We start from the raw sequence: 52187 nt of genomic DNA on the forward strand, positions 1-52187 counted from the left end.
TCGCCGAGACCGAGCCCGCCTCGCCCGTCTCCCCCGTGGCGCGGACGCACGAGGCCGCCTGCGCGGTGACGCCCGCCTTCCGGCACTGCGGTGCCGTCGCGCTGCTCAGCGGGGACGTCGCCACCGCGCTGCAACTGCTGCGGGTCGGGCCGGGCGGCCCGGTCGGCCCGGGTACGCACGGCACCGTGGACGCCGTCTCCGCCGCCTGGGCGGAGCGGTTCGCGCGGGCGCTGGCGCCGCTGCGCCCGGACGGCCCGGACGGCGATCCGCACCCGCGCGTGGCCGCGCCGCTGCCCCGGTCGGCCCGGCTGCTGGACGAACTGGGACTGGCCCGCGCCACCCCGGCGTCGCTGATGGCGCGCTGGGCGGACGCGGCGGACGACACCGAGTCCCCGGGCGGCCGGGCCCGGGCCGTGCTCGGCGCCGGGCCGCGCGGCCCGGTCACCGTCGACCTGGTGGCGGACGGGCCGCATCTGCTCGTCGAGGGCCCGGCGGGCAGCGGCCGGACCGAGCTGCTGCGGACCGTGGTCGCCTCGCTGGCCGCCGCCGAACGGCCGGACCGGCTGGCCGTGGCGCTGCTCGACGGCCGGGACGGCACCGGCGCCGGCGCCGGGCGGGGCGAGGGGCTGCGCGTGTGCACGGACATCCCGCATGTGACCACCCACCTGATCGCCAACGACCCGGTGCGGATGCGGGAGTTCGCACAGTCGCTGAGCGCCGAGCTGAAGCGGCGGGCGGAGCTGCTGGGCCGGACGGACTTCGCCCGCTGGCACGCGGGGCGTGAGGTGTCCGGCCGGATGGTGGCCCAGCGGGGCTCCGCCGTCGGGCCGTCCTCCGGTGACATAGAGGCGCCGCCCAGCTCCACGCTGCGGCTGCGGCCGGGCGCGGCGGCCCGTCAGCGCGCCGCCGCCGCGCCGCCGTTGCCCCGGCTGGTGGTGGTCGTGGACGACCTGGACGCCCTGGTCTCCCCGGCGCTCGGCTCGCCGGGCCGGCCCGCCGCCGGCTCGGTGATCAGGGCACTGGAGGCGGTGGCCCGGGACGGCGACCGGCTCGGGGTGCACCTGGTCGCGGCGGCCGGGGCCGACGGCCGTACGGCCCAGTCCGAGCCGGCCCGCCGGGCGGCCCTGCGGGTCGTCCTGGACGCACCCCAGCCTGGGCCGGACCAGCCGGCGCCGGGGCGGGGCCGGCTGGCGTACGCGGACGGGCCGGCCGTGGGCTTCCAGGGCGGCCGGGTGACCGGGCGCATCCCGCGCACCGCGACCCAGCGGCCCACGGTGGTCCCGCTGGACTGGGCGCGCGTGGGCGACCCGCCGGCCCGCCGGCCGGTGCGGGAGCTGGGCAACGGCCCGACCGACCTGGCCCTGCTGGCGAGCGCGGTGGAGCGGGCGGCCCGCGAGGTCTCGGCGACCGAGGTCCCGTCCCTGCTCTAGGTCCTCTTCCCCGCGGATTCCCCGCGGATTCCCCGCCAACTTCCCTGCATACGTGCCCGGTTACGAGCCGATCACGATACGCCGGTGCTCCCCCCGGGTGCTCTTGCCCGGGGGGAGCGGCCCGGCGTACACCGGACCGCACGGGACAGAGTTCTTACGTTCAACGCGCGTTCAACGAGGAACGAACGAACGGGGAAGTGATGCACAGCAAGATCAGCACATGCCGGCCCCACCGGGCCGTCACCGCCGTCGCCGCCCTGCTCGCGGGGGCCCTCGCGCTCTCCGCCTGCTCCAGCGGTGACGACGACAAGGAGGGCACCGGGCAGAAGCCCGGCGCGACCACGGGTTCCACCGTCAGCCTGCCGAAGCTGGACGGCGCCAAGCTGGAGGTGGCCGCCGTCTGGACCGGCGGTGAGCAGGCCAACTTCAAGAAGGTCCTCGCCGAGTTCGAGAAGCGCACCGGCGCGTCGGTCACCTTCGTGCCCGCGCAGGACCCGATCATCAACTTCCTCGGTTCGAAGATCGCGGGCGGCCAGCCGCCGGACGTCGCGCTGCTGCCCCAGCCCGGTGCCATCAAGCAGGCCGTGCAGAAGGGCTGGGCCAAGCCGCTCGGCGCGGAGGCCGTCAAGGAGCTGGCGAAGAACTACTCCCAGGGCTGGCAGGACATCGGCAAGGTCGACGGCAAGCAGTACGGCGCCTACTACAAGGCCGCCAACAAGTCGCTGATCTGGTACAACACCCAGGTCTTCGAGAACGCGGGCGCGAAGGAGCCGAAGACCTGGCAGGAACTGCTGACCGCCTCGCAGGCCGTCTACGACTCCGGGGTCACGCCCTTCTCGGTGGCCGGCGCGGACGGCTGGCCGCTGACCGACTGGTTCGAGAACATCTATCTGTCCCAGGCGGGGCCCCAGAAGTACGACGAGCTGGCCCAGCACAAGATCAAGTGGACCGATCCCTCGGTCAAGCAGGCGCTGACCACCCTCGCCCAGCTGTGGGGGAAGAAGGACTATCTGGCGGGCGGCCAGAAGGGCGCGCTGCAGACCGAGTTCCCGCAGTCGGTCACCCAGACCTTCACCGGCGGCGACCAGCCGAAGTCGGGCATGGTCTACGAGGGCGACTTCGTGCAGGTGAACATCGGCGAGACCAAGTCGAAGGTGGGCACGGACGCGAAGGTGTTCCCCTTCCCGGCGGTCGGCGACAGCGCGCCGGTGGTCTCCGGCGGTGACGCGGCGGTGATCCTGAAGGACTCCAAGGCGGCGCAGGCCCTGGTCACCTTCCTCGCCTCGCCGGACGCGGCCACCATCCAGGCCAGGCTGGGCGGTTACCTCTCCCCGAACAAGAACGTGCCCCTGACGGCGTACCCGAACGCGGTGCAGCAGAAGATCGCCAAGGCGCTGATCGAGGCCGGCGACGACTTCCGCTTCGACATGTCCGACCAGGCCCCGCAGGCCTTCGGCGGCACCCCCGGCAAGGGTGAGTGGAAGGACCTCCAGGACTTCCTGAGGAACCCCGGGGACGTCGCGGGCGCCCAGGCGAAGCTGGAGCGGGACGCGGCCGCGGCGTACGGGAACGGGGGCTGATCCGGCCATGGCGTCGGCAGCGGCGGCCGGGGCCGCACCGGGCCCCGCCGCGCCCCGCGGTCGCAAGAGCGTGACCGGCACCCGCAAGACGGTGGCAGCGCTGTTCCTGCTGCCCGCGCTGGTGCTGCTCGGCGCGCTCGTGGTCTACCCGATCGGGTACTCGGTCGTCCGCAGTTTCGCGGGCAACTCCGGTGGCGGCTTCGTCGGTTTCGACAACTACGAGACGCTGTTCACCGACGACGGCATCCGCACCGCGCTGAAGAACAACGTCCTGTGGGTGGTGTTCGCGCCGACGGTCGCCACCGCGCTCGGCCTGGTCTTCGCGGTGCTGACCGAACGGGTGCGCTGGGGAACGGCGTTCAAGCTGGTCGTCTTCATGCCGATGGCGATCTCGATGCTGGCCGCCGGGATCATCTTCCGGCTGGTGTACGACCAGGACCCGGACAAGGGGGTCGCCAACGCGGTCTGGGTGGGCGTGCACGACACGTTCGCGCAGTCGTCGGCGTTCCCCAAGGCGCATCCGGGCCGCAAGTCGCCGCTCGTGGCGGACGGCGGGGGCTTCGTCACCCGGGACACCGTGCGCGCCGGGCAGCCGGTCGCCCTGCCGCTGGTCGGCGTGGCCCCCGACCGGCTGCCCGACGGGGTGCGGAAGGCCGTCGCGGCGAAGCCGGAGCCGGGCAAGGTCACCGGCACCACCTGGCAGGACTTCACCCGCGGCAAGGGCGTCGGCAGGCTCGGCGCCCCGGACCCGTCCGAGGTGGGGTACGCCGGGATGCGGATCGAGGCGGTCAAGGACGGCGAGGTGGTGGCCTCCGCCACGGCGTCCGGCGACGGCACGTTCACCCTGCCCGCCGCCGCGGACGGGGCCCGGCTGCGGCTGCCCGCGGACAACTTCCGGGAGCCGTACAACGGGGTCTCCTGGCTCGGCCCGGCGCTGGTCACCCCGGCGATCATCGGGGCGTACGTGTGGATGTGGGCGGGCTTCGCGATGGTGCTGATCGCGGCCGGGCTCGCGGGCGTGCCCCGGGAGCTGCTGGAGGCCGCGCGGGTGGACGGCGCCTCGGAGTGGCAGGTGTTCCGCAAGGTCACCGTGCCGCTGCTGGCCCCGGTGCTGGCGGTCGTCGTCGTCACCCTGATGATCAACGTGCTGAAGGTGTTCGACCTGGTGTTCATCATCGCGCCCGGCTCCTCGCAGGACGACGCGAACGTGCTGGCGCTGGAGCTGTACCGCAAGGGCTTCTCGGAGGGGCAGCCGGGCGTCGCGAGCGCGATCTCGGTGTTCCTGCTGCTGCTGGTGATCCCGGTGATGCTGTTCAACATCCGTCGGCTCAGGCGGGAGGTGCGGCGATGACGGCGACCGCGGAAGGCGTCCGGAAGGCCGATGCGGTCCGGGCGGTTCCCGCCCGGCGGCCGGTCGGCTCCCGGATCGTGGAGAAGCTGGGCGGCGGACTGGTCCGCGTGGTGCTGATCGTCGTGGGCCTGTTCTGGCTGGTGCCGACCATCGGCCTGCTGGTGTCCTCGCTGCGCTCGCCGCAGGACATGAGCGGGAGCGGCTGGTGGACGGTGTTCACCGAGCCGTCGCAGCTCACCGTGGACAGCTACCGGAAGCTGCTGGAGAACCCCGACATCACGGGCTCGCTGGTGAACACCGTGCTGATCACGGTGCCGGCGACGCTCCTGGTCGTGGTGATCGGGGCGCTGGCCGGCTACGCGTTCGCGTGGATGGAGTTCCCGGGCCGGGACTGGTGGTTCCTGGGCGTGGTGAGCCTGCTGGTGGTGCCCGTGCAGGTGGCGCTGATCCCGATCGCCGAACTCTTCGGGAGGATCGGGCTGTTCGGGTCGATCCTCGGGGTGATCCTGTTCCACACCGGGTTCGGGCTGCCGTTCGCGGTGTTCCTGCTGCGGAACTTCTTCGCGGAGATCCCGCGCGAACTGCTGGAGGCGGCCCGTCTGGACGGCGCCGGTGAACTGCGGCTGTTCGCGCGGGTGGTGATGCCGCTGGGCGGCCCGGCGATCGCCAGCCTCGGCATCTTCCAGTTCCTGTGGGTGTGGAACGACATGCTGGTCGCGCTGGTGTTCACCAAGTCGGGCACCCAGCCGATCACGGTCGCCCTGCAGACGCAGGTACGGCAGTTCGGCAACAACATCGACGTCCTGGCGCCCGGGGCGTTCCTCTCCATGGTGATCCCGCTGGCCGTGTTCTTCGCGTTCCAGCGGCAGTTCGTGACCGGTGTGATGGCGGGCGCGGTCAAGTAGGCGCACGCGTAGGTCACTTCAGGGGGCGGGTCCGTCGCGGCCCGCCCCCTTCGCGTACCCGTGGGGTAGCCCGAATGCCGTACCCGCCGTAACCAATTCACTCCATCGGCCGTTCCCCGGACCACCACGCCCGCGCCGAGCGACCCAGGGATGTCCCGTGCCCCGGTTCAGTGTCACCGTGCCGCAACCTCCCGGTTCCCTCCCCGTCACCGGGAGCCGCTGAACGCCGTTGTCCCTTCCGGGAGTTCCCATGCCCCTCGGCTCGACGCGGCCCGCCCCGAGCCGGCCGCCCACCTGGCGTCCGGCGGGACGGCCCGGCCGCGTCCGCACGACGACAGAGAGAACAGAATGCCCCGCTTCAGCATCATCGTCCCGTCCCATGGGGTCGCCGGACGGCTGTCCCAGGCGCTGGACTCGGTCCTCGGCCAGTCCTTCGGCGACCTCCAGCTGATCCCGGTCTGCGACGCCCCCGACGCCCCGGCGGCCGAGGTCGCCGCCGGGTACGCGGCGCGGGACTCCCGGGTGACCGTCGTCCACTCGCCGCCGTCCGCCGGGCTGAGCGGGGCGCGCAACGCCGGGCTGCGGGCGGCGACCGGCGCCTACGCGCTGTTCCTGGACGGCGACGACCTGCTGCTGCCGGGGTCGCTGGCGGTGGTGGACGCCCGGCTGTCCGAGGTCGCCGGGGTGGACGTGCTGTACTGCGAGCACGAGCGCGCCCCCTGGTGGGAGGGCGAGCCGGTGAACCCGGCCGGGCCGCTGCCGGCGAAGACCCCGCGCGGCGCCTTCGCCCCCGCCGAGCTGCCCGGGCTGACCGGCGTCCCGCTGCCCGCGTGGAGCGCCGTGTACCGCCGGGCCTTCCTCACCGAGCGGGAACTCGCCTTCCCGGACGGGCACTTCACCGACCTGGGCTGGGGCGGGCTGGTGACCGTCGCGGCCGGGCGGATCGCGGTGCTGCGCCGGGCCGTCGTACGCCACCGGTCCCGCCGCCAGGGCAGCCGGCTGAACCTGCCCGGCCCGCACCAGCACACCCTGCTGGACCAGGTGGAGCGGGTGCTGACCCGGGCGGCCGAGGCGGGGCTGCCGGCCGAGCGGACCGGGCCGCTGTTCGACCAGGCGTTCGCGCTGGTGCTGAAGACGGCGGCCCGGCCGGAGCGGCTGCCCTCGGGGCACCGGGCGTTCTTCCGCCGCGCGGCCCGGCTCTACCGGCTGCACCGGCCGGCCGGCCACCGGATGCCGGACGGCAGCCTCGGTGTGCAGCACCGGCTGCTGGCGGCGGGCGCGTACGGCGCGTTTTGCGCCCTGCGCGGCGCCAACCGGGCGGCCGGCGGCGCCGTCGCCCGGCTGCCGCTGCCGTGCGCGGCCCGCACCCGGCTGCGCTACGCCCGCGACCTGCGCCGCCCGCTCGATGCGGACCTCGCCGTGTACTGCGCGTACTGGGGCCGGGGGTACGCCTGCAACCCGGCGGCGATCCACGCCAAGGCCCGGGAACTGGCCCCGCACCTCCGCTCGGTGTTCCTGGTCGAGGCCGGCCAGGAGCACACCCTGCCGGACGGCGTGGAGTACGCGGTGCTCGGCTCGCGCCGCGCCTGGGAGGTGCTGGCCCGGGCCACGTACCTGATCAACAACGCCAACTTCGCCGAGGGCGTGGTCAAGCGGCCGGGCAGCGTGCATCTGCAGACCCAGCACGGCACCCCGCTGAAGACGATGGGCGTGGACCAGTCGGTGTACCCGGTGGTGGCGGCCCGGTCCGGCAGCTTCACCAAGCTGCTGGGCCGGGTCGACCGCTGGGACTTCAACCTGTCGTCCAACCGCCACTCCACCCGGATGTGGGAGCGCGCCTTCCCTGGCTCCTACGAACAGCTGGAGTACGGCTATCCGCGCAACGACGTCTACTACACGGCGACCGCCCGTGACGTGGCCCGGATCCGCCGCGAGCTGGGCGTCCCGGAGGGCCGGACGGCCGTGCTGTACGCGCCGACCCACCGCGACCACCACACCGGTTTCGAGCCCGGCCTGGACCTGGAGGCGTTCTGCCGGGCGGCCGGGGAGGACGTCGTCGTGCTGCTGCGCGCCCACTACTTCTACGACCGGGGCGGCCCGCGCGGCTCGGGCCGGATCATCGACGTCACCGCGCACCGCTCGGCGGAGGACGTGTGCCTGGCGGCGGACGCGCTGATCACCGACTACTCGTCGATCATGTTCGACTACGCCAACCTGGACCGGCCGATCGTGATCTACGCCGACGACTGGGAGGTGTACCGGGAGACCCGGGGGGTCTGCTTCGACCTGATGGCCGCGCCGCCGGGCCCGGTCGCCCGGACGCCCGGGGAGCTGGCCGCCGTGTTCCGCGACGGCTCGTACGCCGGCCCCGCGGCCCGGGCGCTGCGGGCCGCGTTCCGGGAGCGGTTCTGCGAGTTCGACGACGGGCGGGCCGCCGAGCGGGTGGTGCGCCGGGTGCTGCTCGGCGAGCCGCCCGAGGCGCTGCCGCCCGTGCTGCCGCTCGCCGAGCGCGTCCCCGCCCCCGCCGCCGCGACCCTCGTGAGGAGCTGAATCCGCCGTGCCCCGCTTCAGTGTGATCGTGCCCTGTTACAAGGTGCAGGGCTTTCTGCCCGAGTGCCTGGACTCGGTGCTCGGGCAGTCCTTCGGGGACTTCGAGCTGATCGCCGTGGACGACCGCTCCCCGGACGACTGCGGCGCGATCCTGGACGAGTACGCCGGGCGCGACGCGCGAGTGAAGGTGCTGCACCTGCCGGAGAACGTGGGCCTCGGCAAGGCCCGCAACGCCGGGCTCCCGCACGCCACCGGCGACTACCTGCTCTTCCTGGACAGCGACGACACCCTCACCCCGGGCGCGCTGGCGGCCGTGGCCGACCGGCTCGCCGAGACCGCCGACCCGGACGTGCTGGTCTTCGACTACGCGCGCACCTACTGGTGGGGCGGCACCCGGCGCAACGTCCTCGCGCACCTCCTCGCCAAGGAGGAGGTGTTCACCGCCGCCGAGTACCCGCCGATCCTGGACCTGCTGATGGTGGTGTGGAACAAGGCCTACCGCCGGGACTTCGTCACCGAGCACGGCTTCGCCTTCCCGCCGGGCTACTACGAGGACACCCCCTGGACGTTCCCGGTCATGCTCAGCGCCCGCCGGATCGCCGCCCTGGACCGGATCTGCCTGCTCTACCGGCAGCGCCGGCAGGGCAGCATCCTGTCCACCACCAGCCGCAAGCACTTCGACATCCACGACCAGTACGAGCGGGTCTTCGCGTATCTGGCCGGGCGGCCGGAGCTGGCGTCCTGGCGGCCGTATCTGCACCGCAAGATGGGCGAGCACTGCCTGGACATCCTGGCCAAGCCGGACCGGCTGCCGCCCGCCGACAAGGCCGAGTTCTTCCGGCGCACGGCCCGGATGTTCCGCGCCCACCGGCCCGAGGGCGCCCGGGTGGACGGCGAGGTCTCCGTGCTGACCGGCTCCTGGACCGGGTACCGGCTGCGGCGGCAGTCGGCGCGGGCCGGCCGGGAGGCGGTCCGGCGGGCGGGCCGGGCGCGCCGGGTCGCCGCCGCGCGGGCCGGCGCCGGCTGGGCCGCGCTGCACGCGCGCCGCCCGCTGGACGAGAGCCTCGTGGTGTACTCGGCGTCCTCGCACCGGGGCGTGCTCGGCGACCCGGCGGCGATCTACCACGCGGCCCGCGAGATCGCGCCGGAGCTGCGCGGGGTGTGGGTGGTGCGGGACGAGGAGACGGCGGCGGGGCTGCCGGACGGCGTGGAGCACGTGATCGTCGGCTCGCGGCGCTATCGGGAGGTCACCGCGCGCGCGAAGTTCTTCGTCAACGACGTCAACTGGCCCGGCACCCTGGTCAAGCGCCCCGGCAGCGTGCACATCCACACCCACCAGGGCACCCCGCTGAAGTATTTGGGCGCCGATCTGCGGGACAAGCCCGGCGCCCGGCTCGGCTTCGACGTGCCGCAGATGCTGCGCCGGGCCGACCGCTGGGACTACAGCCTGGTCGCGAGCCGCCACGCCGAGCTGGTGTGGGAGCGGGCCTACCCCTGCCACTTCACCTCGGTGCGCACCGGCAGCCCGCGCAACGACGTGCTGGTGCACGGCGGGCCCGGCGGCTTCCGGGAGCGGCACGGCATCCCGGCGGACCACACGGTGGTGCTGTACGCGCCGACCCGCCGGGACTACCGCCGCGGCGGGTACGTGGACCGGATCGACCCGGCCCGGTTCGCGGCCGCGCTCGGCGAGGGGCACACGCTCGTGGTGCGGCTGCACCCGTCGCTGGCGGCCGGCCCGGCGCGGGGCATGGGCCTGGCGGAACTGGCCCGGCGCCGGATCGTGGTGGACGCGACCGACGAACCGCACCTGGCGGACGTCCTGCTCGCGGCGGACGTGCTGGTCACCGACTACTCGTCCGTGATGTTCGACTACGCCGTCCTGGACCGGCCGATCGTGGTCCACGCCGACGACTGGCCCGCGTTCACCGCGAGCCGGGGCACCTATCTCGACATCACCGCCGAGCCGCCGGGCCACGTCACCCGCACCTTCCGGGAGCTGTCCGGGCTGTTCGCCTCGGGCGGCTGGCGGGACGCGGAGTCGGCGCGGCTGCGGGCCGCCTTCCGGGCCCGGTTCTGCGAGTTCGAGGACGGGCGGGCCGCCGAGCGGGTGGTGCGCACCCTGCTGCTGGGCGAGCCGCTGTCCGGCCCGGCGTCCCGGATCCCGGGCCAGTCCGGGTCCCGGGACGCGCTGTCGCCGGCGTAGCGGCCGCCCGGCCGCCCGACGACTACTCGACGACTACTCGATGACGAGGTCGACGTCGATGTTGCCGCGGGTGGCGTTGGAGTACGGGCAGACCTGGTGGGCGGTCTCGACCAGCTTGCGGCCGGTGGCCTGGTCCACCGTGTCGGGCAGTTCGACGCGCAGGGTGACCTTCAGCCCGAAGCCCTCGCCCTGCTTGCCTATGCCCACCTCGGCGGTCACGGCGGCGTCGCTGACGTCGACCTTGGCCTGGCGGCCGACCAGGCCGAGGGCGCTGCCGAAGCAGGCGGCGTACCCGGCGGCGAAGAGCTGCTCGGGGTTGCTGCCCTGGCCGTCGCCGCCCAGTTCGACCGGCATGGCCAGGGCGAGGTCGATCCGGCCGTCGGAGGAGACCGCGCGGCCCTCGCGGCCGTGGGTCGCGGTGGCGACGGCGGTGTAGAGCGCGTCCATGGAGACCATCCCTCTCGGATGCGGGGTTCGTGACAACCGAAAGTAGAGCACACAATTAAGTTGTGCACAACTAAATGCCGTGCGAGAGCTATCCTGGGGGCATGACCGAACCGGAGTGGCTCCGCCTGGACCGCCAGATCTGCTTCTCCCTGCACGCCGCGTCCCGCGCCTTCAACGGCGTGTACCGCGTCGTCCTAGGGGACCTCGGGCTCACCTACCCGCAGTACCTGGTGATGCTGGTGCTGTGGGAACAGGGCGACCTGCCCGTCAAGAAGCTCGGCGAGCAGCTGCGACTGGACTCCGGCACGCTGTCCCCGCTGGTCAAGCGGCTGGAGGCGGCCGGTCTGGTACGGCGCGAGCGCAGCGCCGCGGACGAGCGGTCGGTCCTCGTCCGGCTCACCGGGGAGGGCGCGGCGCTGCGCGAGCGGGCGCTGGAGGTGCCGCGCCGGATCATGTCGGCGACCGGCTTCGACCCGGCGGAGATCGGCGAGCTGCGCGAGCGGCTCGACCGGCTCACCGCCGCCCTGGACGCGGCGGCGCGGACGGAGGCCACGCGCTGACCGGGCGGACGTAGAGCCGTACGGTCGCCACGCCCCGCACGGCTTCCTCCCGGCCGGTGAACTGCTGCCAGAGCACGGCCAGCTTCGCCCGTTCCACGGGGTTGCGGGGCACCCAGCGGGCGCCGAGCAGCCGGCGGTCCCCGACGACCCACACCCGGTCCAGCCCCGCCAGCCTGCGGCGCAGCTCGGCCACGCCGGCCTCGCGCCCGTACAGCGTCCCGGACTCCGCCGCCCCCGCCACCCGCAGCACGTCCCGGGTCCCGCGGAACGGCCGGGGGTAGGTGAGCGCCACGTTGCGCAGGGCCGCCGGCACGAACACCACGGCGTCCCCGGCGGCCAGTTCCCGCCCGGCGGCCCGGGAGACGGCCCCCAGGTCGTCCGCGCGGGCGCCGGGTTCGCGGTCGGCCCGCAGAAGGGGGAACTGGTGGACCACCGCGAGCGCGACGGCGGCGGCACCGAGCAGGGCGAGGGCCGGGGAGGAGCGGAGCCGGCGCCCGCCCGGCCGGCCGAGCGCCCACAGCCGCTCCACCGCCGCCGCCACCCGCTCCGCCCCGCAGGCCACCAGCAGCGGCGCCCCCGACAGGGCGTAGAGCACGTACCGGTCGACGTACAGCGGTGACGCCTGGGACACCAGCATCAGCACCAGCGGCGGCACCACCATCAGTGGCAGACCCACCCCCGCGCAGGTCGGCTCCCCCCGCCGCCCGGTCAGCCGCAGCAGCCCCACGCACGCCAGCGCGAGACACACCCAGTACACCGAGTCGGCCGGCCCCAGGAACCTGCGCAGCAGCCCCCCGGCCGTCTCCGCCGTGGGCGTCCGCAGCCAGGCCAGCTGCGCCGACTGGCCCCGCGACACCAGCACCATCGGCAGCAGCGCGAGCACGACCGCCGCCGCCGCGCACCCCCAGCCCCGCCACACCCGCCGCCCGGCCCGGGCCAGCACGAGCGACACCGCGTGGGCGAGGAGCAGCAGCACGGCGAACTCGTGCAGCCAGCAGGTGAGGGCGAGGACCACGCCGTAGGCCCGCCACGGACCGCCGCGCATCGCCCGCACGAACAGCAGCGTCGCCGCGGTGGCACCGGCCGCGACCAGGGCGTAGGAGCGGCCCTCCTGCGCGTAGTGCCCGGCCATCGGGGTGACGGCGTAGAGCAGTCCGGCCCACAGCCCGGCCCGCGGCCGGATGAGCCGGCGGCCGAGCTCGGCCACCAGCGCCGCCGTGGCGGCCGCCGCGCACACCGACGGCAGCCGCAGCACGACCTCGCCGGGGTGCACGGCGAGGACGGCGTGCAACAGCAGGTAGTACAGGCCGTGCACCGCGTCCACGTCGTGCAGCAGGTGCCAGATCTGCGGCACCGTACGGCGCCCCACCTGGAAGCTGACGGCCTCGTCGCGCCACATGCCGCCCCGGTCCAGCCGCCACAGCCCGAGGGCCAGCATCACGGCCGCGGGCACGCCCGGAACGGCGGCCCGCCGCAGCCGTTCCCGGAGGGGTGGCCGGCTCGTTGTACCGGTCGGTGCGCCCGTGGGCGCGCCGGCCGCTCGACGCGATCGCGGTTTCGCAGGAAGCCCGACGTTCACCATGGCCCGATCTCTTGCGATTAGCCAATATTTGCGGATGTTGACGGCGTATCAGCCGGGATACACCCTCCGCACCGCTTAGGCTCCCATGCGATGAACCGTCTCCGTGTCACCCCCGGACCGATCGTCACCCTCATCGCCCTGTGGCTGGCCACCCGCGCCCTGATGCTGTGGCTGACCGCGCACAGCGGTCCCCGGCTGCTGGGCGGGGGTGCGGTGACCCGGGAGGTGTGGCGGCTGTACCACCACTGGTACGGCGTGCTCGCGCACGGCTCCTTCCCCGTGCACGACACGCTGTGGCAGTACCCGCCGGGCGCGGGCGCGGTGCTGCTGGCGCCGGGGCTGCTGCCGGGCCTGACCTACTTCCAGGCGTTCGTGCTGCTCACCCTGGCCGTGGACGCGCTGACCGTGGCGGCGCTGCTGCGCGCGGGCAGCCGGCCCGGCCGCAGCCTGCTCGGCGCGGCCCTGTGGACCGGCGGCCTGCCGCTGCTGCTGCACCTGCCGCTGGCCCGCTACGACGTCCAGGTCACCGCCCTGGGCGTGCTCTCCCTGCTGGCCATGGCCCGCTTCCCGCGCGCGGGCGGCGCCCTGGCGGCGCTGGGCGCACTGGTGAAGGTGTGGCCGGCGCTGGCGCTGCTGGGCACGCCCCGGGGCCGGCCGACGCGCGGGGCATGGCTGTCGGCGGGGTGGACCGGGGCCGGGTGCCTGGCCGTGCTCGCGGTGTTCTTCACCCACCCGCTGTCCTTCCTGCGGGAGCAGGGCGGCCGGGGCGTGCAGATCGAGTCGCTCGGCGGTACGGCGCTCAATCTGGCCCGGCGGCTGGGCTGGTCCGGCCGGTCCCGCTACCAGTACGGCGCGGTGGAACTGGTCGGCCCGCATGTGCGCGCGGTCGCCGTCGCCTCCCTCACGCTGACGGCGCTCTCCTTCGGGCTGCTGGTGCTGTGGCGGGTGCGGGCGCGGTACTGGAGCGAGGCGACGCCGTTCGACGCGGCGCTGAGCGCGGTGCTGCTGTTCACGGTCACCAGCCGGGTCATCAGCCCGCAGTACATGATCTGGCTGATCGGGCTGGCCGCCGTGTGCCTGACCTCCCGGCACACCGGTCAGCGGCCGGTGGCGGTGCTGGTCCTCGCGGCATCCGCGCTGAGCACGGTGGCGTTCCCGATGTACTACCGCGAGGTGATCGACGGCACCTGGGCGGGCTGCCTGCTGATGCTGGCCCGCAACGGGCTGCTGACGGCCGCCGCCGTGCTGTCCTTCGTCCGGCTGTGGCGCTCCGCGCGCCCACCGGCCGACGGGGCGGGTCCCACGGCGCGGCCCCGACCGGACTCCGACCGCCTTCCGGACCGGGCGCTGAGCGCGTCGTAGCGGGGTCCCGTTTGCATTACCACGCGTCTGCAATTATTGTTACCAGCAGTTAAACGCGTCTGCAATTAACCGGGTCGCGCGTCACCCCGCCCGCGTGTCCGTGCGGCCCGGGCGCGGAGACACCGATCGAAAAGGCACCACCCATGGCACTGAAGCACCTCCTGCCCGGCCGGCTCGGCTTCGGCACCGCCCCGCTGGGCAACATGTTCCGCGCGATCCCCGACGAGGAGGCCCGCGCCACCGTCGAGGCGGCCTGGGACCAGGGCGTCCGCTACTACGACACCGCCCCCTTCTACGGCGCCGGCCTCGCCGAGGAGCGCCTGGGCCAGGTCCTCTCCGCCCGGCCCCGCGACACCTATGTGCTGTCCACCAAGGTCGGCCGGGTCATCCTCGACGAGCCGGAGACCGACGCCCCCGACTTCGGCGAGAAGGGCGGCCTGTTCGAGCACGGCAACCCCCACAAGATCCTCCACGAGTGGACCGCCGAGGCCACCGAGCGCTCCATCGAGGGCAGCCTGAAGCGTCTGGGCGTCGACCGGCTCGACATCGTCTGGGTGCACGACATCGCCCAGGACTTCCACGGCGACGCCTGGATCCAGAAGTTCGAGGAAGCCCGCACCGGAGCCTTCCGCGTGCTGTCCCGCCTGCGCGACGAGGGCGTCATCAAGGCATGGGGCCTGGGCGTCAACAAGACCGAGCCCATCGAGCTGACCCTCGCCCTGGACGAGCCGCGGCCCGACGGCTTCCTCCTCGCCGGCCGCTACACCCTGCTCGACCACGAGCACGCACTCCAGCGCCTGCTCCCCATGGCCGAGGAGCAGGGCGTCGAGATGGTCGTCGGCGGCCCCTACAGCTCCGGCATCCTCGCCGGCGGCAGCCACTTCGAGTACCAGCAGGCCCCGCCGGAGATCATCGAGAAGGTCTCCCGCCTGAAGGCCCTCGCGGACAAGCACGGCATCAGCATCAAGGCCGCCGCCCTGCAGTTCGCCCTCGCCCACCCGGTCAGCGCCGCGGTCATCCCCGGTGCCACCCGCCCGAGCCGGATCGCCGAGGACCTGTCCGCCCTGGACGAGACCGTCCCGGCCGCCTTCTGGCACGACCTGCGCGCCGCCGACCTGGTCAGCCCGGCCGCCCCGCTGCCCGACGCCGCCTGACCCCCACACCCCCCACACACAGCAAGCCCTAGGAGCAAGACCGTGGCTTCGACTTCCGTCAGCCGCACAGTCCCCGCCTCACCCGAGAAGGTGTGGAGCCTCATAGGCGGCTTCGACGCCCTGCCCGACTGGCTCCCCTACATCCCCGAGAGCACCACGCTCGAAGGCGGCCGGGTACGCCGGCTGACGAACCCCGAGGGCGAGGTCATCATCGAACGCCTCGTGGACTTCAACGAGGCCGAGCGCCACTACAGCTACGCCATCCTCCAGGCCCCGTTCCCCGTCAACGGCTACGTCTCCACCCTCCGCGTCCACGCCGTCCCCGGCCAGGAGAACGCCGCCGAGGTCCAGTGGTCCGGCCGCTTCAACCCGGACGGCGCCACCGAGGACGAGGTCGTCGACCTCTTCACCGGCATCTACCGCGACGGCCTCGACGCCCTCCACAAGACCCTCTCCGCCTGACACCAGGCCGGACCGCACGGCCCCGGACGCGCACCCGCGTACCGGGGCAGCGGTGTGCCCGGGCACGGACGCCGGGCCGGCCCGCTCACCGGCGGTCGCCCGTCACAGCGCCCTGAGGGCCGCCGCCGTGGCGCGGGCCAGCTTCTCCAGGTAGCCCTTCGGCGGCTTCGGGGCGCGGATCACCACCGAGCGCCAGTACAGCGGGCCGGAGATCAGATCGAGGGCCAGCTCCGGGTCCGCCCCGGCGCGCAGTTCGCCCCGCTGTTCGGCCGCCGCCACGATCCGGCTGGCCACGCCCTCCTGACCGTCCCGCAGGGCCTTCTGGAAGGCCTGGGCGAGATCGGGGTTGCGGGCCGCCTCGGCCTGGAGGTCGGGGATGATCTGGGACGCGACCGGGTGGCGCAGGGCGCGGGAGGTGACCTCGTACAGCAGGCGCAGGTCGCCCTCCAGCGAGCCGGTGTCGGGCACCGGGAAGCCGGTCACCGCCATCGCGGACACCACGTCCAGGACCAGGTGGAGCTTCGAACGCCAGCGCCGGTACACCGCCGTCTTGCCGACGCCGGCCCGGCGGGCGATGCCCTCGATGGACATGCGCGCGTAGCCGACCGCGGCCAGTTCCTCGAAGACCGCCGTCCGGATGGCCTCGGTCACGTCCTCCCGGAGCACGGCGGCCCCGGCGGGCGCGCGGCGGCGCGGACGCGCCGGCGGCTCGTCGGCGGAGGCGGCGTTCGTCGTCATACCGCACAGCATAGGCCGTGACGACGAAACGGTTGCGTTCCGACGTGCGCTGCCCTACGCTCACGTTGCGACGATACGGTCCCGTCCCGACGTAAGAACACGTGAAGAGAAACGTAAGGAAACGCCGGCCGACGGGCACCGCGACGCGCCCGGCGCGCGCCGGGCGCGGCATCCCCTCCCCCGAGCGAAAGCAGCGGATGTGAGTCAGGTCCTCCACACACCGCCCCCCACCCGGGCCCCGGCCGACGGCGATCTCGCGGCGCTCGCGGCCCGGCACGGCCTGTCGGTCAGCGGCGCCCGCCCCTCCCTGCCGCAGTACGTCCGCCAGCTGTGGGCCCGCCGCCACTTCATCAGTGCCTTCGCCACCGCCAAGCTCACCGCGCAGTACAGCCAGGCGAAGCTCGGCCAGGTCTGGCAGGTCATGACCCCGCTGCTGAACGCGGCGGTCTACTACTTCATCTTCGGCGTGCTGCTCGGCACCAAGCAGAACGTCGCGGACTACGTGCCCTTCCTGGTCACCGGCATCTTCGTGTGGACGTTCACGCAGAGCTCGATCATGGCGGGCACCCGGGCGATCTCCGGCAACCTCGGCCTGGTGCGGGCCCTGCACTTCCCGCGCGCCGCCCTGCCGATCTCCTTCGCCCTCCAGCAGCTCCAGCAGCTGCTGTTCTCGATGTGCGCGCTGGCCGTCATCCTGCTCTGCTTCGGCGTGCCGGTCGCCGCCTCCTGGCTGCTGGCCGTCCCCGCGCTCGTCCTGCAGTTCACCTTCAACGCGGGCGTCTCCATGGTCATGGCGCGGCTGGGCGCCAAGACCCCGGACATCGCCCAGCTGATGCCGTTCGTGCTGCGCACCTGGATGTACGTGTCCGGCGTGATGTGGAGCATCGACTCGATCGCCAAGCACGACGATCTGCCGCGCATTGTCACCGTTCTGCTACAGATCAACCCGGCCGCCGTCTACATCGACCTGATGCGGTTCGCGCTGATCGACAGCTTCCAGGCCCACCAACTGCCCCCGCACGTCTGGGCGGCGGCGGTCGGCTGGGCCCTGCTCGCCGGCATCGGCGGCTTCATCTACTTCTGGAAGGCTGAGGAGACGTACGGCCGTGGCTGAGCACACCTCCGAGAAGGTCCCCACCGTCGTCGCCGACCGCGTCGACATCGTCTACCGGGTCAACGGCACCGGCGCGGGCCGGGGTTCCGCCACCGCCGCCCTCAACCGCATCCTGCGCCGGGGGCAGGCCGAGAAGGCGGCCGGCGTGCGCCGGGTGCACGCGGTGAAGAAGGTCTCGTTCGTCGCCTACAAGGGCGAGGCGATCGGACTCATCGGCACCAACGGCTCGGGGAAGTCGACCCTGCTGAAGGCGGTCGCGGGCCTGCTCCCGGTGGAGAGCGGGCACATCTACACCGACGGCCAGCCGTCCCTGCTGGGCGTGAACGCCGCCCTGATGAACGACCTCACCGGCGAGCGGAACGTCTTCCTCGGCGGCCTGGCCATGGGCATGTCCCGGGAGCAGGTCAAGGAGCGCTACCAGGACATCGTCGACTTCTCCGGCATCAACGAGAAGGGCGACTTCATCACCCTGCCCATGCGCACGTACTCCTCCGGCATGGCCGCGCGGCTGCGCTTCTCCATCGCCGCCGCCAAGGACCACGACGTCCTGCTCATCGACGAGGCGCTGGCCACCGGCGACCGTTCCTTCCAGCGGCGCTCGGAGGAGCGGATCCGCGAACTGCGCAAGCGCGCCGGCACGGTGTTCCTGGTCAGCCACAACAACAAGTCGATCCGCGACACCTGCGAGCGGGTCCTGTGGCTGGAGCGCGGCGAACTGCGCATGGACGGGCCGACGGAGGAGGTCATGAAGGAGTACGAGGCCTTCACCGGCGAGAGGAAACCGGCCGCCGCGAAGGCGTAGACCGTGAACCGGCGGGCGGTACGGGACCGTTACTCGTTTATAGGTCCCTTACATGACGTTGTGGAAGATGTGCCGGACATACCCAGCCGTAAGGAGTCCACCGCGATGCCCCAGCTGAGCGTGATCGTCTATGGGCCGAACGCCCAGGGGCATCTGACCGAATTGCTGGACTCCCTGACAGCCCATCCGCCACCGGACACCGAGGTGATCGTCGCCGCCGTCGGCGACTGGGCGCGGGAGACGGCCGAGGGCCACGCCCCCGGGGTGAGCGTCGTAGCGCTGCCGGACGGCACGGGGGACGCGGCGGCCCGCACGGCCGGTGCCGCCCGGGCCGCCGGCCGCTGGCTGCACTTCGTCCACGCCAAGGACGGCCTCCCGGCCGGCGGCCCCCGGCTGATCGCCGAGCGGACCGCCGAACTGGACGCCCTGGACGGCGCGGACCCCGTCGACGTGCTCCTGTTCGACCACGTCACCACCGACTGGCAGACCGTCAGCAGACCCTCGCCGGACGGCCGCCGGCTGGCCGCCGCCGACCGGGCCGCCCGGCCCCTGGACGAGGCCGCCGACCTGCTGCGGCTCGCCCCGCTGCTCGGCAACCGCGCCCTGCGCACCGCCTTCTGGCGGGCCCACGAGGAGCTGCACACCGAGGCCGACGAGCAGCGCGCCGCCCACGCCGCGCTGCTGGCCGCCGGCCGGATCGCCTGCCTGAACCAGGCCGCGTACGAACACCGCGTGCCGCGCCCGCAGAGCCTGCCGCCCCGCAACCCCGAGGACCGGTTCGCGCTCATCGACCGGTACGAGTCGCTGCTCCCGCTCACCGCGGACCGCCGCGCCCCGCACGCGGTGCTGTACGACCTGATGGTGCGGGACCTGGTCACCACCTTCGCCCGCGAGGACCTGCCCGACGCGGTGGCCCGCGAGTTCTTCCGCCGTGCCTCGCTCGCCGCGGTCCGCTGGCGCCCCGAGAACCACCAGCGCCCGGCCGGCCTGGACGGCATACGGCACGCGCTGCTGGAAGAGGGCGCCTACAGCCGCTACCGCGCGCTCCAGACCGCCAACCGCACCCGTCGCGCCGCCCGCACGGCCCTGCGCACCCGCAAGCGGCAGCTGGGCGCCAAGGTCCGCGACCAGCAGTACCAGCGCGCGCTGAGCCGCCCGGTCGACCCCGACCTCGCCGTGTTCGCGGCCTACTGGAACCGCGGGGTGGCCTGCAACCCGGCCGCGATAGCCGCCAAGCTCGGCGAACTCGCCCCGCACATACGCCCCGTGTGGACGGTGAGCAAGAAGAACGCGGCCCTGCTGCCGCCCGGCACCGACCACGTGATCCCCGGCTCCCGCCGCTACTGGGAGACCATGGCCACCGCCAAGTACCTGACGAACAACGTCAACTTCCCCAACGCGGTGGTCAAACGCCCGGGCACCATCCACCTCCAGACCCACCACGGCACCCCGCTCAAGCGGATGGGCATGGACCAGCGCGCCTACCCGGCCGCCGCCCAGGGCCTGGACTTCGCCGCGCTGATGGCCCGCGTCGACCGATGGGACTACAGCCTCAGCGCCAACAGCCACACCACCCGCATGTGGGAGCGCGCCTACCCGGCCCGCTACACCTCGCTGGACTACGGCTATCCGCGCAACGACGTCTACTACACGGCCACGGCCGCCGACGTCCGCGCCGCCCGGGAGCGCCTCGGCATCGCCCCCGGCCAGACGGCCGTGCTGTACGCGCCCACCCACCGCGACTACGAGGCCGGCTTCACCCCCCGCCTCGACCTGGCCGCCCTCGCCGACCGCCTCGGCGAGAACACCGTCCTGCTGGTCCGCGCCCACTACTTCTACGGCACCGCCGCCCAGCCGACCGGCCTGCGCCGCTCCGGCCGGATCATCGACGTCTCCGTCTACGACCCCGTAGAGGAGCTGTGCCTGGCCGCCGACGCCCTGGTCACCGACTACTCGTCGATCATGTTCGACTACGCCAACCTGGACCGGCCGATCGTGGTCTACGCCGACGACTGGGAGACCTACCGCACCACCCGCGGTGTCTACTTCGACCTGATGGCAGACCACCCCGGGCAGGTCGCGCGCACCCAGGAGGAACTGACGGAGATCTTCCGCTCCGGCGCCTGGCGCGACGAGCGCGCGGCCAAGGCGCGGGCCGCGTTCCGGCAGCGGTTCTGCGAGTACGACGACGGACGCGCCGCCGAACGGGTCGTACGGCGGGTGTTCCTCGGCGAACCGGAGGAGGCGCTGCCCCCGGTCCTCCCCGTCGAGCAGCGCACCCCCGCCCCGACGCCCGAGGAGGCCACCGCATGACCAGTCCCGACGTCACGGTCACGATCATCGTCCACAACGACGCGGCCCGGCTGCCCCGCGCGGTCGCCTCCGTGCGCGCGCAGACCCACGCCGGCATCGAGATCGTCATCAGCGACGACCACTCCACCGACGACACCCCCGAGGTGGCCCGGCGGCTGGCGGCCGAGGACGACCGCATCCGCGTCATCCGGCTGCCGGAGAACAGCGGCGGGTGCAGCGCCCCGCGCAACCGGGCCATCGAGATCTCCCGGGCGCCGTACCTGATGTTCCTGGACAGCGACGACGAACTCCCGCCGCGCGCCGTGGAGGTGCTGCTCGCCGCGCACCGGGAGCGCGAGGTCGACTTCGCCATGGGCGCGGTGCGCCGGGTCCGGGTCGACAACGGGCGCCGCTCCACCTGGATGCCCCACCTTGTCGCCGAGCGCCGCACCCTGGAGGGCATCGAGGAGGACCCCCGGCTGCTCTTCGAGCACCTGGCGACGAGCAAGATGTACCGGCGCGACTTCCTGGACCGCCACCAGCTGCGCTTCCCCGAGGGCATCCACTACGAGGACCAGCTCTTCTCGGCGCAGGCGTACTGCCTGGCCAAGGCGTTCACGATCGTCCCGGAGCCGGTGTACGTCTGGTACATCGAGCCGTTCGCCGCCGCGTCCGCCGCGTCCATATCCAACCAGCGGGACCGGATATCCAACGTCCGCGACCGGGTGGGCGTCCAGCGGCTGATCGACGACTTCCTGCTCAGCAGCGGACACGAGGGGCTGCGGGAGGACAAGGACTTCAAGTTCCTCAAGCACGACTTCCGCATGTACGCCGGCGATCTGCCCTACCGGGACGACGCGTGGCTGACCTCCTTCGCCGAGATCATGAACCCGTACCTGGACACACTGTCCCCCGGGGCGTACGGCAGGCTGCCGCGGGACGAGCGGGTGGTGCTGGAGCTGCTGCGGCAGGGGCGCACGGCCGAGGTACGGCTCGCGGCACGCGGGCTGGGGCACCAGGTGGCGCCGCGCCGGGTGACGACCGACGGCGCGGGTGTGCCGTACTGGGGCGAGACGCCGCCGGCGACGGAGCGGGCCCGCCGCGAACTGGACCTGTCCGAACTGGAGCTGGAGACCCGCCCGTTCCCGGCGGCCCGGTTCCGCCACGAGATCACGGACCTGACGTTCGACCCCGGCGCGGCCCTCACCCTGACGATCCGCACCTACGACCCGGGCCGGCGCCTGCCCGTCGGCCCCCAGCGCGCCTCGCTGCTGCTCACCCCGGGCAGGCGCCGGATGACGGTCCCGTTCCGCCTGGACCCGGTGCGCCCCGGCGTCTTCACCGGCACGGTCCGGCTCGAACTCGCCTCGGCGTCCCTTCCCGTCCAGGGCTTCGACGGCTACCGCCACCCCTTGATCCGCCTGGAGCAGCAGGGCCTGGCCAACTCGTCCGTGCTGCTCGCCCCGCCGGACTTCGCCACGCGCACGGCCCGCGTCCCGCACCACACCGTCACCGTCGAACCGGAGCCCCGCAGCCCCGGCCGGCTCCAGATCCGCTGGCGCCCGGTGGGGACGACGGCCCGGGTGCTGCGCCCGATGGCCCGCCGGGTCACCCACCCGCGCCTGCGCAACGCCGCGCGGCTGGTGGCGAGTGTGCTGAAGTAGCGGGCGCGCGCGGGGCGCTTCCGCGGCCGGTCCCGGTTCAGGGCGCCACTCGGTACAGCACCTGTCCCCGGGGCCCCACGGCCGTCTTGTGGAGCCACGGGGCGGGGGCGCCCCCGACCACCCAGCGCGCCCCGTACGCGCGCAGGATCGCCCGCCGCTCCCCGTCCCCGGTCCCCGCCGCGAAGTACCGTTTCATCGCCGCCTCCCGCCGGTCCGCGTCCGGCAGGAACACGTCCGGGTAGCCGGGCGCCACGGTGTACGGCCCGTACGCGGGGATCTGCCGGGCCGGGAACCGGCGGGCCATCACCACGTCGCCGTAGCGCACCCCGGCCCGTACGATCCACTGGTACCCCGCCCAGGGCTCCCGGTACTTCGCCGCGACCGCCCCGGGCAGCGCGTCCCGGCGCACCACGTACCCGAGCGTCCCGGCCTGCGTCCACGCCCCCGCCACCAGCGCGACGAGCAGCACGCACGCCCACCCCCGGCGCAGTACCCACCGCCCCGCCGACACCGCCTGGAGCGCGGCGGCGAGCTGGGCCGGGATCAGCGCGGCGGGCAGGGCGCGGCCCCAGGAGTAGTGGCCGGTCAGCCCGCCCGCCGCCACCATCAGGACGCCGAGGGCGAAGAACAGGGCCAGCGGGTCCCGGCGGTCCCGGCGCAGCCGGAACCCCAGCGCCACCACCCCGAGCAGTACGTACCCGAACCGCCCGGCCAGGTCCCGGTACAGCGACCGGTGGACCGCCTCCAGGTCCCCGCCGGCGGAGAACAACGCGAAGAAGTCGTAGTACGGCCACAGCCACAGCACCAGCAGCCCGGGGAGCAGCCCGGTGCCGAGCCGGAGCAGGGCCGCGCGCGCCGGGCGGGCCCCGGCCACCATGGCCAGTCCGCCCAGCGTCGCCACCACCCCGGTGAACTGGTGGCACAGCAGGATCACCGCCCACAGCACCCCGAGCCCGGCCCCCGCGCCCCACCCGATCGGTCCGCGCGCCGCCCGGGTCAGCCATGCCCAGAAGTGGAAGGTGAGCCCGAGCGCGCACACGCTGGGGTACGACACCGTCAGGGCCAGTGAGTTCAGGCCCAGGAAGCCGCTCCAGGAGAACAGCGCCGGGCCCCACAGGAACAGCAGGCTCAGCAGGGCCAGGGCGGGGGCGGCCCGGTGTGCGGTCAGGGTGCGGACGTAGCGGTGCACGCCCGTCACCAGCAGCGCCAGTCCGGCGAGCGCGCCCAGCCGCAGGACCACGAAGACCGACAGGCCGGTCAGCTTGGCGACGATGCCGAGCAGCAGCGTCCACGGCGAGTAGTACGGGCTCGGGGTGTCGGCGTCGATCAGCGGGTTGCCGGGGTGCAGCAGGCCGTGCCGCAGCCGCTCCACCGTGGCCGCGTGCATGCCCAGGTCGCCCGCCCACGGCAGCCGGACGACGACCAGGAGCAGCAGCACCAGCACCAGCGCGGCGACGCCCTGCGCCGAGATCCGGCCGGCGCGGGCCACCGGGTGGCGCGGCGCCGCCGTACGCTGCTCCGGTGCGGTGTCGGATGTCGTGGTGTGCATGATCCACCGACCCTACCGCCGACCGCGCCCCCGCCACCCGAACGGACGAAAGACGCCCGGACGGAAGACGCCCGGACGCACGACAAGCGCCCGGACGCGCGAAAGGCGCCCGGGGCCGCCGCGGGCCCGGGCGCCTTGTCCCGCCGTGGGGACTACGAGTGCGTGCGCAGCAGCGTCCGCATCGTGCGCATCGCCACCGACAGGTTGGCGAGGTCGAACGAGTCCGAGCCGCGAATCTCGTCCAGCGTGGTGCGGGCCCGGCTCAGCAGCGCCGCGTTCTTCTCCTCCCACGCCTCGAACCGCTGCTCCGGCGTCGAGGTGCCGTTGCCCACCGCGAGGATGTCCGCGGTGAGGGCCGCGTGCGCCGCGTACAGGTCCTCGCGGATGGAGGCGCGGGCCATCGACTGCCAGCGGTCGGTGCGGGGCAGCTCGATGATGCGGTCCATGAGCTGGGTGATGTCCAGCCGGTCGGCGAGGTCGTAGTACACCTCGGCGACGTCCAGCGGCTCCTTGCCCATGCGGTCGGCCACCGACACGATGTCGAGCGCCGGGAAGGCGGAGGAGAAGCCGGCCACGCGGGTCGCCAGCTCGTCCGGGACGCCGGCCTCGGACAGCTCGTCGTACACGTGCTGGTACCACTCCAGGTCCGCGCCGCGCAGCAGCTTCGGCAGCTCCTGCCAGACCCGCTCGACCCGGTCGGCGAAGAACTCCACCGTCTCGGCGAGCTGGACCGGCTGCGGCCGGTTGTTCAGCAGCCAGCGCGTGCCCCGCTCGACCAGGCGGCGCGAGTGCAGCCGGATGCGGGTCTGCACGGCCGCGTCGACCTTGTTGTCCAGTGCCTCGACGGCGTCCCACACCGGTGCCGCGCAGAAGATCACCCGGGCCGCGGTCTGGGCCCGGACGATCTCCTCCAGGGAGGCGCCGGTCTCCTCGCGCAGCCGGTGCAGATACGTCGTACCGCCCGTGTTGACCGTGTCGTTGACCAGCACGGTGGTGGTGATCTCGCGGCGCAGCGGGTGGTGGTCGATGGCGTCGGCGAACCGCTCGCGCAGGGCCGTCGGGAAGTAGGCGTGCAGCAGACCGCGCAGGTACGGGTCGTCCGGCAGCGAGGTGTGCAGCAGCTCCTCGGCCACCGTGATCTTGGTGTACGCCAGGACGACGGCCGTCTCCGGGCCGGTCAGGCCCTGGCTCTGGGCGAGCCGCTCGCGGATCTGCCGGTCGGTCGGCAGGAACTCCAGCGCCCGGTCCAGGTGGCCCTCGCGCACCAGGTGGCGGATGAACCGCTGCTGGGCGTGGAGCATGTCCTTGGCCTGGGACAGGGCGTTGGCCAGGGCGGTGTTCTGCGCGTAGTTGTTGCGCAGGACCAGCGCGCCGACCTCGTCGGTCATCTCGGCGAGCAGCTTGTTGCGCTGCTTTACGGTCATGTCGCCGTCCGCGACCAGGCCGTTCAGCAGGATCTTGATGTTCACCTCGTGGTCGGAGGTGTCCACGCCGGCGCTGTTGTCGATCGCGTCGGTGTTGATCTTGCCGCCGAGCCGGGCGAACTCGATCCGGCCGAGCTGGGTCAGGCCCAGGTTGCCGCCCTCGCCGACGACCTTGGCCCGCAGGTCCTGGCCGTCCACGCGGATGGCGTCGTTGGCCTTGTCGCCGACGTCGGCGTGGGACTCCGTCGACGCCTTGACGTACGTGCCGATGCCGCCGTTCCACAGCAGGTCCACCGGGGCCTTGAGGATGGTCCGCATCAGGTCGGCCGGGGTCATCTTGGCGACCTTGCCGTCGATGCCGAGGGCCTCGCGGATGTGGCTGTTGAGCGGGATCGACTTGGCGGTGCGCGGGAAGACGCCGCCGCCCGCCGACAGCAGGCTCGTGTCGTAGTCGGCCCAGCTGGAGCGGGGCAGCTCGAACAGGCGGCGGCGCTCGGCGTAGGAGGTGGCCGCGTCCGGGTTCGGGTCGATGAAGATGTGCCGGTGGTCGAAGGCGGCGACCAGGCGGATGTGCTCCGACAGCAGCATGCCGTTGCCGAACACGTCACCGGACATGTCACCGATGCCGACGACCGTGAAGTCCTCGGTCTGCGTGTCCACGCCCAGCTCGCGGAAGTGCCGCTTGACGGACTCCCAGGCGCCGCGCGCGGTGATGCCCATGCCCTTGTGGTCGTAGCCGGCCGAGCCGCCGGAGGCGAAGGCGTCCCCGAGCCAGAAGTCGTAGCTGTTGGCGACGTCGTTGGCGATGTCGGAGAAGGTCGCGGTGCCCTTGTCGGCGGCGACCACCAGGTAGGTGTCGTCGCCGTCGTGCCGGACCACGTCCCTGGGCGGCACGACCTCGCCGGCCACCATGTTGTCGGTGATGTCGAGCAGCGCCGAGATGAACGTCTTGTAGCTGGCGATGCCCTCGGCCAGCCAGGCGTCGCGGTCCACGCCCGGGTCGGGCAGCTGCTTGGCGACGAAGCCGCCCTTGGCGCCCACCGGCACGATCACGGTGTTCTTCACCATCTGCGCCTTGACCAGGCCGAGGATCTCCGTACGGAAGTCCTCGCGCCGGTCCGACCAGCGCAGACCGCCGCGCGCGACCTTGCCGAAGCGCAGGTGCACGCCCTCCACCCGCGGCGAGTACACCCAGATCTCGAACGCCGGGCGCGGCGCGGGCAGGTCCGGGATGGCCCGCGGGTCGAACTTCATGGAGACGTAGTCGTGCGGCTCGCCGCCCGGCGACTCCTGGAAGAAGTTCGTGCGCAGGGTCGCCTTGATGACGGTCAGGAACGACCGCAGGATGCGGTCCTCGTCCAGGCTGGCCACCTGCTCCAGGGCCGCGTCCAGCTCCTCCAGCAGGGCGTCGGTGATCTCCACGCCGGCCTGCTGCCGCTCCGGGGACATCCGGGCCTCGAACAGGGAGACCAGGAGCCGGGTGGTGTGGACGTTGTTGCGGAGGGTGTCCTCCATGTAGTCCTGCGAGAAGGTGGAGCCGGCCTGCCGCAGGTACTTGGCGTAGGCGCGCAGCACCATCGCCTGCCGCCAGGTCAGCCCGGCGCTGAGCACGAGGGCGTTGAAGCCGTCGTTCTCGGCCTTGCCGGTCCAGGTCGCGGCGAACGCCTCCTGGAACCGCTCGCGGCCGTCGTCGCCCAGGTAGTCGCCGTTGCCGCCGCCGAGCGACTTCGGCATGCGCAGGCCGAAGTCGTAGATCCAGGCGGTGGTGCGGTCGGCGCAGCGCATCTCGTACGGCCGCTCGTCGGTGACCTCGACGCCGAGCCGGCTCAGCACCGGCAGCACCTTGGACAGCGAGACCGTGCCGCCCTTCTGGTAGATCTTGAACCGGCGCTCGTCGGGCGCGGCGCCCACCGGCTCGTACAGGCTCAGCGAGAAGTCCTTCTCCTCGCTCAGCCGCTCCAGGTGGACCAGGTCGGCGACGGCCGCGCGCGGGCTGTGGTCGGCCTTGTAGCCCTCCGGGAAGGCGTGGTTGTAGCGGCGCAGCACCTCGGCCGCGCGCTCCTCGCCGCACTCGGCGGTCAGCGCCTCGGCGAACGCGTCGGCCCAGGAGCGGGCCGCCTCGACCAGGCGGGTCTCGATGCGCTCCTTGTCGGCGTCCGACAGCTCGGGCAGCTCGGTGCCCTGCGGGACGCGGACCACGAAGTGCAGCCGGGACAGGATCGACTCGGTGTTCCAGGCGGTGAAGTCGACGCTGGTGCCGCCCAGCTCCTCCTTGAGGATGTCGATGATCCGCAGGCGCACGCCGGTGGTGTAGCGGTCGCGCGGGAGGTAGACGAGGGCCGAGTAGTAGCGGCCGTACTCGTCCTGGCGCAGGTACAGCCGCAGCCGGCGGCGCTCCTGGAGGTACAGCACGCTGGTGACGATGGCCTGGAGCTCGGCGACCGGCGTCTGGAACAGCTCGTCGCGCGGGTAGGTCTCCATGATCTGGAGCAGGTCGCGGCCGTCGTGGCTGTGCGGCGAGAAACCGGCCCGGGCCAGCACCTCGTCCACCTTGCGGCGGATCACCGGCACCCGGCGCACGGACTCGGTGTAGGCGGCGGAGGAGAACAGGCCGAGGAAGCGGCGCTCGCCGACGACGTTGCCGTCCGCGTCGAACTTCTTGACGCCGATGTAGTCCAGGTACGACGGCCGGTGCACGGTGGCCCGGCTGTTGGCCTTGGTCAGCACCAGCAGCTTGTGCTCGCGGGCCTTGGCGCGGGCGTCGGCCGGGAGCCGCTCGAAGGAGGGGCTGACCGGGTGCTGGTCCTCCTTGGCGTGGTGCGGGTCCGAACGCAGTATGCCAAGACCGGTGCCGGGCACGGCGGCGAGCGTGTCGTCGTCGCGCAGCTGGTACTCGCGGTAGCCGAGGAAGGTGAAGTGGTCCGCGGCCAGCCAGTGCAGCAGCTCGCGGGCCTCCGCGACCTCGGGGCGGGGCAGGTCGGCGGGGGCGGGCTCGCCCTCCAGGCCGTCGGCGATCCGGATCGCCGATTCCCGCATCTTCTCCCAGTCCTCGACGGCCTCGCGCACGTCGGACAGCACGCGCAGCAGGTCGGCCGCGATCTGCTTCAGGTCGGCGCGGTCGGTCTCCCGGTCGATCTCGACGTGGATCCAGGACTCGACGTGCGCGTCGTGCGGGAGGTCGTCGCCGACGGGCGGGGTCGGCAGCACCTCGATCAGCTTGCCGGTCAGGTCCCGGCGGACCACGAACTGCGGGTGGATGACGACGTGGATGCCCCGCCCCTGCCGGGTCAGCTCGTTGGTGACCGAGTCCACGAGGAAGGGCATGTCGTCGGTGACGACCTCCACGACGGTGTGGCTGCACGTCCACCCGTTCTCTTCCACGGTCGGGGTGTGCACCCGCACGTTGGCGGTGCCCTGCGGGCGGTTCTCGGCGAGCCGGTAGTGCGAGACCGCGGCACCGAAGACGTCGACCGGGTCGCGGTCGGCGAGGTCTTCCGGGGCGGTGTGCAGGTAGTAGCGCTGGAGGAACGCGAGCACGGATTCGCTGTCCGGGGTGCCGGGGGTGCCCTCGCTCGTCGTCCCGGTCGGTAGGTGCCCCCCGACCGGGCTGTTCTCAGCTACCCGGGCGGCCCTCTCGAGCAGCTCGGCCTTGGCTTCGTCCAGCTTGGTCTGCATTGTCCTCTGGCTCCTGTCGCGCGCCGTTGCGTGACGTAGAAGGAAGTTCTGTCTCTTCCCTTGCGACACAACGCCACGTCCCGGGGTGTCCGGTCACTGTCGACGGTATGCCGCGAGGTGAGATGAGCGGGGAGAATTCGGCCAATTTCATGACGCCGGCCGAGTGTGACGCTGCTCTCGGCACCGTCGTGATCCGGACCGTCCTCGGCGCCCCGGGGGCATCGGCGCCCCCGTCCCGCCCGCGAAGACCAGCGACCGCCGCCCGGTCACGGAGACGAGCCGTGCAACCCGGGCGCAGGGCGGGAGCAGGATCGCCCCCGCGGGATATCGCGCTGATCACGCCACAAGGCTATCGCTCTTGCCCGGGGGCGCGTCATGAGCCGCTTGTGTACAAAACCGAGTGGTGAAGTTTGACGTTCTGCACAGCGGTGGGGGCGCGGCGGGTGACGTATCCGGCCACCGGCGCGCGCCGGTGGCCGCCGGGTCATCCGGTCGCGTCCCCGCAACCGCCGACGCACTCTGAAAAGCGCCGGGTCCTCTTGGCAAGCGCGCCCGGCGGGGGCAGGGTGCCAGAGTCCGCCACGGGTCCCACCCCCACGCACGTCTGCGAGGAGCCGACATGCCCACCAAGATCCTCATCGTCACCGGCGACGCGGCGGAGTCCCTGGAGGTGTTCTACCCCTACCAGAGGCTGCGCGAGGAAGGCTACGAGGTCCATATCGCGGCCCCCTCCCGCAAGACGCTCCGCTTCGTCGTCCACGACTTCGAACCCGGCTACGACACCTACACCGAGAAGCCCGGCTACACCTGGCCCGCCGACCTCGCGTTCGCCGAGGTCGACCCCGGGGAGTACGCGGCCCTGGTGATCCCCGGCGGCCGGGCGCCCGAGTACCTGCGCAACGACGCCGAACTGCGCAAGATCCTCAAGGCGTTCTTCGACGCGGACAAGCCCGTCGCCCAGATCTGCCACGGCCCGCTGCTCACCGCCGCGGTCGACTCCCTGCGGGGCCGCCGGGTGACGGCCTACCCGGCCCTGGAACCGGACATGCAGGCGGCCGGCGCGGACTTCCAGGACACCGAGGCAGTGGTCGACGGCACCCTGGTCTCCTCCCGCGCCTGGCCGGACCACCCGGCGTGGATGCGGGAGTTCCTGAAGGTGCTGCGGGCGGTCGCGCCGACCGAGTAGGACAGCGCCTGTCCGGCGAACGCCCCGGTCACCCCGCCTGCGCCGCTATCCTCCGCGCCTCCGCGACCGCCTCGGTCAGCGAATCCACCACCGGCACCCCGGCCCCCGCCAGACTCGCCCGGCTGTGCGAACCGCCGCTGTACAGCACGGCCCGCGCCCCCACGTGCCGCGCCGCGACAGCGTCGTCCGCCGCGTCCCCGATCACCACGGTCCGCTCCGGCTCGGCCACCCCCGCCAGCGCCTTCAGGTGCCGCACCATGTGCTCGGCCTTGCTGCCGCCGGACGGCCCGGTACGCCCGTCGATCCGTACGAAGTGCGGCTCGATGCCGAAGCCCCGCACCACCGGCACCAGCTCCTCGTGCCCGTACATGCTCAGCAGCGACTGGCTGTGCCCGTCCGACCGCCACCCTGCGAGCAGTTCCTCGGCCCCCTCGGTCAGCCCGCACCGCACCCGGTGCTCGGCGTAGTACCGGTGGAAGGTGCCGTCCATCAGCTCCCACTCGGCGTCGCTCGGCAGCCGGCCGAGCAGCCGCTCGTAGAACTTCGGCACCGGTACGCAGTACAGCGAGCGGTACTGCTCCAGTGTGACCGGCGCGAGTCCCAGCTCGGCGAAGGCGGCGTTCGTCGCCCCGATGATCGCGTCATTGTCGTGGAAGAGGGTCCCGTTCCAGTCCCAGACGATGTGCGCGCTCTTGTACGTCCCCATGCCCCAGACCGTACCCGCCGCCACTGACAATCGGGGCGTCCGACCAGGTCAGCCCTGTCCGACGAGGTTGGGGATCTCCTGCGTGGCGTACCACAGCAGTTCGTGGTCGTCCGCCCCGTCCACGACGAACCGGGCATCGTCGTCCCCGCCGTCCGCGGCCGGGAGCGCCCGCGCCGCCGCGGCCACGTCCCCTTCCGCGTCCTCGGCGTCGACGTGCACGGAGGCCGCCTTGGCCAGCGGCACCGACACCGTCACGGTCACCTGGCCGAGGGCGGCGGGTTCGAGCCCGCGGTCCGGGTCGACGCTCGCCGCGCGGTCGGGCACGTCCACCGCGACCACGACCCGGCGCCGTACCGCGTCCGGGTCCGCCGCCAGCAGCCGCAGGGAGGCCAGCGCGGCCCGGCCGAGCGCCGCGTACTCCAGCTCCTCGATGTCCTCGGAGAGGTACCACTCGCGCAGCGCGGGCGTGACGGCGTACGCGACGAAGGGGCCGCTCCCCAGCTCACCCGTCCTGTGCGCCTCGGCGAGAGCGGGGAGGGTCAGGGGGACGTAGACGCGCATACTGGCCGCTCTTTCCTGGTCGAAGGCTCCGCTGGGGCCCCGGGGAGAGCGGCTGGCGCGTCTCCTCAAGGAGCCTTCAGGATACGTGCGCCCGTCCCCTTTCGAGCCCCTGCCCACCCCGGCCCACACGTCAGCTTCGGGCCGCCGGTTCACCCTCTCCGGCCGCTTGTCCACGGGGCTCAGGAGCCCCTTCTCACCCTGATAGGTGAACTTCCCCGGCCCCCGCCCCGCGGTCGTCCCCTGCTTGCCCGCGCCGTCCGCACCCCGTACAAGATCCACACCACTTGTTACCGCCCGGTACACCCCGGGCCGGCCGAACGGGGTCCCCCATGAACAAGGTCATGAGCCGTACCGTCCCGCCCCGCCCGCGGCACCGCCCGCCGACCCGCCGCGACACCCGCCGCCCCGGCGGAGCACCGCCCCGCACGGCAGGCCGCCCGGCTGCCACCCGCGCCCAGAGCCCGCGCACGGCCCCGGAGGCGGCCGTACGGCAGCCCCGTCCCACCGACCTCTTCGCGGACCGCCTGCTCGCCGTCCTGAGCGGGCAGCGGCCCGTCCACTGGATGCTCCGCCACACGGCGGGCCGCGCCTACGACGACCTGGCCCGCCTGGCCGAACGCGGCCCCCTGCGCGCCCGCGGCATGCGCCCGGTCGTCCAGGACATCGGCTACTACGTCGCCGGCGAGGGCGCGCTGGAGGTCTTCGCCCGGGTCGCCACCGGCGACCGGCTGCGCGCCATGGCCTTCCGCCTGGAACGCGGCGAAGACCTCCGCTGGCGCTGCACCGCGGTGGAGACAGGTCCCGCCTGATCCCAGCCCCCGCCCGTCGCGGGCCCGCAGCGACGCCAAGGGCCGGGTCCCCGTGGGGAACCCGGCCCTGGTGCACCGCCGGCCCGCTCAGGCGCCGGCGTCGCCTTCCGCGCTACTTCTTACGACGCCGGCCGCCCTTGGCCTGCCGCCGCCGCTCCGCCCGGGTCAGCCCGTCCGACTCGGACCGCACCGGCTCCTCGTCCTCCAGGTCCCGCTCCACGATGCCGCCCTCGCCGTCCACCGTCGGCGCGGAGAAGTGCAGCTCCCGGCGCTGCGGAACGTCCAGCCCCTTCGCACGGATCTCGGGACGGGCACTCGCCTGCGCCGGCACCGTGTCCTGCGCGCCCTCGCCGGCGGGCTGGGCCTGCGCCTCGACCGGGACCTCCTCGACCTGCTGCTCGACCTGGACCTCCAGGTTGAACAGGTAGCCGACGGACTCCTCCTTGATGCCGTCCATCATCGCGGTGAACATGTCGAAGCCCTCGCGCTGGTACTCGACCAGCGGGTCCTTCTGGGCCATCGCGCGCAGGCCGATGCCCTCCTGGAGGTAGTCCATCTCGTAGAGGTGCTCGCGCCACTTGCGGTCCAGGACCGACAGCACGACCCGGCGCTCCAGCTCACGCATGATCTCGGAGCCGAGCTGCGCCTCGCGGGCCTCGTACTGCTCGTGGATGTCCTCCTTGATGGACTCGATGATGAACTCGGCGGTCAGACCGGCCCGGTCGCCGGCCGCCTCCTCCAGTTCCTCGATCGTGACCTTCACCGGGTACAGCTGCCGGAAGGCGCCCCACAGCCGGTCCAGGTCCCAGTCCTCGGGGAAGCCCTCGGAGGTCTCCGCGGTGACGTACGCCTCGATCGTGTCGTCCATGAAGTGCCGGATCTGCTCGTGCAGGTCCTCGCCCTCCAGGACGCGGCGGCGCTCGCCGTAGATGACCTCGCGCTGCCGGTTGAGCACCTCGTCGTACTTCAGGACGTTCTTACGGGTCTCGAAGTTCTGCGTCTCGACCTGTGCCTGCGCGGACGCGATCGCGCGGGTGACCATCTTGTTCTCGATCGGCACGTCGTCCGGCACGTTGGCCATGGACATCACGCGCTCGACCATCTGGGCCTTGAACAGGCGCATCAGGTCGTCGCCCAGCGAGAGGTAGAAGCGGGACTCGCCCGGGTCGCCCTGACGGCCGGAACGGCCGCGCAGCTGGTTGTCGATGCGCCGCGACTCGTGCCGCTCGGTGCCGAGGACGTAGAGGCCGCCGAGCGCCTCCACCTCCTCCTTCTCCGCCTTGACGGCCTGCTCGGCCTTCTCCAGGGCGGCGGGCAGGGCCGCGGCCCACTCCTCGATGTGCTCCTCGGGGTCGAGGCCGCGCTGGCGCAGCTCCGCCTCGGCGAGGTCCTCGGGGTTGCCGCCGAGCTTGATGTCCGTACCACGGCCGGCCATGTTGGTGGCCACCGTCACCGCGCCCTTGCGGCCCGCCTGCGCCACGATCTGCGCCTCGCGCTCGTGGTGCTTGGCGTTCAGCACCTCGTGCTGGATGCCGCGCTTGCTGAGCTGCTGCGAGAGGTACTCCGACTTCTCGACGGAGGTCGTGCCGACCAGGATCGGCTGGCCCTTCTCGTGCTTCTCGGCGATGTCGTCCACGACCGCCTCGAACTTGGCCACCTCGGTGCGGTAGATCAGGTCCGACTGGTCCTTGCGGACCATCGGCCTGTTGGTCGGGATCGGGACCACGCCGAGCTTGTAGATCTGGTGGAACTCGGCGGCCTCGGTCATCGCCGTACCGGTCATGCCGGAGAGCTTGTTGTAGAGGCGGAAGAAGTTCTGCAGGGTGATCGTGGCGAGCGTCTGGTTCTCGTCCTTGATCTCCACCCCTTCCTTCGCCTCGATCGCCTGGTGCATGCCCTCGTTGTAGCGGCGGCCGGCGAGGATACGGCCGGTGTGCTCGTCGACGATCATGACCTCGCCGTCGATGACGACGTAGTCCTTGTCGCGCTTGAACAGCTCCTTGGCCTTGATGGCGTTGTTCAGATAACCCACGAGCGGGGTGTTCACCGACTCGTAGAGGTTGTCGATGCCCAGCCAGTCCTCGACCTTGGCGACACCGGACTCGTGGATGGCGACCGTGCGCTTCTTCTCGTCGACGTCGTAGTCGCCGGTCTCCTCGACGCCCTTGAGCGGGTTGCCGGCCTCGCCGCGCTTGAGGCGGGTGACCAGCTTGGCGAAGTCGCCGTACCACTTGGTGGCCTGGTCGGCCGGGCCGGAGATGATCAGCGGCGTACGGGCCTCGTCGATGAGGATGGAGTCGACCTCGTCCACGATGGCGAAGTTGTGGCCGCGCTGCACCAGCTCGTCCTTCGACCACGCCATGTTGTCGCGCAGGTAGTCGAAGCCGAACTCGTTGTTCGTGCCGTAGGTGATGTCGCACGCGTACTGCTCGCGGCGCTGGGCCGGGGTCATGCTGGCGAGGATGCAGCCGACCTCCAGGCCCAGGAACTTGTGGACGCGGCCCATCATCTCGGAGTCGCGCTCGGCCAGGTAGTCGTTGACGGTGACGATGTGGACGCCGTCGCCGGACAGGGCGTTCAGATAGGCGGGCAGGGTGCCGACGAGGGTCTTGCCCTCACCGGTCTTCATCTCGGCGACATAGCCGAGGTGGAGCGCGGCACCGCCCATCATCTGGACGTCGTAGTGACGCTGGCCGAGGACGCGCTTGGCGGCCTCGCGGACCGTGGCGAACGCCTCGGGGAGCAGGTCGTCCAGGCTCTCACCGTCGGCGTACCGCTGCTTGTACTCATCGGTGAGGGCGCGCAGCTCGGCGTCGGAGAGGTCGACGAAGTCCTCTTCGATGGAGTTGACCTGGTCCGCGATGCGGTGCAGCTTGCGCAGGATCTTGCCTTCGCCTGCACGCATGATCTTCGAGAGGACGGACACGGGGGCTGGTCTCCTTGCCGGTCGGGCCTGGGACGGTCGGTTTTCCTTCTGACTACTGAGCAACGGCCATCGTATGCGAGGACCCGGCCGTGCCGGGAGGCCTGGCGACCCGACGGCTGCTTCATCCAGGACAACGGACGGGGTGACCGGATGGTGCCGCTGCGGCGCGAGGAATTACGCGAATTGTGATCACGCGCTCACGCAGCGCGGAAATCCGTGGCGCCGGCCCGGTGCCCCGCGCAGAATCGGGCGATGGAACACGTCACGCTCACCACGGACCGTCTCGTGCTGCGCCCGGTCGGCCCCGAGGACACCGCCGCGGTGTACGCCGCCGCGCAGGACCCCGGCATCCAGCGCTGGACGACGGTTCCCTCGCCCTATCTGCCCGAGCACGCGGCCGGCTTCACCGAGCAGATCGTCCCCGACGGCTGGGCGCAGGGCTCGATGTTCACCTTCGGCGTGTTCGTCGGCGGCGGAGAGCTGGCCGGCATGCTCGCCCTGACAACGCGCTCGCCGGGCACGGCCGAGATCGGTTTCTGGGCGGCCAGGGAGCACCGCGGCCGGGGCTACGTCGTGGAGGCCACGCTCGCCGCCTGCCGCTGGGCCTTCACCGAGAAGGGCGTGGACCGGGTCGAGTGGCGGGCCGAGGTCGGCAACCACGCCTCCCGCGCGGTGGCCGAACGCGCGGGCTTCACCGTCGAGGGCGTGCTGCGCTCCGGTGTCACCAACAAGGGGGTGCGCCGGGACTGCTGGGTCGGCTCGCTGCTCCCCTCGGACCTGGGTCTGCCGTCCACCGCCCCGTACCTGCCCGCGCGTACCTGAGGCCCCTTCCCTCCCGGGCCCGGGGCGAACGCGCTGGTCGTCGCGGACTGTCGGTGCCACCCTCTATCGTCACGGGGCATGACGACCCTTCCGCGTCCCACCACCACGCTCACCGCGGACGACGCCCGCCGGATAGTCCTGCGGGCCCAGGGCCTGCTCGGCGCGCCCGACCGGCGCGCGGGGGTCCGCGGGGTGCTGCGCCGGCTCGGCGCGGTCCAGCTCGACACCATCTCGGTCCTGGCCCGTTCCCATGAACTCGTGCCGTACGCCCGGCTGGGCGCGGTCGGCCGGCGGACGGTGGAGGCCGCGTACTGGACGGACACCCACGCGTTCGAGTACTGGTCGCACGCCGCCTGCCTGCTGCCCATCGAGGAGTGGCCCTACTTCGCCTTCCGCCGCCGCGCCTACCGCGACCGCCCGCACTGGCACCACGAACTCCCCGACGGCGTCTACGACCAGGTGGTCAAGCAGCTGCGCGCGGAGGGCCCGCTGACCGCCACGGAGCTGGGCGGCGCGAAGAAGACGAACGACTGGTGGGACTGGTCGGGCACGAAGGTCGCCGTGGAGCGGGCGCTGATGTACGGCGAGGTGGTCTGCGTGGAGCGGCGCGGCTGGAAGCGGGTGTACGACCTCGCCGAGCGCGCGGTCCCGGCCGCGCTGCTGCACGACGAGCCGGACGACACCGAGTGCCTGCGCCGTCTGGTGCGGCTGGCGGGGGAGGCGCTCGGCGTGGGCACGCGCGCGGACATCGCCGACTACCACCGGCTCAAGGGCGAGCAGGTCGACTCGGTGATCGCGGACTCGGGTCTGGTGCCGGTGGAGGTGGAGGGCTGGGCCAAGCCGGCGTGGGCCGACCCGGCGGCCCTGGCGGCACCGCCGCGCGGCCGGCACCGCACCACGCTGCTCTCCCCCTTCGACTCCCTGATCTGGGAGCGGGCGCGCACGGAGCGGATCTTCGGCTTCACCCACCGGCTGGAGGCGTACGTGCCCAAGCCCAAGCGGGTGCACGGGTACTTCGCGATGCCGGTGCTCGCCGGCGGCCGGCTGGTCGGGCGGGTCGACCCGGCGCGCCAGGGCCGCACGCTGGTGGCCAGGCAGGTCACCCTGGACGGCCCGAAGGCGGTCCCGGCGGTGGCCCGGGCCCTGGCCGAGGCGGCGTCCTGGGTGGACTGCACCGACGTCCGCGTCGAGCGCATGGACCCGCCGGAGCTGCGCGAGCCCCTCACCAGGGAACTCGCCGTGCTCCTCGGATAGGCGCTAGCGGATCTCCAGGATCTTCTCCCGCATCGCGTAGACCACGGCCTCCATCCTGGAGTGCAGCTGGAGCTTCTCCAGGATGTTGCGCACGTGGTTCTTCACGGTGTTCTCGGAGATGAACAACTCCTTGGCGATGTCCCGGTTGTTCATGCCCGTGGCGACGAGTTTGAGGACCTCCAGCTCCCGGTCGGTGAGCCGGGGCGCGGGCACCAGCCGGCGCTCGTCGGTGCGCTGGATCATCGACTTGAACTCGGTGAGGAGTTTGGACGCCATCGACGGGCTGATCTGCGACTGGCCGTCGGCCACCGCGCGAATGGCGGTGGCCACCTCGTCGGTCGAGATCTCCTTGAGGAGATATCCGGTCGCGCCCGCCTTGATCGCGTCGTAGAGGTCGGCCTCCTCGTCGCTGATCGTCAGCATGATGATCTTCGCGCTGGGGGCCACCTCCTTGATGGAGGTGCAGGCCTCGATCCCGCCGCGCCTGGGCATGCGGACGTCCATCAGGATGATGTCGGGCAGCAGGTCGGCGGCCTTGTCGACGGCCTCGGCGCCGTCGCCCGCCTCGCCGACGACCTGGATGTCCTCCTCGGCCGCGAGCACGATCTCCAGGCCGCGCCGGAAGAGGGCGTGGTCGTCCACGACCAGGACTCTGATCGGCTCCTTGCGCGGCGCGTCCGCGCCCGGGTCCCTGCCGATGACAGCGTCGTCGGCGTCCCCGTCCCGCATCGGTCCGAAGGTGTCCGCCATCGTTCCTCCCCCTGAAGGCTGTGGCCTGTGGTCCTGTGCCATCGCCAACCCAAGGCAACGGCCCACCGGTTGGGCCGGTGCGACCATGATTTCATGCCCGGGCGACACCGAGGTGACGTGCGGGGCGCGAAGTGGTCGCACGCCGGTGCCCCTGGGGGCGCACGCTCGCTCCAGGGGCACCGGCTCAGCTTCAGCCGGGTGGGTCAGCCGCCCAGCGTGCCCCCCGCCGTGGGGGTCTGCGCCTCGGCGACCATCGGGTCCGTGCTGAGGTGGATCACGCCGTAGTCGTAGGCGTGCCGCCGGTAGACGACGCTCGGTTCCTTCGTCTCGGAGTCGACGAACAAGTAGAAGTCGTGGCCGACCAGCTCCATCTCGTAGAGGGCTTGGTCGAGGGTCATCGGGGCGGCGACGTGGGTCTTCTCGCGGACGACGAGGGGGCCTTCGCCCTTGATCTCGAGAGAGCCGATCTTCTTGGTCGGCACACCGTCGGACTCCTCCTCCGAGACCGGCAGGCCGTTGCTGTTCAGCGTCGCCGCGCCCGGGACGTGGTCGGGGACCTCCGCCGCCGAGATCCGGCGCGCGCCTCGGCGTGAGAACCGCTTGTCGTGCTGCTTGCGCAGCCGCGCGTCCAGCTTCTCCGCCGCCAGGTCGAGAGCGGCGTAGGGGTCGCTGGCCGCCGCCTCCGCCCGGATCACCGGACCGCGGGAGCGGAGCGTGATCTCCACTCGGTCACAGCGGTCGGCCTGTCGGGGGTTGGGCTCCTTGGACACCTCGACGTCGAGGCTGATCACCTTGGCATCGAGCCTCTGGATCTTCTCCAGCTTCAGCTTCTCGGCCACGTGCTTGCGGAACCGCTCGGGCACCTCGGTCTTGCGGCCCTTGACGACGATGTCCACGCAGAACTCCGTTCCCGGATCGCTCCGCTCCATCGGCGGAGCGTCTCCCTTTCGCACCAGGTCCGGTGATCACCGGACCTCGGACTCGGTGACTTCCACCTCCTCCTCCCCCATGGGCGGGATCTCCACCCCACCGGCGCGGGTGATTGCGGAAAGCCGCGCACGGCATTCGGATATGCGAGGTGTGTGGCCTGCGCCTTTCCTCACAACCGAACATATCTCGCCCGGAGCGATGGCGTCACCCTCTCTGTCGCCGCACCTCCGTTCAGGTGAATTGAACCTCTCACTACCTGCAACGATGCACGTTGACGATCAGTTCCTGGCTATTTCCAGGGAATCGGCGGGAGCGGCGATCACGGCGGCACGCGGCATCCGCGCGCGGGCGTTCGGCACCGCCTTTTCCGGTGCACCGTGCACCGACTCCGTCCTCTCCTGCTCTTCACTGATCCGTCGTTCCTCCCTACCTTCCCGGGTTATGGCCCGATACACGGCCGTTCCGCCATTGGCGCCGGACACCACGGTCTCCCGCAGGGCACGCGCCGCCTCCGCGAGACTGGCGCCCGTCGTCATGAGGTCGTCGACGAGCACGACGCGCCGGCCGTCGCCGAGCAGCCGGCCGCCTCCCGCGGTCACCTCCAGCGCCCCGGCGAGGTTCGCCAGACGGCCCGGCGCGTCCAGCCCCGTCTGGTCGGCGACGGCCCGCCGCTGCCGCAGCACCGCCGCCACCCGGGCCGGCGTCCCGGTGCGCCGCAGTTCCCGCGCCGCCGCGAGCGCCATCCGCCGCACCGGATCGTGCCCCCGCGCCCGCACCGCCCACCGCGCGGAGGGCACGGGAACCAGCAGCAGCGGTTCCCGCCAGGGCTGCCCCGCCGGCCCGGCACCGGCGCCTCCGGCCCCGCCGAGACCGCCCACACCGAGGCCGCTCGCTTCCTCGGTACCGGACCCGAGGCCCGCCCGCACGGCCCGCGCCAGCGCCACGCCCAGCGCTGCCGCGAGAGCCAGCGCGCCCCGCTCCTTGTGGGCCAGCAGCAGTGCGCGCACCTCCGCCGCGTAGGGAGCCACCGCGTGCACCACCGGCAGCCCGGCCGGCTCCGGCACCGGCCGTGCCCGCCGTGGCACACCCCCGTCCAGCGTGGCCCGGCAGCGCGGGCACAGCGCCGTACGAGGTGCCCCGCAACCCGCGCAGTCGGCCGGCAGCACCAGGTCGGTGAGGTCCTGCCACCACCCCCGCATGACCACCACTGTGCCCGCGCCGCCGCCGGCCCGCCACCCCTGTGGACAACCACCTGTGGATAACCGGGGAAACGCGGAGATACCCAGGAAAGCCGCAGGTCAGCGTGGTATCAGCCCGGATAGACCGGCGCCGAACCGTCCTTGTCGACCTTCTGCCACTGCGCCCCGGACGGCAGCCGGACGATCCCGTCCTCCGAGTAGGCCACCAGCGGCACCCGCTCGTCCTCGGACGCGGCGATCGCCTTGACGCTGGTGAGCGCGCCCGGGGCGGGGCCGTCCAGCGTGGAACCGTCGGCCTGGACGTACCGCATCTGCTGCACGCCCCCCTGTTCCTGGCCGACGACGAGCAGCCTGCTGTCCCCGGCCCAGGAGATGGCGCTGACCAGCTCCAGGTCCGGCGTCGCCGAGCGCAGCCCGTCCACCGAGATGCCCTGCCCGGTGCCGCCGTCGCGCTGGATCCGGCCGATGAGCAGGGACTGCTTGCCGTCCTTGGCCACGACCAGCGCGATCCGTGCCCCGTCGGCGGCCACCCGCGCGTCCGTGATCCGGCCCGGAAGCCCGGGCACGGCGACGGACACCGCTTCCTTCTCGCCCTCCTCCAGGACGTACAGGCGGGGCCGGCGCGGGTCGCCGTCGGCCACCCACAGGTCGCCGTGGGCGTCCCAGCTCGGCGTGGTCAGCCGCTCGTCGGGAGTGGGTCCGTCGCTGGTCACCAGCGGCTCGCCGAACGCACCGCCCGACGCCAGCGAGGCCACGTACAGCGAACCGCCCCCGTCGGCGACCCCGGCCGCGGTGTGCTCGTCCCGCGACACGGCCACCGACCGCAGCTCCTTGCCGCCCTCGCCGAGCGGACCCGGCACCGGAACGGAGCCCGTGCCGGTGCTTCCGGTCGGCATCCGCACCACCCGGTGCCTGCCGTCGATGAAGTACATGTACTCGGGACGCTTGGACGCCCCGTGCCAGGCGGTCGACTCGGCGCGCTCCTCGGTCAGCTCGCACAGCCGGTCGTCACCGGCCCCGCGCAGCTCGACGGATTCCAGCGTCGGCGCCAGGTTCCGCAGGGTGAACAGCAGCTGCGTCGCCATCTCGGTGCACTTGCCCGTCGCCACCTGGGACGACTTGAGGTTCAGCGGCACGGTCAGCTTGTTCTGGTCGTCCGGCGCCAGCCCGGAGGCGTTCTTGCGCAGCGCCGTACCGGTCGGGAAGCTCGACCTGACCACCGGCCCGAGCCAGGTGGTGGGCCCCTTCAGCAGCGACCGGACCAGCTGTGTCATCGGGTCGACCTTGCCGCGCACGAACACCGGATCGGCGACCGCCACCGGCTGCCCGCCCGCCCCGACCGCCGTGTCCGAGGCGAAGTAGTACTTGTCGACGGACGTGTAGTTGCGCTGGAAGTCCGACTTGCCCATGACGACGCCGTCCGGCAGCCCGTCGATGCGCCACTGCCCGCTCTTGGGGTTCTTCGTCAGGTGCAGCTTCTCGCGGTAGGGGCCGCCGGCGGGCTGGTAGGCCTGCTGCGCGTCGACCGTGGCGACCCGGGTGCCGGTCAGCACACAGGTGACGCTGTTGGTCTCCTCCCGGCCGCCCGGGCTGCAGTCGGTCTCGATGCTCGGCCCGTTCGCCAGGACGGTGGTCGACCGCTCCGGCCGCCAACGGCCCGCCGCCTCCGCCGACAGGTACTTGCGCGCCGTGTCGTACTCCGGGTCGTCGCTGGTCAGCGCCTCCAGGAAGCCCTGCATGATCTCGCCCGGACCGGCACCGTCGGCCGGCGGCATGGCGAACACCCGTACCGCGGTGTCCTGCCGCGGCGTCGACTCCACATCCCGCAGGTCCCCGCTGTCGGGCATCGAGGCACACCCCGCCAGCAGTACGACACCCAAGGCGGCGCACGCCACCGCACGCCCCGGCCGCCGCCGTGCGCCCCCCACGCGGTCAGCGACCACGGAATGCCTCCCCTGACTGCGTCGAGTCCTGCGGCGCGGCGGCGTCCGGCCGGTTCCCTCCCGCGCCCGGCGCGCCCGGCGCGTCCGGCGCATGCGGCGCATGCGGCGCGTCCGGCGCAGGGCGCGCGGCGGGACCGTCACCGGGACGCCGTACGCCACCGGTGGGCCGGGGCACCACGCGCGCGCCGTTGCCCTTGCCCGGCAGGGCGGTCGGATCCGTGGCCGCCGTGCCGCTGGTCAGCCGCGGGGCGATCGGCGCCCGCGGGGGCAGCGCGGGCACCTGCGCGCCGGTCTGCTGCACCGGTACGGTCGCCCGTTTCTCCTCGTCGGCGCGCGGCTCACCGCCGTCGTCGAGGCCCCGGTTGCGGCGCGAGTCCTTCGGCTCCAGCGGTATCGGCGAGCCCCGCAGCGGCTCGTCCGCGGTCCTCGGCAGCGTCAGCCTGAACTGGGAGCCGCCACCGGGCTCACCCCAGGCCTGCAGCCAGCCGCCGTGCAACCGCGCGTCCTCCAGGGCGATCGACAGCCCGAGTCCGGTGCCGCCGGTGGTACGCGCGCGTGCCGGGTCGGCCCGCCAGAAGCGGCTGAAGACCCGGGTCGCCTCGCCGGGCTTCAGACCGACGCCGTAGTCCCGTACGGCGACGGCCACCGCTCCGCCCGCGGCGGCGAGCTTGACGACGACGTCCTTGCCCTCGCCGTGCTCCACCGCGTTGACGACGAGGTTGCGCAGGACGCGCTCCACGCGCCGGGCGTCCGCCTCGGCGACGACGGGCTGCTGATCACCGACCACCCGTATGCGCGTGCCCTTGCGCTCGGCGAGCGGCTCGGCACCGCTGACCACCCGCCGGACGACCTCCCTGAGGTCTATCGGCTCGGCCTCCAGCGCGGCGGCGCCGGCGTCGAACCGGCTGATCTCCAGCAGGTCCGCGAGCAGCGACTCGAACCGGTCCAGCTGGTCGGCGAGCAGCTCGGCCGACCGCGCGGTCACCGGATCGAAGTCCTCGCGCGCCTCGTGGATGACATCGGCGGCCATCCGGACGGTGGTCAACGGGGTGCGCAGCTCGTGCGAGACGTCGGAGACGAACCGCCGCTGCATCCGCGACAGGTCCTCCAGCTGCTGGATCTTGACCTGGAGGTTCTGCGCCATCTTGTTGAAGGCCTCGCCCAGGCGGGCGATGTCGTCCTCGCCGGTGACCTTCATCCGCTCCTGCAGCCGCCCGGCGGACAGCCGCTCCGCGATCCCGGCCGCCATCCGCACCGGCGTGACCACCTGCCGCACCACCAGCCAGGCGATGGCGCCGAGCAGGACGACGACGAACAGCCCCGCCGTGGCCAGGGTGCCCTTGACCAGGCTCAGGGACTTCTCCTCCTGCGTGAGCGGGAAGAGGTAGTACAGCTCGTACGGGCGGCCGTTCGGGTCGTTGACCTGCTTGCCGATGGCCAGCCCGGGCTGCGACTCCTTGCCGCCGAAGTAGACGATCCGTGTGTTGCTCTGCACGGCCGTCGTACCGCTGTTGACCCGCTCGCGCAGCTCGGCGGGCACGCTGGAGGTCGGGTTCACATTCCCGGAGCCGCGCGGGCTGCGTCCGCCGCCGCTGTCGTCGCCGACGGGCAGCGTCACCACGTCGAAGGCGCCCGCGCCACCGCTGGACAGCGACTCCACGAGGTCGCTCATCCACTGGATGACGTTCTGCGACTGCCGTCCGTCCGCGGTCGCCGTACCGTCACCGGTCCCGGCCGCCCCGCCGGCGCCCGTGCCGCTCACCGCCTCGTCGGCCTTCTGCTTGGCCACCGCGAACCCGCCCGTGGCCTGGCTCTGCGACGCCTTCACCTTGGCATCCAGCAGGCCGTTGCGCACCTGCCCGATCACGACGAAGCCCAGCAGCAGGACGACGCCCAGCGACATCACCAGGGTCGTCGCGACGACCCGGAGCTGGATGTTGCGCCGCCACAGCCGCATCACGGGCAGCAGCGGACGGCGCACCCAGCGCAGGAACAGCCGCAGGACCGGGCTGCCCTGCACCCCGCCGTGCGGCAGCCCGCCCTCGAACAGCTTCCTCAGGCGCGCACCCACCGCCGTCCGGCCGACAGGCCGCCCCGGACGGGTCCCGGGCCCGCCGGGAACCGAAGCGGCACTGTCCCCGGACATGTCAGCTCGGTCCGGCCTTGTAACCGACACCACGGACGGTCACCACGATCTCCGGCCGCTCCGGGTCCTTCTCGACCTTGGAGCGCAGCCGCTGGACATGCACGTTGACGAGCCGCGTGTCGGCGGCGTGGCGGTAGCCCCACACCTGCTCCAGCAGCACCTCACGGGTGAACACCTGCCACGGCTTGCGCGCGAGCGCCACCAGCAGGTCGAACTCCAGCGGGGTCAGCGCTATCGACTGCCCGTCCCGCTTCACCGAGTGCCCGGCGACATCGATGACCAGGTCACCGATGGTGAGCTGCTCGGGCGCCGGCTCCTCCGACCTGCGCAGCCTGGCCCGGATCCGGGCCACCAGCTCCTTGGGCTTGAACGGCTTGACGATGTAGTCATCGGCACCCGATTCCAGGCCCACCACCACATCCACGGTGTCGCTCTTGGCCGTGAGCATCACGATCGGCACGCCGGACTCCGCCCGGATCAGCCGGCACACCTCGATACCGTCCCGTCCGGGCAGCATCAGGTCGAGCAGCACCAGATCGGGCTTGCTCTCACGGAAAGCGGCCAGCGCCTTGTCGCCGTCGGCTACGAAAGACGGCTCAAAACCTTCACCACGCAGCACGATCCCGAGCATCTCGGCCAGTGCGGTGTCGTCGTCGACGACAAGGACTCGTCCCTTCATAAACGACATCATCCCATTCTCGTAACGGTGACCGGGGCGCTGGTGAGGCAGGTCACTGGCCCGTGACCATAGTCGTACCGGGCCGTCACTGTCTGCCCCTGTCCGTCAGCGTTGATGTCAGCGGTAGATGTCAGATCCGGTTACGTAATTGGTCGGACCCGTGGTCGGACAGAGAACGGGCACACCGACCGGGGGCACCGATGTCACACAAGGGGCCGTCGCTGTGCCCCCGGCCGTCGGCCACGGCCCGATCAGGCCGGGTCCGCCGTGCGGCGTGACCGGGCGCAGAGCCCGGCGAGGGACTCCGCGGTCACCGGGGAAACGGCTCCCTCCTCGGTGACGATGGCCGTCACCAGCTCGGGCGGCGTCACGTCGAACGCCGGGTTGTACGCCTGCGTCCCCAGCGGCGCCACCGGTATCCCGCCTGCCGCACCGGCCGCAGCCACCTGGGGTGCCACGATCTCGGTCACCTCGAAGCCGGGCCGCTGCTCGACCTCGATGGACGCCCCGTCGGGAGTGTCCGGGTCGATCGTCGTCACCGGAGCCACCACGATGAACGGCACATGGTGGTACCGGGCGAGCACAGCCAGCGGATAGCTGCCGACCTTGTTCGCCACCGAACCGTCGGCCGCGATCCGGTCCGCCCCGATCAGCACCGCGTCCACCTCTCCCGCCGCGAACAGCGAACCCGCCGCGTTGTCGGTGAGCAGCGTGTACGGCATGCCGCTGCGGGCCGCTTCGTACGCCGTCAGACGCGCCCCCTGCAACAGCGGCCGCGTCTCGTCCACCCACAGCCGCCGCAGCCGCCCCGCCCGGTGCGCGGCGAGCGCCACCGCGAACGCCGTGCCCTCCCCGCCCGACACCAGCGAACCGGTGTTGCAGTGGGTCAGGATCCGGTGCCCGCCGGCCGGCAGCAGTTCGTCCAGCAGCGTCAGCCCGTGGGCCGCCATCCGGGCGCTGGCCTCGGCGTCCTCCTGGTGCAGCGCCCGCGCCGCCGCCAGTGCCGCAACGGCGGCCGCGGTCGGGTCACCGGTGCGGGCCAGCACCGCCTGGTACGCGGACTCGGCCCGGCGCACCCCGACGGACAGGTTCACCGCGGTGGGCCTGGCCCCTTCCAGGGCCCGCGCCGCCTCGGGCACGTCGAAGCCACGCGCGGCGGCGAGCGCGACCCCGTACGCCCCCGCGATCCCGAGCAGCGGCGCCCCGCGCACGGCGAGCGAGCGGATCGCCTCCACCAGCGCCGACGCGTCCGTACACACCAACTCGACCTCTTCGGCCGGGAGCCTCGTCTGATCGAGAAGGACCAGTACGGGACCCTCTGGTGGTTCCTCCCATCGGATCGCCGGTATCTCGGTCGGCCGCATGTCCCCGCCGGTTCGCGCCTGCTGATCAGCCATGCCGTCAGTCTGCCCCGGATCCGGCGGACAATTGAAGAAGTCCCGCCCCCACTGCGGCCGGTACCCCGATGACCGGCCCATGGCACGATGGCTGCCAACCCGCCGCCGCGACCGCGGACGGGCACCGAGAAGGAGCTTCGATGACTGACACTCCGGGCTGGGCCTCGCCCGGATCCGCCCCGTCGTCCGAGGGGCGGGAACCCGGTGCGTCCGGCCCCGCCGAGCCCGCCGACCGCCCCGGCCCCACCGAGCCCGCACCGCAGCCGGGCGCGGACCCGCAGGGCCCGGGCCTGAAATGGTCCAAGGAGCAGCCGCCACCCGGCCAGTGGTCGGCACCCACCGGCACCCCCGGGGCGTCCGGGACGCCCGGCCCGCATCAGACCCCGCCACCCCCGCCGCCCGGCCCCGGCTGGGGCGGTCAGCCCCCAGGCGCCCCGGGCCCCGGCGGCAACGGCGGTCACGGCGGTCATGGCGGCGGATACGCGGGCCCGCCCGCCGGCTACGGCGGTTACCCGGCCTGGGGCGGCGGCTGGGGCGGACCGCCGCCCGCCGCCAAACCCGGCGTCATCCCACTGCGCCCGCTCGGCGTCGGTGAAATCCTCGACGGCGCCGTCTCCACCATGCGCACCTACTGGCGCTCGGTCCTCGCCATCTCGCTGGCGGTCGCCCTGCTCACCGAGACCGGTCTGGTCCTGCTGCAGGGCTTCGTCCTCAACGACGCCCTCACCAACGCTTCGCTCGACAGCGAGACCGCCACCCCCGGCGAGGTGCTCCGCAGCCTGCGCGACACCATGGTCGGCACCGGACTCCTCACGGTGGTCTCGGCAGCCGCCACCATCGTCGCGACCGCCCTGCTCACGACCATCACCAGCCGTGCCGTGCTCGGCAAGCCGGTCAGCACCGGAGAGGCCTGGCGCGAGGCCCGCCCTCGGCTGCTCAAGCTGTGCGGTCTGCTCATCCTGCTCGGTCTGATCGTCTTCGGTGTGCTCGCCGCCGGCGCACTGCCCGGCTTCCTGGTCCTGATCAGCAGTCGCAGCGACGCCGCGGGGGCCGCGCTGATGGCCCTGGGCATCCTCGGCGCCGTCGTCGTCGCGGTCTGGCTGAGCATCCGCTACTACCTGGCCGCGCCCGCCCTGATGCTGGAACGGCAGGGCATCCGGAAGTCCATGAGCCGCTCCGCCCGGCTGGTGCGGGGCTCCTGGTGGCGCGTCTTCGGCATCCAGTTGCTCGCCGGCCTGATCGCGAACATCGTCTCCGCGATCGTGACCATCCCCTTCGCCGTCATCGGCGCTGCCGCGAGCGGTGACGGCATGGCCGACTTCCTCGCCACCAACGGCGGACACGTCGGCTGGACGTTCCTGATCATCCGGTCCATCGGCTCCGTGATCGGCACCACGCTCACCCTCCCGATCAGCGCAGGCGTCACCGCACTCCTGTACATCGACCAGCGCATCCGCCGCGAAGCCCTCGACCTGGAACTGGCCCGCGCGGCCGGTGTCCAGGGCCACGGCCCCGGCGCCCCCGGTCCCGTCCCCGGGAGCTGACGCGGTGAGCCTCACGGGGGCAGTACTCACGGCGGCGCTCCCATCGGGCGCCACCGCCGTCGCAGGAGTGTGGCGCGCGTCGGACCGTGTGCTCCTGGCGGCCGGCGGCTCGGGCGACGAGCCGCCGGTGACCATCCCACGCGATCCCGCGCGGGAAGCGGCCCGGCGCGAACTGTCCAAGGGGATGTACCACGAGAACGATCCCAGCCTGTTCCAGCGCGCCCTGGACGCGTTCTGGGACTGGCTCGACAAGCTGTTCGGCACGGCCGCGTCGGCCACCCCGGGCGGCGCGGTCGGCCTGTTCGTCGTCATCCTGTTCGTCGTCGCCGTCCTGGCCGCCCTCTGGTGGCGTCTCGGCACCCCCCGGCGCCAACCCACCTCCGCCGCACCGCTCTTCGACGAGCGCACCCGCAGCGCCGCCGAACACCGCGCGGCCGGCGAGGCGCACGCGGCCCAAGGCCACTGGAACCAGGCCGTCCAGGAACGCATGCGCGCCGTGGTCCGCTCCCTGGAGGAACGCGCCCTGCTCGACGTACGCCCCGGCCGCACCGCCGACGAAGCCGCCGCCGAGGCCGGCCGTACCCTGCCCGCCCACGCGGACCGACTACGCGCCGCGGCACGCGAGTTCGACGACGTCACATACGGCGGGCGCAATGCCGACGAGCAGGCGTACCGCCGCCTCGCCGCACTGGACCACGACGTGGAGAACACCCGGCCGAGCCTCGCCGGCAGTGCCGTCAACACGGCCCACACCGCCCGCCAGGGGGCGACCGAGTGACCACCGAGGCCCCACCGACGACGACCACCTCCACCGCACCCACCGCCCGCCGCTTGTGGACCCGGACACGCGGCGTCGTACTCGCCGTCGTCCTGATCCTGGCCGCGGCCGTCGCCATGGCCGCCGTCCGCTCCACCGCCCGTCACGGCGAACTGGACCCGCGCTCCGCCGACCCCTACGGCAGCCGCGCCGTCGCCGAACTCCTCGCCCAGCGGGGCGTGTCCACGCGCGTGGTCACCACACTCGACGCGGCACGCACCGCCACCGGCCCCGACACCACCCTGCTCGTCGCCGTTCCCGACCGGCTGACCCACCGTCAACAGACCCTGTTGCACTCGGCGATGGCGGACTCCGGCGGACGAACCGTCCTGGTCGCGGCCGGCAGCTGGTCCGTCGAACGACTCGCCCCCGGGGTCATCGCGGACCCCGCCACCAGCGCCGCCTCCACGCTCGCCCCGGCCTGCGCCCTGCCCGAGGCCCGGCGCGCGGGCACCGCCGACACCGGGGGCGTCCGCTACACCACCGCCCACCTCGACGCCGACTCCTGCTACCCCAGCGAGCGCCTCGCCACCCTGCTTCGGCTCCCCGCGGCCTCCGGAAGCGGCGACACCGTCGTGCTCGGCGCGCCCGACATCCTCTACAACGACCGCCTGGACGAACAGGGCAACGCCTCCCTCGCCCTTCAACTCCTCGGCTCGCGCCCCCATCTGGTCTGGTACCTCCCCTCGCTGTCCGATGCCTCCGGCGCCCCGGCCGACGGCCGAAAAGGCTTCTTCGACCTGCTCCCCTCGGGCTGGCTCTGGGCCACCCTGCAGCTCTTCATCGCGGCGGGCCTCGCCGCGTTCTGGCGGGCCCGCCGATTCGGCCCGCTCGTGGCCGAGAAACTCCCCGTCGCGATCCGCGCCTCCGAGACCACCGAAGGCCGCGCCCGCCTCTACCGCAAGGCCAACGCCCGCGACCGCGCGGCCGACGCGCTGCGCTCCGCCACCCGCACCCGCCTCGCCCCCCTCGCCGGCGTCCCCGTCGCTCAGGCGCACACGCCCGAGGCCCTGCTTCCCGCGCTCTCCGCCCGCCTGTCCGGCGACGGACAGGACCTGCACTCCCTCCTCTTCGTACCGCCGCCCGGCGACGACGCGGCCCTCATCGCCCTCACCGACCAACTCGACGCCCTCGAAAGAGAGGTACGCCGTTCATGATGGACCCGACCACTGACAACGCCGGGCAGCGCGGGGACGCGGACACCGCCCGCACCGCGCTGGAAGCCCTGCGCGCCGAGATCGCCAAAGCCGTGGTCGGCCAGGATCCCGCCGTGACCGGCCTCGTCGTCGCCCTCCTCTGCCGCGGACACGTACTCCTAGAAGGAGTCCCTGGGGTCGCCAAAACGTTGCTCGTCCGCGCCCTCGCATCCGCACTGGAACTCGACACCAAGCGCGTCCAGTTCACCCCGGACCTGATGCCGAGCGACGTCACGGGCTCCCTCGTCTACGACACCCGCAGCGCCGAGTTCTCCTTCCAGCCCGGCCCGGTCTTCACCAACCTGCTCCTCGCGGACGAGATCAACCGCACCCCGCCCAAGACCCAGTCCTCGCTGCTGGAGGCCATGGAGGAACGCCAGGTCACGGTCGACGGCACCCCACGCCCCCTCCCCGAGCCGTTCCTCGTCGCCGCGACCCAGAACCCGGTCGAATACGAGGGCACCTACCCCCTCCCGGAAGCGCAGCTGGACCGGTTCCTGCTGAAGCTCACGATCCCCCTGCCCTCCCGCCAGGACGAGATCGACGTCCTCACCCGGCACGCCTCGGGCTTCGACCCGCGCAACCTGCGCGCCGCCGGCGTACGACCGGTCGCCGGCCCCGCGGACCTGGAGGCGGCCCGCGCCGCGGTCGCCAAGACGACCGTCTCGCCCGAGATCACCGCCTACGTCGTGGACATCTGCCGCGCCACCCGCGAGTCGCCGTCACTCACCCTCGGCGTCTCTCCGCGCGGCGCCACCGCCCTGCTCGCCACCTCACGCGCCTGGGCCTGGCTCACCGGCCGCGACTACGTCATCCCCGACGACGTGAAGGCACTGGCCCTGCCGACACTCCGGCACCGCGTCCAGCTGCGCCCCGAAGCCGAGATGGAGGGCGTGACCGCCGACTCGGTCATCAACGCCATCCTCGCCCACGTCCCCGTCCCCCGCTGATGGCACTCACCGGACGCGCCGCACTCCTCGCGGCCCTCGGCTCGATCCCCGTCGGCATCCTGGAACCGGGCTGGACGGGCATCCTGGCGGTCAACGGCCCCCTGGCCCTGGCGTGCGCCTGCGACTACGCGCTGGCCGCGCCGGTACGCCGCCTGCTGCTGACCCGCTCCGGCGACACGTCCGTCCGTCTCGGTGACACCGCGAACGTGACGCTGACGGTGACGAATCCGACCCGCCGGCCGCTGCGCGCCCAGCTCCGGGACGCCTGGCCGCCGAGCGCATGGCAGCCAGGCACGGAGACCGAGGCGTCTCGGCACCGCCTGGCCGTGCCCCCGGGCGAGCGCCGACGCGTGACCACCAGGCTGCGCCCCACACGCCGCGGCGACCGCCAAGCCGACCTCGTGACCATTCGCTCCTACGGCCCCCTAGGTCTGTTCACCCGCCAAAGCGCCCACAAGGTGCCCTGGACGGTACGAGTCCTGCCCCCGTTCACCAGCCGCAAGCACCTTCCGTCGAGACTCGCCCGATTGCGTGAACTCGACGGCCGCACCAGCGCGCTCACCCGCGGGGAGGGCACGGAGTTCGACAGTCTGCGCGAGTACGTGCCCGGAGACGACACCCGCTCCATCGACTGGCGCGCCACAGCCCGGCAGTCCTCCGTCGCGGTGCGCACCTGGCGTCCGGAACGCGACCGGCACATCCTGTTGGTCCTGGACACCGGTCGGACCTCGGCGGGACGGGTGGGCGACGCCCCACGGCTGGACGCCTCCATGGACGCGGCCCTGCTGCTCGCGGCCCTCGCGTCACGCGCCGGCGACCGGCTGGCACTGCTGGCCTACGACCGCCGGGTGCGCGCTCTGGTCCAGGGCAGTACCGGCGGCGATGTCCTGCCCTCTCTCGTCAACGCGATGGCCGCGCTGGAACCGGAACTCGTCGAGACCGATGCCCGTGGTCTCACCGCCACCGCCCTGCGGACGGCACCTCGGCGTTCCCTGATCGTGCTTCTGACGACACTGGACGCGGCACCGGTGGAGCAGGGTCTGCTCCCCGTTCTTCCTCAACTGACTCGGCGCCACACGGTTCTGGTCGCGTCGGTGGCGGATCCGCACATTGCCCGCATGGCTCAGGCCCGGGGTAACGCTGAGGCCGTGTACGAGGCGGCGGCAGCGGCTCGCGCGCAGGATGAGCGCCGGCGGACCGCGGAGCAGCTCCGTCGTCATGGGGTGACGGTGGTGGACGCGACTCCGGAGGAACTGGCGCCGGCGCTCGCGGACGCCTATCTGGCGCTGAAAGCGGCGGGCCGGCTCTGAGAGCTTTTATGAGATCTCTTATCTACCGGCTCTTATCCGCGGCAGTCCCTTCGGGGACGCCATACCTGCATAACGCAGAAAACCCCCGCACCGTAAGGTGCGGGGGTTTCCCTAAGATTTGTTCGGCGGCGTCCTACTCTCCCACAGGGTCCCCCCTGCAGTACCATCGGCGCTGTGAGGCTTAGCTTCCGGGTTCGGAATGTAACCGGGCGTTT

The 52187-nt window shown here is 72.7% G+C and carries 38 protein-coding genes and 1 rRNA gene (1 of these 39 only partly in view); 23 read left to right on the forward strand and 16 right to left on the reverse strand.

From position 1 onward, the window contains the following. The 6 genes from IH25_RS0117630 to IH25_RS0117655 all read left to right on the forward strand — a co-directional run. Positions 1 to 1430: the 3' portion of an FtsK/SpoIIIE domain-containing protein gene (locus IH25_RS0117630; protein ID WP_030610605.1), read on the forward strand. 2257 nt of this gene lie to the left of the window's left edge; only the last 1430 of its 3687 coding nucleotides appear in the window; the start codon falls outside the window, past its left edge; the stop codon is at positions 1428 to 1430. Positions 1431 to 1630: 200 nt separating this feature from the next. Next, complete coding sequence (locus IH25_RS0117635; protein WP_030610608.1) at positions 1631 to 3010, forward strand: ABC transporter substrate-binding protein; 1380 nt, start codon at positions 1631 to 1633, stop codon at positions 3008 to 3010. 7 nt (positions 3011 to 3017) lie between these two features. Further along, the gene (locus tag IH25_RS0117640) at positions 3018 to 4361 is read left to right on the forward strand and encodes a carbohydrate ABC transporter permease (protein ID WP_387872039.1); all 1344 of its coding nucleotides are present in this window, start codon (positions 3018 to 3020) and stop codon (positions 4359 to 4361) included. Then, positions 4358 to 5266: a carbohydrate ABC transporter permease gene (locus IH25_RS0117645; RefSeq protein ID WP_030610614.1), complete on the forward strand. Its 909-nt coding sequence runs from the start codon at positions 4358 to 4360 to the stop codon at positions 5264 to 5266. Before IH25_RS0117640 ends, IH25_RS0117645 begins: the two co-directional genes overlap by 4 nt. Before the next feature lie 348 nt (positions 5267 to 5614). Beyond that, complete coding sequence (locus tag IH25_RS0117650; RefSeq protein ID WP_030610617.1) at positions 5615 to 7816, forward strand: bifunctional glycosyltransferase/CDP-glycerol:glycerophosphate glycerophosphotransferase; 2202 nt, start codon at positions 5615 to 5617, stop codon at positions 7814 to 7816. 7 nt (positions 7817 to 7823) lie between these two features. Further along, the gene (locus IH25_RS0117655; protein ID WP_030610619.1) at positions 7824 to 10022 is read left to right on the forward strand and encodes a bifunctional glycosyltransferase/CDP-glycerol:glycerophosphate glycerophosphotransferase; all 2199 of its coding nucleotides are present in this window, start codon (positions 7824 to 7826) and stop codon (positions 10020 to 10022) included. A 33-nt stretch (positions 10023 to 10055) separates the two neighbouring features. On the opposite strand, the gene IH25_RS0117660 is transcribed toward IH25_RS0117655, so the two are convergent. After that, complete coding sequence (locus IH25_RS0117660) at positions 10056 to 10469, reverse strand: organic hydroperoxide resistance protein (RefSeq protein WP_030610622.1); 414 nt, start codon at positions 10467 to 10469, stop codon at positions 10056 to 10058. A 101-nt stretch (positions 10470 to 10570) separates the two neighbouring features. On the opposite strand from IH25_RS0117660, the gene IH25_RS0117665 reads away from it, so the two are divergent. Then, positions 10571 to 11029, forward strand: coding sequence for a MarR family winged helix-turn-helix transcriptional regulator (locus tag IH25_RS0117665; RefSeq protein ID WP_280842498.1), 459 nt, complete (start codon positions 10571 to 10573; stop codon positions 11027 to 11029). Here the strand turns inward: IH25_RS0117665 and IH25_RS0117670 are convergent. Next, positions 10983 to 12482, reverse strand: a complete 1500-nt coding sequence (locus IH25_RS0117670; protein ID WP_245172807.1) for a glycosyltransferase family 39 protein — start codon at positions 12480 to 12482, stop codon at positions 10983 to 10985. The genes IH25_RS0117665 and IH25_RS0117670 overlap by 47 nt on opposite strands. Before the next feature lie 219 nt (positions 12483 to 12701). Between IH25_RS0117670 and IH25_RS0117675 the strand changes: the two genes are divergently transcribed. The 3 genes from IH25_RS0117675 (at position 12702) to IH25_RS0117685 (ending at position 15589) form a co-directional block, all read left to right on the forward strand. Beyond that, the gene (locus IH25_RS0117675; protein WP_030610629.1) at positions 12702 to 13973 is read left to right on the forward strand and encodes a glycosyltransferase 87 family protein; all 1272 of its coding nucleotides are present in this window, start codon (positions 12702 to 12704) and stop codon (positions 13971 to 13973) included. 143 nt (positions 13974 to 14116) lie between these two features. Beyond that, on the forward strand, positions 14117 to 15127 hold the full coding sequence (locus IH25_RS0117680; RefSeq protein ID WP_030610631.1) for an aldo/keto reductase: 1011 nt from the start codon (positions 14117 to 14119) through the stop codon (positions 15125 to 15127). 42 nt (positions 15128 to 15169) lie between these two features. Beyond that, positions 15170 to 15589 carry an SRPBCC family protein gene (locus tag IH25_RS0117685; RefSeq protein ID WP_030610633.1) on the forward strand — a complete coding sequence of 140 codons (420 nt, stop codon included), beginning with the start codon at positions 15170 to 15172 and terminating at the stop codon, positions 15587 to 15589. Positions 15590 to 15691: 102 nt separating this feature from the next. On the opposite strand, the gene IH25_RS0117690 is transcribed toward IH25_RS0117685, so the two are convergent. Then, a complete protein-coding gene (locus IH25_RS0117690; protein WP_030610635.1) occupies positions 15692 to 16327 on the reverse strand; it encodes a TetR/AcrR family transcriptional regulator in 636 nt (211 codons plus the stop codon). A gap of 199 nt (positions 16328 to 16526) precedes the next feature. Between IH25_RS0117690 and IH25_RS0117695 the strand changes: the two genes are divergently transcribed. The 4 genes from IH25_RS0117695 to IH25_RS0117710 all read left to right on the forward strand — a co-directional run bounded on the left by IH25_RS0117695 (position 16527) and on the right by IH25_RS0117710 (position 22199). Beyond that, positions 16527 to 17441, forward strand: a complete 915-nt coding sequence (locus tag IH25_RS0117695) for an ABC transporter permease (RefSeq protein ID WP_030610637.1) — start codon at positions 16527 to 16529, stop codon at positions 17439 to 17441. Continuing rightward, a complete protein-coding gene (locus IH25_RS0117700) occupies positions 17434 to 18243 on the forward strand; it encodes an ABC transporter ATP-binding protein (RefSeq protein WP_037655107.1) in 810 nt (269 codons plus the stop codon). Before IH25_RS0117695 ends, IH25_RS0117700 begins: the two co-directional genes overlap by 8 nt. A gap of 105 nt (positions 18244 to 18348) precedes the next feature. Continuing rightward, positions 18349 to 20556, forward strand: a complete 2208-nt coding sequence (locus IH25_RS0117705) for a CDP-glycerol glycerophosphotransferase family protein (RefSeq protein WP_030610660.1) — start codon at positions 18349 to 18351, stop codon at positions 20554 to 20556. Then, a complete protein-coding gene (locus IH25_RS0117710; protein WP_030610665.1) occupies positions 20553 to 22199 on the forward strand; it encodes a glycosyltransferase family 2 protein in 1647 nt (548 codons plus the stop codon). The genes IH25_RS0117705 and IH25_RS0117710 overlap by 4 nt, the downstream gene beginning before the upstream one ends. A gap of 37 nt (positions 22200 to 22236) precedes the next feature. Here the strand turns inward: IH25_RS0117710 and IH25_RS0117715 are convergent, their stop codons facing one another. Together IH25_RS0117715 and IH25_RS0117720 are read right to left on the reverse strand one after the other, a co-directional pair. Further along, on the reverse strand, positions 22237 to 23748 hold the full coding sequence (locus tag IH25_RS0117715) for a hypothetical protein (protein ID WP_245172808.1): 1512 nt from the start codon (positions 23746 to 23748) through the stop codon (positions 22237 to 22239). A gap of 152 nt (positions 23749 to 23900) precedes the next feature. Then, complete coding sequence (locus tag IH25_RS0117720) at positions 23901 to 28847, reverse strand: NAD-glutamate dehydrogenase (RefSeq protein ID WP_030610671.1); 4947 nt, start codon at positions 28845 to 28847, stop codon at positions 23901 to 23903. A 619-nt stretch (positions 28848 to 29466) separates the two neighbouring features. Between IH25_RS0117720 and IH25_RS0117725 the strand changes: the two genes are divergently transcribed. Further along, on the forward strand, positions 29467 to 30033 hold the full coding sequence (locus IH25_RS0117725; protein ID WP_030610674.1) for a DJ-1/PfpI family protein: 567 nt from the start codon (positions 29467 to 29469) through the stop codon (positions 30031 to 30033). Between the two features lie 28 nt (positions 30034 to 30061). On the opposite strand, the gene IH25_RS0117730 is transcribed toward IH25_RS0117725, so the two are convergent. Both IH25_RS0117730 and IH25_RS0117735 read right to left on the reverse strand, forming a co-directional pair. Further along, positions 30062 to 30739 (reverse strand): HAD family hydrolase, encoded by a 678-nt coding sequence (locus IH25_RS0117730; protein WP_030610677.1) that lies wholly within the window; start codon positions 30737 to 30739, stop codon positions 30062 to 30064. Positions 30740 to 30787: 48 nt separating this feature from the next. Continuing rightward, positions 30788 to 31300 (reverse strand): DUF6912 family protein, encoded by a 513-nt coding sequence (locus IH25_RS0117735; protein ID WP_030610680.1) that lies wholly within the window; start codon positions 31298 to 31300, stop codon positions 30788 to 30790. 329 nt (positions 31301 to 31629) lie between these two features. Between IH25_RS0117735 and IH25_RS0117740 the strand changes: the two genes are divergently transcribed. Next, positions 31630 to 32109 carry an Rv3235 family protein gene (locus IH25_RS0117740; protein ID WP_030610683.1) on the forward strand — a complete coding sequence of 160 codons (480 nt, stop codon included), beginning with the start codon at positions 31630 to 31632 and terminating at the stop codon, positions 32107 to 32109. A gap of 112 nt (positions 32110 to 32221) precedes the next feature. Here IH25_RS0117740 and secA read toward each other — a convergent pair whose 3' ends face one another. After that, the gene (secA, locus tag IH25_RS0117745) at positions 32222 to 35035 is read right to left on the reverse strand and encodes a preprotein translocase subunit SecA (RefSeq protein WP_030610686.1); all 2814 of its coding nucleotides are present in this window, start codon (positions 35033 to 35035) and stop codon (positions 32222 to 32224) included. 252 nt (positions 35036 to 35287) lie between these two features. Here secA and IH25_RS0117750 point away from each other — a divergent pair, with 252 nt between their 5' ends. Both IH25_RS0117750 and IH25_RS0117755 read left to right on the forward strand, forming a co-directional pair. Beyond that, positions 35288 to 35857, forward strand: a complete 570-nt coding sequence (locus tag IH25_RS0117750; protein WP_030610689.1) for a GNAT family N-acetyltransferase — start codon at positions 35288 to 35290, stop codon at positions 35855 to 35857. 78 nt (positions 35858 to 35935) lie between these two features. Beyond that, positions 35936 to 37111 (forward strand): winged helix-turn-helix domain-containing protein, encoded by a 1176-nt coding sequence (locus tag IH25_RS0117755; protein WP_030610692.1) that lies wholly within the window; start codon positions 35936 to 35938, stop codon positions 37109 to 37111. A 3-nt stretch (positions 37112 to 37114) separates the two neighbouring features. Here the strand turns inward: IH25_RS0117755 and IH25_RS0117760 are convergent, their stop codons facing one another. The 7 genes from IH25_RS0117760 to mtnA form a co-directional block, all read right to left on the reverse strand. Then, positions 37115 to 37861 (reverse strand): response regulator, encoded by a 747-nt coding sequence (locus IH25_RS0117760; RefSeq protein ID WP_030610694.1) that lies wholly within the window; start codon positions 37859 to 37861, stop codon positions 37115 to 37117. A gap of 203 nt (positions 37862 to 38064) precedes the next feature. Continuing rightward, complete coding sequence (gene hpf, locus IH25_RS0117765) at positions 38065 to 38757, reverse strand: ribosome hibernation-promoting factor, HPF/YfiA family (RefSeq protein ID WP_387872698.1); 693 nt, start codon at positions 38755 to 38757, stop codon at positions 38065 to 38067. 312 nt (positions 38758 to 39069) lie between these two features. Then, positions 39070 to 39990, reverse strand: coding sequence for a ComF family protein (locus tag IH25_RS0117770; protein ID WP_037655130.1), 921 nt, complete (start codon positions 39988 to 39990; stop codon positions 39070 to 39072). A 110-nt stretch (positions 39991 to 40100) separates the two neighbouring features. Next, complete coding sequence (locus tag IH25_RS0117775) at positions 40101 to 41933, reverse strand: LpqB family beta-propeller domain-containing protein (RefSeq protein WP_030610702.1); 1833 nt, start codon at positions 41931 to 41933, stop codon at positions 40101 to 40103. Continuing rightward, a complete protein-coding gene (gene mtrB / locus IH25_RS0117780; protein WP_030610706.1) occupies positions 41923 to 44079 on the reverse strand; it encodes an MtrAB system histidine kinase MtrB in 2157 nt (718 codons plus the stop codon). The genes IH25_RS0117775 and mtrB overlap by 11 nt, the downstream gene beginning before the upstream one ends. 1 nt (position 44080) lies before the next feature. Next, positions 44081 to 44770, reverse strand: a complete 690-nt coding sequence (gene mtrA / locus IH25_RS0117785) for a two-component system response regulator MtrA (RefSeq protein WP_187279108.1) — start codon at positions 44768 to 44770, stop codon at positions 44081 to 44083. 239 nt (positions 44771 to 45009) lie between these two features. Continuing rightward, positions 45010 to 46155, reverse strand: a complete 1146-nt coding sequence (mtnA, locus tag IH25_RS0117790) for an S-methyl-5-thioribose-1-phosphate isomerase (protein WP_030610708.1) — start codon at positions 46153 to 46155, stop codon at positions 45010 to 45012. Positions 46156 to 46295: 140 nt separating this feature from the next. On the opposite strand from mtnA, the gene IH25_RS0117795 reads away from it, so the two are divergent. The 5 genes from IH25_RS0117795 (at position 46296) to IH25_RS0117815 (ending at position 51972) form a co-directional block, all read left to right on the forward strand. Continuing rightward, the gene (locus tag IH25_RS0117795; protein WP_030610710.1) at positions 46296 to 47699 is read left to right on the forward strand and encodes a glycerophosphoryl diester phosphodiesterase membrane domain-containing protein; all 1404 of its coding nucleotides are present in this window, start codon (positions 46296 to 46298) and stop codon (positions 47697 to 47699) included. Between the two features lie 127 nt (positions 47700 to 47826). Beyond that, positions 47827 to 48477, forward strand: a complete 651-nt coding sequence (locus tag IH25_RS0117800) for a DUF4129 domain-containing protein (protein ID WP_037655137.1) — start codon at positions 47827 to 47829, stop codon at positions 48475 to 48477. Then, positions 48474 to 49673 (forward strand): DUF4350 domain-containing protein, encoded by a 1200-nt coding sequence (locus IH25_RS0117805; protein ID WP_030610715.1) that lies wholly within the window; start codon positions 48474 to 48476, stop codon positions 49671 to 49673. The genes IH25_RS0117800 and IH25_RS0117805 overlap by 4 nt, the downstream gene beginning before the upstream one ends. Next, positions 49673 to 50662 (forward strand): AAA family ATPase, encoded by a 990-nt coding sequence (locus tag IH25_RS0117810; RefSeq protein ID WP_107058404.1) that lies wholly within the window; start codon positions 49673 to 49675, stop codon positions 50660 to 50662. The genes IH25_RS0117805 and IH25_RS0117810 overlap by 1 nt, the downstream gene beginning before the upstream one ends. Next, positions 50662 to 51972, forward strand: a complete 1311-nt coding sequence (locus IH25_RS0117815; RefSeq protein WP_030610720.1) for a DUF58 domain-containing protein — start codon at positions 50662 to 50664, stop codon at positions 51970 to 51972. The genes IH25_RS0117810 and IH25_RS0117815 overlap by 1 nt, the downstream gene beginning before the upstream one ends. A gap of 120 nt (positions 51973 to 52092) precedes the next feature. On the opposite strand, the gene rrf is transcribed toward IH25_RS0117815, so the two are convergent. Beyond that, positions 52093 to 52187 (reverse strand): 5S ribosomal RNA (gene rrf / locus IH25_RS38580); the annotation flags it as partial.

The sequence above is a fragment of the Streptomyces achromogenes subsp. achromogenes genome, assembly GCF_000720835.1.
Lineage (GTDB): Bacteria > Actinomycetota > Actinomycetes > Streptomycetales > Streptomycetaceae > Streptomyces > Streptomyces achromogenes.

Excerpts from the sequence above, each read along its gene's own strand:
- IH25_RS0117675 (WP_030610629.1), top strand. The coding sequence starts at position 12,702 with ATGAACCGTCTCCGTGTCACCCCCGGACCGATCGTCACCCTCATCGCC.
- mtnA (WP_030610708.1), bottom strand. The coding sequence starts at position 46,155 with ATGGCTGATCAGCAGGCGCGAACCGGCGGGGACATGCGGCCGACCGAG.
- IH25_RS0117710 (WP_030610665.1), top strand. The coding sequence starts at position 20,553 with ATGACCAGTCCCGACGTCACGGTCACGATCATCGTCCACAACGACGCG.
- IH25_RS0117770 (WP_037655130.1), bottom strand. The coding sequence starts at position 39,990 with ATGCGGGGGTGGTGGCAGGACCTCACCGACCTGGTGCTGCCGGCCGAC.
- IH25_RS0117715 (WP_245172808.1), bottom strand. The coding sequence starts at position 23,748 with ATGCACACCACGACATCCGACACCGCACCGGAGCAGCGTACGGCGGCG.
- IH25_RS0117645 (WP_030610614.1), top strand. The coding sequence starts at position 4,358 with ATGACGGCGACCGCGGAAGGCGTCCGGAAGGCCGATGCGGTCCGGGCG.
- IH25_RS0117705 (WP_030610660.1), top strand. The coding sequence starts at position 18,349 with ATGCCCCAGCTGAGCGTGATCGTCTATGGGCCGAACGCCCAGGGGCAT.
- IH25_RS0117680 (WP_030610631.1), top strand. The coding sequence starts at position 14,117 with ATGGCACTGAAGCACCTCCTGCCCGGCCGGCTCGGCTTCGGCACCGCC.
- mtrA (WP_187279108.1), bottom strand. The coding sequence starts at position 44,770 with ATGATGTCGTTTATGAAGGGACGAGTCCTTGTCGTCGACGACGACACC.
- IH25_RS0117795 (WP_030610710.1), top strand. The coding sequence starts at position 46,296 with ATGACTGACACTCCGGGCTGGGCCTCGCCCGGATCCGCCCCGTCGTCC.
- IH25_RS0117690 (WP_030610635.1), bottom strand. The coding sequence starts at position 16,327 with ATGACGACGAACGCCGCCTCCGCCGACGAGCCGCCGGCGCGTCCGCGC.
- IH25_RS0117730 (WP_030610677.1), bottom strand. The coding sequence starts at position 30,739 with ATGGGGACGTACAAGAGCGCGCACATCGTCTGGGACTGGAACGGGACC.
- IH25_RS0117735 (WP_030610680.1), bottom strand. The coding sequence starts at position 31,300 with ATGCGCGTCTACGTCCCCCTGACCCTCCCCGCTCTCGCCGAGGCGCAC.
- IH25_RS0117810 (WP_107058404.1), top strand. The coding sequence starts at position 49,673 with ATGGACCCGACCACTGACAACGCCGGGCAGCGCGGGGACGCGGACACC.
- IH25_RS0117755 (WP_030610692.1), top strand. The coding sequence starts at position 35,936 with ATGACGACCCTTCCGCGTCCCACCACCACGCTCACCGCGGACGACGCC.
- IH25_RS0117720 (WP_030610671.1), bottom strand. The coding sequence starts at position 28,847 with ATGCAGACCAAGCTGGACGAAGCCAAGGCCGAGCTGCTCGAGAGGGCC.
- IH25_RS0117650 (WP_030610617.1), top strand. The coding sequence starts at position 5,615 with ATGCCCCGCTTCAGCATCATCGTCCCGTCCCATGGGGTCGCCGGACGG.
- mtrB (WP_030610706.1), bottom strand. The coding sequence starts at position 44,079 with ATGTCCGGGGACAGTGCCGCTTCGGTTCCCGGCGGGCCCGGGACCCGT.
- IH25_RS0117640 (WP_387872039.1), top strand. The coding sequence starts at position 3,018 with ATGGCGTCGGCAGCGGCGGCCGGGGCCGCACCGGGCCCCGCCGCGCCC.
- IH25_RS0117750 (WP_030610689.1), top strand. The coding sequence starts at position 35,288 with ATGGAACACGTCACGCTCACCACGGACCGTCTCGTGCTGCGCCCGGTC.
- IH25_RS0117760 (WP_030610694.1), bottom strand. The coding sequence starts at position 37,861 with ATGGCGGACACCTTCGGACCGATGCGGGACGGGGACGCCGACGACGCT.
- IH25_RS0117815 (WP_030610720.1), top strand. The coding sequence starts at position 50,662 with ATGGCACTCACCGGACGCGCCGCACTCCTCGCGGCCCTCGGCTCGATC.
- IH25_RS0117665 (WP_280842498.1), top strand. The coding sequence starts at position 10,571 with ATGACCGAACCGGAGTGGCTCCGCCTGGACCGCCAGATCTGCTTCTCC.
- IH25_RS0117725 (WP_030610674.1), top strand. The coding sequence starts at position 29,467 with ATGCCCACCAAGATCCTCATCGTCACCGGCGACGCGGCGGAGTCCCTG.
- IH25_RS0117740 (WP_030610683.1), top strand. The coding sequence starts at position 31,630 with ATGAACAAGGTCATGAGCCGTACCGTCCCGCCCCGCCCGCGGCACCGC.
- IH25_RS0117635 (WP_030610608.1), top strand. The coding sequence starts at position 1,631 with ATGCACAGCAAGATCAGCACATGCCGGCCCCACCGGGCCGTCACCGCC.
- IH25_RS0117660 (WP_030610622.1), bottom strand. The coding sequence starts at position 10,469 with ATGGACGCGCTCTACACCGCCGTCGCCACCGCGACCCACGGCCGCGAG.